This is a genomic window from Psychrobacter immobilis (assembly GCF_904846225.1).
GTDB lineage: Bacteria > Pseudomonadota > Gammaproteobacteria > Pseudomonadales > Moraxellaceae > Psychrobacter > Psychrobacter immobilis_F.
In genome coordinates this window covers 1-57,671 of record NZ_CAJGZJ010000007.1, presented here as the reverse complement: position 1 = coordinate 57,671, position 57,671 = coordinate 1, and the positions used below count along the sequence as shown (strand labels likewise).

Below are 57,671 nucleotides of genomic sequence, written 5' to 3'. Positions count from 1 at the left end.
TCGGTCATATCGACCTTTATTACAGTTTGCTTATGCCATGGAATCAGGCGTTCTTCATTATCCAAACTGTCTGAATTTGCCGTTACACGCATGATGTCATGGGCACCGGTTTCAAACATTTCAGTGATATTGCCTAGATATTCATCTTGCTCGTTGATAACGCGCAAGCTGACCAAATCCGACCAATAATATTCGTCTTCTGCTGTCTCAGGCAAAACGTCTTGTTCGACCCAAATGGTAACACCATTCATAGTCTCAGCAACATTACGATCAGGAATCTGCTCGAATTGAGCCACGATTCCTGTTCCTTGCTCACGCCAAGCTTTAACAGTTAAAGGTTTCATGCCAGTAGCGGTTTTCATCCACCATGACTTCATATCGAATATCGCCGTACGCTCATCCATATCACTAAATACCCAAATCCAGCCTTTGATGCCGTAAGGCTTCTTAAGCTGACCAATTTTCGTAAGGGCACTAGCGTTTGGAGCAGATGACATAACGGCTAACCTAGCAATGATTAAAACAGCAACTGTAAAAACAGTTGAGTCAAAAGCGATAAACAGTTAATGGCGTACCCTGGTTAGACCAGTTACGCTATGTGTTCTAAAGTCTACTGAGTGATGCCCATAATCGTGCTATCAGCAGCTCAGTAATAGCAACAAAAACTTAAGCAGTTGCTTCAGTTTGAGTGGCAGACTTGTTGTAAGCTTTTACTAATGAAGCAACGCGATCTGAAGGTTGTGCACCTTTTACGATCCACGCATTGTACGCTTCCATGTTTAGGCGTACTGCTTCTTCAGACTCTTTAGCGAGTGGGTTAAAAAAGCCGATGTTTTCAATATAGCGACCGTCACGCGCGCGGCGTTGATCAGCAACAACTACTTGATAAAATGGGCGTTTCTTGGCACCGCCCCGTGCTAAACGAATAACAACCATGTGAATTCTCTCTTTCGCAGGTATACCAAAAAGGGCATAATTATATCACAGTCTTAATTTATTGAAAACATAAACTGTGCTTATTTAATTATTTATTAACAATAGCTTAAATGCCAGTCGATGTAAAACACAATTAATAATAGTCCCTGTTTTTCATCTGCCTTGTATAGCTAGGTAAATATAAAAGAGATACAGCAGGGCTGGAATACATTTTTTGTAGCCTCTGTCGGCGTAGGCACAGCAAGCAAGCAAGCAAGCAAAATTTGTACCAGTCACGCTGTATAGTGCGGTGTATCTATTTTATTCATTATCAACTGTAGATCTCTATACCATGACAGATTGCTAAGTTAAAATCATTGAATAATATAGGGTAGCGCAATTTGACGTATTTAATAGATGGTTACCGTTTTAAAGCCATCAGTGTTATTAATGGATTATGCTACTCTATAGCATCCTATTATTATAAATAATTAAAACAGTCGCTTTGTTGCTCACGATCATAAAATCTCACACTAGAAATAAACAGATCAGTGGTTGATACCACCTTAAATTTTATAAAGCACCTCTCAACATGTTGGATTCATATGACCATACCAAACTCGCAGCCACGTCGTCGCAAAGGTTGGCTAGCACGTTCCTACTCTAATACTTGGCTGACCACCTTGATGGTCTCTTTTATTGTCCTTATTAGTGTTAGCTTGTCGATTCTATTTTTTTGGCGCAGTTTATATTTACCGGAGCTAAAAAACCATGCCCGCTATCTAACGAGCGAGCTACAGCTGATGAGTAGCGTCAACAAAGACTGGCAAAATCAGCCTGAGGTACGTCGATGGATTTATCAGCATTCTCATGTGGTGGTGGTGAATAATCCTAATGACTTTCCAAAAGTTTCTGACAAAGCCTTCGTCGGTGTTTTTACCGATGTATTACAACGCGAAATTGGTGCGCAGTTAGGACGGCCTGTTGAGGTTTATTTTAAATTCAAACCGACGCCGCAGCTGTGGGTACAAGACAGCCGTGACGACAGTTTTTGGATTCGTGAGCCAGTGGTTTATTATTCACAATATAGCCCAGGATTATTGGTGTTATTTCTCATCGGCCTGCCTATTTTATCGCTGCTGACTATTATTTTACTAGCGCGGCAATTAAATCGTCCGCTACGGTATTTACAGCGCGCGGCAACCAACTATATCCGTCTTGGCAATGCCACTACTCTGCCAACGCAAAAAGGCCCTACAGAGATACGGCAGGTAAACATGGCATTCAATCGTCTGTTTACCACTCTAAATCAAGCGCAAAAAGAACGAACCATTATGCTTGCCGGAATCTCACATGATCTGCGTACTCCCTTGACTCGTATGCGTTTGACAGCCGAGATGTTACCGGAGGACTTTTTTCGAGAAGGATTGATTTACGATATCGAAGATATGGATGCCATTTTAGAGCAGTTTATCTCATTTATGAAAGACGGCTCCGATGAGCCAGTGAGCCTCACCAATTTAGATACGATCTTTAATGAAATAATGGTGCAGTTTGCGCCAATGGCGTTTGTTTACCAATCAGAGTGTGACAAAGTAGTTCCTATACGTCCTATGTCCATCAAGCGCCTCATTATCAATTTGGTCAACAATGCCAAGCGCTACGGCCAGCCGCCCATTTATCTGTCAGCGACTGTCGTGCCAACCTTTATAGAGACGATCGAGGATGAAGATAGTGATGTCGTTAGTGAAAACGTCGTCAATAGAGAAGCGCAAGAGCAGCTGATTATATGTGTGCGTGACTGCGGTGATGGCGTTGAAGAAGATCAGTTGGAGCGTATTATGCAACCGTTTGAACGGGGAGAAACAGCGCGTACCACACAAGGCAGTGGTTTAGGTCTCGCCATTGTAGACCGTATCGCAAGATTACATCACGGTACCGTAGAAGCGATCAACCACCCTGACGGTGGCCTACAAGTATGCGTACGTATTCCCCTACTTTCCAAGGTTGCTGGAGATACGACCATGGCAGTGGAACAAGAAAAGCCAGCCATGGCTAATAACGCTATACTGGATGAAAAAGATTGAAAATGAATGGATAGAAAACGACTGAAGAATTATTACATATCGTTCTTCAAACGTTTTGGTGAATAAAAACTAATCCGTAGTGCCAATGATAGGTGGAATATATTTGGCACTATTGGTAAACGTTAATGGTTGAGTGATGTCGTCTTTCGCAGCTTTTAACGTCTCAGTCGTCGATGGCTGCTGAAAAAATAAGTAATACCCTAACGTGATGGCATTCAAAAGTACCAAACCACCAAATAAATACGGCATCCTCTACCCTCCTATAGTTTGAAACTACTTTATTTAAAGTCGAAATCACGCTCACTTTTTTCCTGCGTCAATTCATCAGCAGCAAAAATTTGTGTCAGTGGTTTGATAGGCCATGTCATCACAAATCGGGCCCCGCCAAGCTCATGGCTTTCATTTACCTTCATACTGCCATTGAACCAAAAAGCAATGCGCGACACAATAGACAAGCCTAGACCATAGCCACCTGATGCCCGTGTACGACTGTCGTCCAAACGTGAAAATGGAATAAAAACTTTTTCGCGATCCGCTTCAGCAATACCCTGACCATCATCTTCAACACTCACAAAGGCATTGCCTTTTTTGACACCCGCACTAATGATAATCGTCGTTTCTGCATAACGTAACGCATTACCTGCAAGATTCTGAATCACCCGATGCAAGTAGCGTCGATCTGCAACTGCCGTTACTTTGGCATTTGGCAGATTGGTGACGATTTTGATAGGTTTTCCTAGAGCATTGGTCTCACGTTCGATCTGCTCAAGTAATTCTCTAAGATTTACTGGCTCCAAATCTAATTTTGGCGACCCTTCTTCAAGCTTGGCATAGGTCAACATCTCATCAATCAAACCATTAAGCGATTCAATATCTTCATCGATATAGTCGCGCTGCATAAAACGAGAATCTTCATCATCAGTATCAGCAAGCATGTCTACAGCAAAACGAATACGAGCAACTGGTGTGCGCAATTCATGTGATACTGCTCGCGTCAACTCTCGCTGAGACTCAATCAGACGTTTGATATGTGAAGTCATCGCGTTAAAGGTTGCTGATAAACGGGCAATCTCATCTTGCCCAATGACCTGAACTTGAATATCAAGATTGCCTTTACTAACTTCATTGACACCGACTTGAATCAACTGCAATTTGCGCTCTAGCGGAAAAATAAGCGCATATACGCCCAAGCTGATTAAAAACATACTGATAAGAATCATACTAATAATCAGATTGAGTGGGAACCAGTTAAATAAAGGCACTGGCCCAATCAAAACTGCCATATCATTAATTTCAGATGGCACGATTACCCTGATAGCTGAGTTACTTTTGCTGCTATTGGTATCTTGTAATGAAATGACGACTTCATCACGGCGTAAGCGCGCCATCTGATCGGTATCTAAACCTAGCGTATTTACGGCTTTTAGCTCTAATGGAAAGGTGAACTTGTCTTCTAACTGAGCCAAACGCGCACGTTTATCAGACAATGTCATATGATAGGACAAATCATCCAATAAAAACACAGCGATGGCTCGTACTTGCTGTTCAGTAACTTGTGAAATTCTGGCGGTTAAAACGCTTTGATTGTCTGGCAAACGATAATAGACATCAGCGTACGTGGGTTGATTGACATAACGGACAACCGTACTGCCTTTTTCAAAGCGACGCAATTCACTGGTATTAAAATCTACTTTACTAATAGGTACAATACTAAACTTCGCGCCAAACAAACTGCTGGCATCCGATAGCCAGTATTTGCGCTGCTCTTCACTGTCCTGATGAGAAATGCCTTCACTTATTAGATGAAACGCCCCTGTTGCCATACTTTCACGGTAGGACTGAACGCGTTCTTTATTGATTGTTTCCATCAATAGTTGAGCAAACAACGCCACACACAAACAGACTATGAGCAGTCCAGCATAAATACGAACAAAGATACTGTGTTTTAAAGAAGAAACTAATGACATACGTGCCGTGACCAACTTAATAAATGAAAATTTCTAATATCATTCAGCGTGTGTACGCTGTATTTTAAATGATATCTAACCCTGTTAAATAAAGACTGCTTCGGCTACTGTGTTTTACCTTGTGAGTGATAATCCCCCAAAACTGCTTCTATAGTCAAAACACTCTAAAAAACGCGACGATAATGCTGATATCGATTTTTTGCAGCCTTTGTCTGCGTAGGCATAAGCAAGCAAGAAAAATTAATAGCCGCAGTGCATGATGTATCGAAATTAATTTTTACTGACTATATATGATGTGTATAGTCAGTTCAATATAAAACCGATACGTTAATAATGACGTGCGACTGGGATAAATTTTCCTTGCTTGCTGCTATCAAAGAGGCTACGAAAAATTCATCCCAGTCGCACTGTATCGGTTTTAAAATGAATTCAGTGTATTTAGTCGATACCCGCAATTATCGCTTAATTAAACCACATAACGTTGCATTTAACTTCAAAAATTAAAATTTAGCCACAAAAAAACCAGCATATCTGCTGGTTCTTTATTTTACAGTGATAATCAGTAACTTACTCTACAACTAAGCTAGACTTAGTTACCTTCTTTCACGAACAAATAACCCTTGCTACGTACGGTTTTGATACGTTTCGGGTTTTCTGGATCATCACCAATTTTTGGACGAATGCGTGAAATACGTACGTCAATTGAACGATCTTGACCGTCATATTCAATACCACGCAAGCGCTCAAAGATATCTTCGCGCGATAAAATACGTCCAGCATTAGAAGCAAGCAACCACAACAGATCATATTCAGCACTAGTGAAATCGACCAACTCGTCGCCTAGGTTGACTGAGCGACCACCATTATCGATGACCAATTCGCCAAATTCTAAACGCTGTGGCACATCTTCTGACGGTGCGTTTTCTGAGCGACGTAATAACGCACGAATACGTGCAAGCAATACACGCGGCTGAGCTGGTTTCGCGACATAGTCATCGGCTCCCATCTCTAGACCCAATACCTGATCCATATCTTCAGTGCGAGCCGTCAACATCAAGATAGGATTCTGATAATGCGGACGAACCTCACGGCACACAGTAAGGCCATCGCTACCAGGAAGCATGACATCAAGTACGACCAAATCTGGTTGTTCACTGACGATACGGCGAATAGCACGGTTACCATCAGTTTCAATTGCTACTTCTAAACCATTTTTGACCAAGTAATCTTGAGTCAACATGGCCAGACGCTCATCATCCTCAACAATTAAGATTCGGGGAGTGTTGTCTTCTTCATTTGTTGTCATTGTTATATCCTCTAATACATCTAATTTAAAAGCAGTAAAAGTAAGAGCGGTAAAATTAATAGCACCATAAGCCGGCACAATTGATGTTCGTATAGCTGTTACAAACTTGGTAGCATAGTATACTATTAAACCGTCAGCTTCCTATACTATAGCTTATAGTCGTTAACAAAACCTATAAACTATACTCATTAAAGCTTTAGTTTACGTCCAAAAATTATGCGTTATAAGCAAATAATATTGATTAAGACCATTTTTATGAACCGTTCAGTGTTTAAATATCTAGAAACCATTTAGCTTGCTGATTTGCATAATAGTGTGTTTAACACTCACTCAATACCTATCAACCTATCCTATCTAATATAACCATATATTATCATTGTCGCCAGCAACATTTTAGCAATTTCCTAATATTAGTTTAGGACGTGTTTGAGTATTCACAAATAAGTACTGCTGATTGCTAAAATTGTGCCATACAAAGCACAAATTGAAGATAATTTTAGTCAAAAAAATAAAAGCGCGACAGTACTGCCAGAATAAAGCTTTACAAGCCTCTGTCTGTAGTGTCACAGCAATCAACTTAACGCGCGGACCAGACTAAAAGAGAACAGCTAGCACAAAAAAAACAGCCCATTATGGACTGTTTCTTATTACTTTAAATAAAGCCAGATTAAACCATCACTCTTTCATATGGTGAGATTAAGCGCGGTTTTTATACTTACGAATAGTCTGTAGTTGTCCTACTGACTCTGCAAGCGCGGCCAAAGCCGCATTAGTTTGTAATGTATTAGACTGGTTGACCAGCATTTGCTCAGCTTTTTTGCGTGCTTCAACGATTTTACTTTCGTCAAGATTATCTGCACGTACTGCCGTATCAGCCAATACAGTAACCATTTTCGGCTGTACTTCTAATACACCACCTGATACATAAATCACTTCTTCTTCACCACTTGGTGTTTGCACTCGCATTGCACCTGGTTTTAACAAAGTAATAAGCGGCGTGTGACCTGGCAATACACCAATCTCGCCTTCGGTACCAGTAGCTATTAACATGCTAATTTCGCCTGAATACAACTCTTCACTAGCACTTACGACGCGACATTGTAACGTTGCCATACTTAACTCCTCACGATCAAAACACAATCAAAACTGCAATGCGTTAGTCAGTGGCAAATAGGCTTGTTACACCCTATCTGCCCTTTAGCAAATGCCAACACAACTTACGCTGCAGAAGATTTCATTTTCTCTGCTTTAGCAACGACTTCATCAATGCCACCCGCCATATAGAAGGCTTGCTCTGGCAAATCATCATACTCACCAGCGATGATTGCTTTAAAGCTTGCAATGGTATCGCGTAGTGGTACATATTTACCTTTGGCACCAGTAAAGACTTCTGCAACATGGAATGGCTGCGATAAGAAGCGCTGAATCTTACGCGAACGATAAACGACTAACTTGTCTTCTTCTGACAGCTCGTCCATACCCAAAATTGCGATGATGTCTTTTAGTTCTTTATAACGCTGCAAGACTTCTTGTACACCGCGAGCAACGTTATAATGCTCTTCGCCAATAACCAATGGATCTAACTGACGTGACGTTGAATCCAGTGGATCAACTGCAGGATAGATACCTTGTGAGGCGATGTCACGACTTAGTACAACAGTCGCATCCAAGTGAGCAAACGTCGTAGCTGGTGATGGATCCGTCAAATCATCCGCAGGTACATATACGGCCTGAACCGATGTAATAGAACCTGACTGAGTTGAGGTGATACGTTCTTGTAGTAGACCCATTTCTTCAGCAAGCGTTGGCTGATAACCAACCGCTGATGGCATACGACCAAGCAATGCTGATACTTCAGTACCGGCTAGTGTATAGCGATAAATATTATCAACGAACAATAGTACATCACGACCTTTGCCAGTGGCAGGATCTTTGGTATCACGGAAGTATTCAGCCATGGTCAAACCAGACAAAGCAACACGCAAGCGGTTACCTGGTGGCTCATTCATCTGACCGTATACCATCGCAACTTTAGATTTGCTAAAGTCTTCAGTGTTTACAACGCCAGCTTCTTGCATTTCGTGATAGAAGTCATTACCTTCACGTGTACGCTCACCAACGCCAGCAAATACTGACAAGCCTTCATGTTTAAGAGCGATGTTGTTAATCAGCTCCATCATGTTGACGGTTTTACCAACCCCAGCACCACCAAACAGACCAACTTTACCACCTTTAGCAAACGGGCAAAGTAGATCGATAACTTTAATACCAGTCTCTAACAATTCAGTACTGTTCGACTGATCCGCATAGCTTGGCGCTTCACGGTGAATAGACCATTTTTCGTCAGCAACGACAGGACCTTCTTCATCGATAGGACGACCAAGAACATCCATAATGCGACCAAGTGTACCGATACCAACAGGCACAGCAATAGGAGCGCCTGTGTTGGTAACGGATAGGTTACGTTTTAAACCTTCAGTTGAGCCCATTGCAATAGTACGTACGATACCATCACCTAGCTGTTGCTGTACTTCTAGAGTGGTTTCGGTACCATCTACTTGCAAGGCATCATAAATCTGAGGAACTTCACTACGGTTGAACTCAACGTCAAGAACCGCGCCAATAATCTGTACAATACGACCGCTACTCATTGCGTTCTCCTTGAACTTCTGTATAAAGTGGGTTTTATAAAAGGTTTCAATTATGAAACAGCAGCAGCACCGCCAACGATTTCCGATATTTCTCGGGTAATCGCCGCTTGACGCAGCTTGTTATAAACCAACTGTAAATCGTTAATTAGGTCACCAGCATTATCTGTTGCCGCTTTCATCGCAACCATACGTGACGACTGCTCAGAAGCAATGTTTTCCATTACCGCTTGATAGACAATCGATTCAATATAACGGCCAAGCAGCTCATCAATCAACGTCTTGATGTCAGGCTCGTAGATATAATCCCAGCTAAGTTCTGTCTCTATACCGCTCTCTTCATCACCAAATGAGTCCTCTGGTAGAGGCACTAATTGAGTGACGGTTGGCTTTTGAGTCATGGCATTGACAAATTGATTATATACCACATAGATACGGTCAATATTACCGTTACTATAATCCTCAAGCATGGCCTGAACGGGCGCATTTAATTGCTCAAACGTCGGTTTGTCGCCATAGTCGGTCACAGCTGAGGTGACTTTGCCGCCGAAGTTTTTGAAGAAACTGACGCCTTTGGCACCGATGACTGAAAACTCGGCTTGAACAGACTGATTTTGATACTCTTGAATACTTTTGGTTAGCGCCTTGAATAGGTTAATATTCAAGCCACCCGCAAGACCACGATCGGAGGTGATAACAATATAGCCAACCTTGTTGATCGGGCGCGATACCATATACGGATGTTTATAATCTGATGATGCATGTACCAAATGTGAGATAACCCGACGCATACTATCAGCATAAGGGCGACCCACAGCCATGCGTTCTTGGGCACGGCGCATCTTACTGGCGGCCACCATTTGCATGGCACGAGTAATTTTTTGGGTGCTTTTAATACTGGTGACTTTGGCACGTATCTCTTTTAAGCTTGCCATAATGATTCCAATATAAGAGGGTTAAAAAGCATTGGCGCATGCAACAATTCTTTAATATAAAACATTGAGCTATCAGAATAATATTTTAAATTTTGTGGCAACACGCGATCTAATACCGTTGATGGTTAGTATATATAGTGGCGCGCCTGTCTTAATAGAAAACTTATCAGACAATACGCCACTTTATAAACTGTCAATGACAGCCGTAACCAATCCGGCTTAACCCGTTAAATTAATAACTGTGATTTTGCTTAAAGGTCTCTAAAGCTGACTTTAAACGACCTGCGATATCATCATTATAGTTCGCAGTATCATCAATCTCACGCATCAATTCACTTTGCTCATCATGCATATAACGTAAGTAAGCTTCTTCAAAAGAACCCAATTTTTCAACTGGAACGTCCGCTAAAAACCCTTCGTTCGACGCATAGATAACGGCTGCTTGCTCAGAAATCGACATTGGCTGATACTGTTTTTGCTTCATCAGTTCAGTCACGCGCTCACCATGATCAAGCTGTTCGCGAGTGGCGTCATCAAGATCCGAGGCAAACTGAGCGAATGCGGCCAATTCACGATACTGAGCCAAAGCGGTACGAATACCACCAGACAGTTTCTTAATGATCTTAGTCTGAGCAGCACCGCCTACACGCGATACCGAGATACCAGCATTCACTGCCGGACGGATACCTGAGTTAAATAGGCTTGATTCTAAGAATATCTGACCATCAGTAATTGAAATCACGTTAGTTGGTACGAATGCAGAAACGTCACCAGCTTGAGTTTCAATGATAGGTAGCGCCGTTAAAGAACCCGTTTTACCCACAACTTCACCATTGGTGAATTTTTCTACGTATGCTGCGTTTACGCGCGATGCACGTTCAAGTAAACGTGAATGTAAGTAGAATACGTCACCAGGATATGCTTCACGACCTGGCGGACGACGTAACAATAGTGAAATTTGACGATAAGCCACGGCTTGCTTTGATAAATCATCAAAAACAATCAGCGCGTCTTCACCGCGATCACGGAAGTATTCGCCCATCGTACAACCTGAATACGGTGCGATATACTGTAGTGCCGCAGGCTCTGATGCTGAAGCAACCACAACAGTGGTATACGCCAATGCGCCAGTTTCTTCAAGCTTACGTACGACGTTAGCGATGGTCGAACGTTTCTGACCAATAGCAACATATACGCATTTAATGCCCGATGATTTCTGCGCAATGATCGCATCGATGGCCATCGCGGTTTTACCCGTCTGACGATCACCAATGATAAGCTCACGCTGACCACGGCCAATTGGAATCATGGTATCAACGGATTTATAGCCCGTCATTACTGGCTGATCTACTGACTGACGATCGATAACGCCTGGGGCGATTTTTTCGACTTTATCAGTCATTTTGGCATCGATAGGACCTTTGCCATCAATAGGATTACCCAAGGCATCAACAACACGGCCTAGCAGCTCAGGACCTACTGGTACTTCAAGAATACGACCAGTACAATAGGCTTTTTGACCTTCTTGCAGCTTTAGGTAATCACCAAGTACTACCGCGCCGACAGAATCACGCTCTAAGTTAAGCGCCATTCCATAGATTTCGCCTTCAAACTCAATCATTTCGCCGTACATGGCATCTTCAAGACCATGAATCTGCACGATACCGTCAGATACTTTGACAATCGTGCCTTCATTCTTTGCAGTTGCACCCGCATCAAGGTCTTGAATACGCTGCTTAATCAGGTTACTGATTTCCGCTGGATTCAATTGTTGCATTGCCTTGTTTCCTTTAATTTATGATAACCCGCCTACTGACTTAAATGCTCTTACTATCACGCAGATATTATACGGCTGCGCTGATGAATGGCATTAGGCCGTTAGCTGTGTTTTTAACTGTTGTAACTTGCCACGCATAGAATCATCAATGATTTTGTCACCGACTTTAATCGTAGCGCCTGCCAATAAACTTGGATCGACCGATTCGTGAATCACCACACTCGCATTTAGCGATGCAGCAAGACGTGTTTGAAACATGTCACGCTGGGCGTCGGTCAATGGATAAGCAGAGGTCACATAGGCGTCAAGCTGCTTTAAGCTTATTGCCTTATGACGGCGAAAATGCTCATAAACTTCAGGAAGCAGCGCCAGACGCTCTTGTTCTGATAACTGTTTAACGAAGTTACTAAGTGCTATTGATACTTTTGGATAGCTGGCGTCGCTGTCAGGGCGAACCCCACGAGCCTCACCTAATAACTGCTTGAAAGCAGAATCATTAGCGCTAGCTATTTGCGTATCATAAAGATCGGTCAAAGCAGCTGACTTATGCTCAGCAGAAACAGCTGGATTGTCTAGCCAAGTACTAAAAGACTTGTCATTGACAATGGTGCCGGCAATAAACAAGAAGTTTTCCCACTCGTTCACTACCCCATTTTCGTTGGCATAGTCAAACGCGGCTTTAGCGTACGGTCGTGCTAAGGTTGATAAGTCAGCCATTATATCCTCACAATTACAGCTTCGCCGCCAGTTGGTCTAACATACTGGCATGTTTTTGCACATCGACTTTGTCTTGCAAGATCTTTTCTGCACCAAGTACAGCCAGTTCAGCAACTTGGGCACGCAATACTTCACGCGCTTGATTGATTTCTTGGTCGATAGATGCTTGAGCTTGTTGACGAATGCGTTCGCTCTCCACTTGGGCTTGCGTTTTTGCATCTTCAATCAGCTGATTGGCACTCTTGTTCGCTTGCTCGATTAAAGCCGCAGCTTTAGTCTTTGCAAGATCAAGTTCATGCTTGACATCTTGCTCCGCGGTTGCCAAGTCTGCTTTTGCTTTTTCTGCGGCATTTAAGCCTTCAGTAATTTTGCGCTGACGTTCATTAAGGGCACCGATAAGTGGTGGCCACACGAATTTCATGCAAAAAATCACAAATATTGCAAAAGCAATGGCTTGACCGACGAGGGTAAAATTGATATTCACGTGATCACCTCTTTGTTAATGAAAAATCAGTTTCATTGATCATGTTTGGTAGCCAAATTTTGACTATATTTGATAGACAATTTCTGAATACCAAACATTTACAACTGAGCTTTCTGATTAACCTGCTAGAGGGTTAGCGAACAACAATAGCATAGCAATACCAACACCGATCATCGGAATAGCATCAAGAAGACCTGCTACGATGAACATACGAGTTTGCAATTGTGAGCCAAGTTCTGGCTGACGCGCAACACCTTCTAAGAATTTGCCACCTAAAATAGCAAAACCAATACCTGTGCCAAGTGCGCCAAGACCGATTAGTAGCGCTACTGCGATAACTGTGTAACCACCTAATACTGGATCCATTGATGTATCCTCATTTACCTATTGAATGTCTAATTAATGTTCAGTTGATGATGCAAGCGACATATAAACTATCGTCAGCATCATGAATACGAACGCTTGAAGTGTAATAACTAAGATGTGGAAGATAGCCCACGGTACCGATAACGCCCATTGAATCCAAAACGGCATTAGAGCAATCAGTATGAAAATTAACTCACCGGCATACATGTTACCGAATAGACGTAAACCAAGTGAAACAGGCTTCGCTATTAGAGTAACCGCTTCTAAAATAAAGTTGATGGGAATTAAAATCGCTTGTACGATTGGGTTTTTGGCGCTAAATGGATGTAATGTTAATTCTCCAATAAAGCCGCCCAAACCTTTTTCTTTAATGCTATAAAAGATAATCAGTGCAAAGACAGAGAATGACATGCCAAGCGTGATGTTAGGATCAGTCGTTGGAACGACCTTAAAGAAAACATGATGTGGATCGTGGCCCATAGCGGCACCAATTTGTCCAGCGATACCCGGAATAACATCAACGGGTATCAAGTCCATCAAGTTCATCAAGAAGATCCACACAAAAATGGTCAACGCCAATGGCGCAATCAACTTTGAGGTACCACTGTACGAATCACGAACGTTACCATCAACAAACTCAACGATCATCTCAACCGCTGCTTGAGTTTTACCCGGCACGCCTGAAGTGACTTTTTTGGCAACCATCCAAAAGATGGTACAAAATAAAACACCCAGACCAATTGACCATAGCATAGAGTCAAGATGGATAGCTTTAAAGCCCATTAGCCCTGCTTCTTCAGCAGTATAGGCAACTTTCCAACCTTCGCCCGGCAGATAGCCGTACGTCCAATTCGTTAAGTGGTGAGAGATATATTCTGATGATGTTTGCTCGGATGCCATAATGTAAGCTTCTTATTAATCAACGATTTAATCAATTACCAAAAATATGGTTGTTATCTGATGAGGGTTAACGTCTCTATTCGTTTTGCTAACAAGCAAGACAATAAAATGCGTTAAAGCACCCATGTAATCAATAACATCCAACCCATAACTATATTACTAATGCAAGATTTGATCGCTTGAGATAAATTTTAGCTATCAAAAAAGGGCTTATGATAACTCAGTAATAGCCCTTGCATTTTTACGCAAAATTATTATATATGTATTTACTTAGTGCCAGTTTTCACGACTTGCGCTTCATACTTTCACTCAATACAGCGCTTATAAGCAAAATATTTAACCGCTTATCTTAATGCAGCGTTGTATTCGTGTAAAGTCAATAATGATTTTTATCCACGGTATAAATAAGGTAGCTACTGGCAACGTTTACTAAAATAGCTTTTCATTATTAGTTAAATAACAAGAATTTAATTAACAGTCATCGCTATATTGTTTTTACCTTAGTACTACATTATTGTCTATTACGTTTATTTTAAACGCTTATACAGTGGTTTTTATAATCATCGGTACTGTTCAGAGACAGTTTTTCATACTTCGACTTTGTGAAACTAGTCATAGAGAAGCTGGACGGCAGGGTGACTTATACCTAGCGATATTAATTATCGAACTATGTGTATAGCGATTATTTTATTAACACTAGCGTATATGCCACAACATCCAACTGTGACTAATTTGCATTACCATAAAACCGATAAACAGCGCAGGCGCAGATAGGGGTTGTACGGTAATAAAAATTAGTGCGAAACCAAAAACAGTCAATAGCCATTTCGCCATTTGACCCCGATATAGCTGGCTAACAATATGTTGGCGCGCGCGATAACCGGTATACCAAAAAATAAAAAAAGCAAATACTGCTTGAGTGGCAAAACTAAGCAACCCACCAATAGCCGTACTTTTCGCTATGGTAAGCTCGCTACTGCTGAGCCAAAAACTATCTATTATCCAAGCAATGAGAATAACAACAAATAATATCCATGCTTGGCGTTTAATATAGATGCCAATTTTATCTTTTTGCGTACGTTTGGCAGGCTTGGTCATCGATACTCCTATAGCCTTCGGATAATGTAGCATACTTACGACACTTTTATCCTTAAATAGCTGATTCTATAGGTGTTACCTTTTAACCAAAATAAAACGCTACTTATTATAAGTAGCCTACTTCTTTTAAGCAAGCATAATATGAAACTTTCAAAGTTTTAACAAAAAAACATGACCAAAGCCAAGCTATACTTAGCTTCTCGTGTTTGGTTTTGGCCATAGTAACATTTATTTGGGTAAAAATTATATTTAATCCTATTTACCATCGATACAGTTGTTAATTTGTTGAGCCATTTGCGTCCATCCTTCTACAAAGTCTTGGCTATCACTCATGTCCTCGATTTGTACGGTGGTTCTGACAGGCTGTAGTTTGGCAAGTAGGCCTTTGGCAGCAACGCTTTGATTGAGCAAACACATCTGTTTGGCCGGACGATTCTCATTAAGCCAGCGTAACTGACTGGCTTTGGGGGCAAGATCATGATCTGGACTCAAGCTGCCAGCCAGCTTTATTTGCGCAGCGTTTTCTATGTATTGATACGCATCGTGATATGCCCAATAAGGACGATTTTTGCGTGTATTTTGCTGCACTTTTGCCACCGCGTTGTCCATACGCTGAGCGAATTTTTTGGCGTTCGCTTGGTAAGTATCTTTATACTTTGGATTGGCATGGCTATGAATAACGGCCAATGCACGAGTGATGGCTTTGGCGTTTTCAGGATCAAGCCAGATATGCGGATCAAGCGTGCCGGCGATAGGCGCTCCTTTAATATCGCGAAGTGGGTGCCGATTAAAAGCCTTAAAATCAAACAAGGCAATCGCATTGGGAGCAGTCTTTAAGCTACCAGTAAGGCTGTTTTCTAATGAGCTGCCAAACCAAACCACGAACTTACTGTCTTGGATGGCTTTCATATCGCTTGGGCTAATACTGCCATGATGCCCCACGTCGCCAGCTTGTAAGATTTGGTTGGCAGAAGGCGTACCTTCAGTCACGGCTTGACTGAGTAAAAACATCGGATGATTACTCACGCTGACTGTTGCGGCTTGGGCATTTAATGTCGAAAGGCCTAACACTACTACGCCAGTAATTAGCAGTCGCTTTAATATAATGATTGAACGTAGAGAGTATTTAAAAACTGAGTTCATAGTAGATTCTTTGATGGGTTAATGATAGAAGTGTGAATAAACATTGTTAAGCATGTCATCTCATTAACGATAGGCGTGTGCCTAGATAATCTAAGACAACTTAGCTGTTTTTCACATTATTATGTTATACTATAACAATAGAAAATACTATCACAAAACAAAAAACACTATAATAGAATGAGCCATTTTATTTTTAGGAGCTTGCAGCATGTCCACCCATTTATCAGTATGCGACCATTTGCATGATGTGCAAGACTTTACGCCTCATGATGTGACTGAACGTTTAACGGCTGCCAAAGAACAATGCAGCTTGAACGGCGCGCGCTTCACGGCTCTGCGCCAACAAATATATCAGTTGGTACTAGAGGCCAATAAGCCCATCGGCGCGTATGATTTAATCACTCAATTGCAGCAAATGCGGTTATTAGAAATTGGCTCACAAAATCAAGTATCAGAAGAACAGTCAGCCAAAAAGCAAACACCAAAAAACGTTGCGCCGCCAACGGTTTATCGCAGTTTAGAGTTTTTATTGGGTGAGGGTTTGATTCATCAATTAACCTCTATCAATGCCTATGTCCCCTGCTGCCATCCAAGAGCACATCATACCGCTGCGTTCTTAATCTGCGGACAGTGCCAGCGCGTACAAGAATGTAGTAGTTTACCCGTACAAGAGATGATGAGTTTTGCTGAGCAAGATGTCGGTTTTGTTGTGGAGCGTAGCGTCATTGAGTTGAGCGGCCTGTGTCAAGCGTGTCAGGCAGGTTAAGTAGAATGTCTATTGAGACCCCTTATTTTATTACTTTTAATTAAGCCGCTGTGAACTTATGAATTTTTCTGAATCGCCCTCAAATCCAAAATCAGCACCTATTATCGATGGTAATACGAAGCTGTTGAGCTTACATGATGTGAGCTACCAGATTGGGCAGCAACAATTACTCTCGCACATTGATATCAATATTGATGTCAATGAAACCGTCAGCCTTGTTGGGCCCAATGGTGCTGGTAAATCAACTTTGGTTAAACTCATTTTGGGTTTGATTGATCCGACTAAGGGTAGCATTACAGCGCATCAGTCATTGCAGCTGGGCTATGTACCGCAGCGATTTGCCATACCACCGATATTGCCGTTACGAGTCAGCGATTTATTAGGTCAAGCCAATAGCAAACGTTTAACACCGGAGCAGCGCCAATTTATATTTGATAATTTATCGCTAACGCATTTGCTATCGCGGCAAATGCTGCATCTATCGGGCGGGGAAACGCAGCGGGTTTTGCTGGCACGGGCGTTGTTAGATAAACCCAATTTGCTCATTTTAGATGAACCTATGCAAGGGTTAGACCCTGATACTGAGGTTTGGCTCTATCAGTTTATTGATAAATTACCAGATTTTTTGCGCTGCGCCATGCTGGTGGTATCGCATGATTTGCATTGGGTAATGAGAGGCAGTCGGCGAGTGATTTGTCTGAACAAGCATATTTGTTGTGAGGGACAACCAAGCGAGCTTGCCATTAGTACCGAATTTCAAAAGCTCTTTGGTCATTATTATGAGCAGCCATATGTGCACCAACCACATGCTTGCAAGCATCTTGCGCCAAACGAGCTCGAACTATAATAACGCCACTCAAACGTATCAAGGCTGTATTTATTAAATACCAATACAGCTTTTAGCCTTTATAAAAACTTTTACGGATATTTCTTATGACTGCTTGGTTAGCCATCATTGCTCCTGCTTGGATCGCTGGCAGTATTTTAGCGCTATTATCAGCGCCTTTAGGGTGTTTGGTATTATGGCGTCGCATGGCATTTTTTGCCGATGCATTAGCACACGGCACCTTACTTGGCGTTGCATTGGCCGTATTGTGGCAATTGCCGATGGGTATTGGTATTGTAATCGTCAGCGTCTTAGTCGTATTGGGACTGGTATTAATTGATGATGAACGTCTGCCCTCTGATGCAGTGCTGGCGGTCGTTGCCGTATCGTTACTGTGTTTAGGCTTACTGACTTTGACCCAGCTGACCGATCAGCAAGCCAACGTGCTGGGGTTTTTATTCGGTAATTTGCTTGAGCTTGATTGGGCAGATCTGCCTCTGCTCGCTGGTAGCGTCTTCGTTGGGCTGGGATTCCTGACTTATATCTGGCCGGCGCAAATTAAACTTGCTACTCATGAAGCGTTAGCACGCATTCAAGGTATCAATCCGACACGTCAGCGGTTGTTTTTTATGGGTGTGTTAGCAGGATTTTGTGCGATTGCACTACAAGCTGTCGGTAGCTTATTAATCAGTGGTTTGTTGGTATTGCCAGCGCTCACAGCACGCTTGTGGTCAAAATCGCCAAAACAGATGGTCATAATATCGCTCCTCGTCGCACAGCTTGGTGTTACTTTGGGCGTTTGGGGTAGTATCTGGTTCGACATTCAGACCGGACTCTCTATCGTATTGATATTGGCCATTTTATTTTTTATAGCACTGATTTTTTCAAAGCTAGTGGTCGTTGTCGCAAAATTTCGGTCGGCTCATAATTAATTCAGTCATAGAGTCAACTGAAAATAAAACGGTTATACGGACTTAAATGCGCTACTGGTATAAATTTTACTTGCTTGCTGCGCCTGCGCAGACAGAGGCCACGCAAAATGTACGCCAGTATCGCTGTATTTATTTTATAATTGATTAGCTATAGTGAGTCATTTATCTACTTTTCTTTACTTATTTATCCAACTTTATTTTGTTAACACTGCTAGAGCTTTAATCCACTTTATGTTATAAATCTTCCCTATTATTATTAACGCTGATGAACCACTCTCATTTAAGGCGTTAATCAATATCGTTATTTATATTAGGCTACGCCTTAGAAATAAGATGTGAAAAAATTACTGATAACGCATTGATCGATATTGATTCTAGGGTGTGTCCTCAATCTGAAAATGGTGATAAAAATAAGATAAATGGCAGCCAAACAAGGAAAATAGTGCAGATAATATCGAGATATTGACTGGCTATTTGACATAGTTTGGCAAGATTTAGCTATTTTTAGCCCATTTAGTCGCTTTTGTTCAGATTGAGGACACGCCCTAGCAATATCAATTGTTTTGATTCGATGAGGGACTAACCCAATGCTCAGCTATCCTGTCAATAAAATCAGCACGGCAGATAAACAAGTAAACATACTACAGATTACTGATTTGCATTTATCGACACCCGCTGCTTTTATAACTGATAACGCCAATGATGATAGTAATGCAGCGTTTTGCCAGCATTGTTTTGAGAGGGTGCTACAACAAGCGTTGGATACAGACATTCGCTGTGATTTGATTATCGTGACTGGTGATTTGGTCAGTAAAGTAAACACGGCTATTTATGACCATATTTTTGAGATATTACAAGCAACCAAAATTCCTTTTGCTTGTATCGCTGGCAATCATGACGTAACGGACGAGAATGATAGTGATTTGCCATTTTTGCAGCGCAAATTGATCGCCCATCCTGCTGACGCGCGCCTACTGAGTCGACATGTTATTGACACCGATTATTGGCAACTGCTGCTATTAGATTCATCAATCATGGGTGAAGTGGCAGGCAAAATCACATCGACCGATATTGACTGGTTATGTGAGAGGCTGAGCGCCTGTAACAAACCCACATTAATCGCTCTACATCACCATGTTATCCCCGTAGACTCTGCCTGGATTGATACTCATATGCTAGAAAATGCCGAAGATTTTTGGCAGCATATGGCGGCGTTTGAGCATCTAAGAGTGATTATCAGCGGTCATATTCATCAAGAACAAGTCCTCCATCGTCAAGGCGTCACTGTCTATAGTACGCCCTCTACTTGCTACCAGTTCAAACCTTATGAAGATGATTTTACCTATGATAAAAAAGCGCTATCCGGTTATCGTTGGTTGCAATTAGCCAACAATGGAAAGGTTGCAAGCTGGGTTGAAAGATTGGATACTTGACGCCCATATTCATTAGTGAAAATAATGATGACAGCCCCTATCTATTGGGTTTCAGTAGATATTTATTGATTGCATAGAAAAATACTGACAAAGTAAAGAAGTCATCAACATAAAAAATCACTTCATTATTATTAGAAACAATGATACAACTTATAAAATAAAACGAGGACACCCTAATAGTTACTATTAGGCAGAATTATAATAGCTAGGATGGCTAAATCGACCACAAGCTAAGTTTCCACAGTCAGTGATTTGTAGCATTATTTAGACAATGCCATTTAAATAAAAATATATATAACAATATACTTGATTATTGATATGTCGATGTCAGCATATCGGAATGACGTACTATTAGATCAGCTGTGTTACTTGTGTTACCCAGTGGTAAAACGTTTTATAAAGGGACAAATTATAGTGTTTGTAAATTAATAGTGTCTTGTCTTTTGATACGTCGTTTTATTGAATTAATTTGAGAAAATTAGGATACCTATATGAGCACCCCGACCACAAACCCGAGTGAAATCAAGTTTACTCCTTATGTTCCAGCTGAAGGCGAAGAATACATGTCTGACGCCCAGTTAGAGCATTTTAAAGCTATTTTATTGGACTGGAAAAGCGATCTAATTGGCGAAGCGGATCGTACGAAAACTTATATCCAAGATGAGTCAAGTGCCATGCCGGATATCAATGATCGTGCGACTCAAGAAGAAGAGTTTGCTCTGGCATTGCGTACGCGCGACCGTGAACGTAAACTCATCCGCAAAATTGATAAATCTATGGTAGAAATCGAAAACGATGACTATGGATTTTGTGAAACTTGCGGTGTAGAGATTGGTCTACGTCGTCTTGAAGCGCGCCCAACGGCGACTCAATGTATCGACTGTAAGACATTATCTGAAATTAAAGAACGCCAAAACCAAGGCGCTTAAAACAGATTTTACTAGTGTGATTAAAAGTACGAGCGACCCTATCATTGGTCGCTCGTTGCGTTTCAAGCTGCCGATTTTTAATAATTCGTTGTACTATTTCTAAAAATTTGAGTAATAAAAGAATTAAATCAAACACGCCCTAATAGAGTAAGCGCGCCAATCGTATTTTGGAATGATTACTACTAACAAAATTGGCTTATTTAATAAATATCTTTTTACACTCATCTTTATTATCCTATCTATACCTCTTTTAACGATACTCACTTATTTTGAAAGCCCTTCATATTCCTATGCCAACTCAAACAAAATCACCACAGCCTATTGGCCGCTTTGCTCCCTCACCCACTGGTGAGTTACATCTTGGCTCATTGACAACCGCCCTTGCCAGCTTTTGCCATATAAAATCATTGGGTGGTCAATGGCTACTGCGTATCGAAGATACTGATATTGAACGCTGTGATCGGCAATTTACTGAACAGATTTTGATAGATTTAGAAGCGCTTGGATTACACTGGGATGGCGATGTCATTTATCAGTCTGAGCGCATTGATATTTATAATGATTATTTGCATTCAGCTCTGCATCCATTGACTTATGGTTGCCAGTGCTCACGCAAAGAGTTGGAGCAGTATTGGGCGCAAGAAAGCCAAAGTAAAGAGGATGATGACCACAAAATATCGTCAAATAGAATGCGTTATCCGCGCCACTGTGTGAATGCTAATCTTGATAGAGAACATCACAAGCTACGCATACAGCTGCCAGACTATAGGATTGGCTTTAACGATGGTATTCAGGGATTACAGTGGGACAATCCTCAGCAGACATTAGGCGACATGGTGGCTCGCCGCCAAGATGGTATGATCAATTATATATTGGCAGCCAGCCTCGATGATGGTTTGCAACAGGTCACTCATATCATGCGCGGCTTGGATATTTTACCTATGACCACTGCGCAAATCAGTATCATGCATGCCGCTCAACTACCAGCTATCGATCATTGGTATCATCTACCATTGATATGTCATCCTGATGGGCAAAAGCTCTCTAAACAAAATCTGGCTCAGCCAATTGATACGCGCGATCCAAGCCAATTAATCACTGATGCGTTACAGCTATTGAAGCAAGCCCCTGTGGATAGAGATACGCCTAACAACATGCTCAAGCAAGCGATTGCTCAATGGGACAATACGCCGCTACAAGGAAAACAGCAGTTAAATTTACCTAGCTGATAATGAACCCGAATAATAATGAGCCTGACTAATAAAAAATATAAAGCGCCGCTATAAGCGACGCTTTATGTATAAAAATATCAGACGTTATTATCGAAGCGGTTTATCATATAAAAGCACTTAATAATAACGGCACTGACTTTTTTCTATCTCAGGACTTTCTTTATAGATTTTTAGCAATAGCGCCACCATGACTAGACTAATCAGCATAGAAGAACCACCATAACTAAAGAATGGCATGGTCAGACCCTTGGTCGGGAGCGCGCCCATATTCATCCCTGCATTAATAATCGTCTGTGCAATGAACACCACACCGATACCAAAAGCAGTATAGCTCATACGCATCTGTCGACGTTTCAGCGCATTATAACTGATACGCATCGCACTACCGATAATGAGCGCCTCGAGTATGAGTACCATGCTAACCCCAACAAACCCTAACTCTTCACCCGTAATTGCCAATAAAAAATCCGTATGAGCCTCTGGTAAATGCGACAGTTTCTGTACGCTCTCACCATAACCAACCCCGCTAAACTGGCCACGACCAAATGCAATTAAACTGCGTGCCAGCTGATAGTCAGTATCCTGAACATCGTCAAACGGATTTACAAACGACATCACACGTACCAATCGATACTGTGCCGTTGTAACCATTAGAACAGCACCACCAATGGCGGCGGCTCCCAAAGCTAAGAAATGCTTATAAGGCGCCCCAGCGATATAAAATATCGCAAAGATGGTGCCCAAAATAACCACGAAAGAGCCAAAATCTGGCTGCGATAATAGCAAAATAGTGATTAGCGCTACTACCAACATAATTCGCAAAAAGCCATCCAAGCCATTACGGACTTCGAAAGAGCGGCGCACCACAAAGTCAGATACAAAGACAATCATGACCAACTTGGCCAATTCCGCTACCTGAAAATTAATTACCCCTAAATTCAGCCAGCGCTTAGACCCATTAATAGGCGTGCTAAACAAAGTTGCTACTAACAAAATGCCCGTAATACCCAACAGCATAAACTGAGTTTCGGTCTTATATAATGTTCGTAAAGACACGCCGTAATAAGGGATAGCAGCGACAATCAGACCGATCATCATATACAGCAACTGATTATTAAAAAAGTACAGCTCTGTCATACCGCGGCTAAGTGCAAATGGTATAGAAGCAGAAGCCACCATCAATAAACTAAGCACCAGCATGCAGCCAACGCTCGACAGTAATATTGAGCGAGCGGATGGCATAGAAAGAATACCATCGGAACCAGAGGCTTGTTTTGGTTGAGACGAGGAACGAAAAAAAGAAGAGAGGGCCATAATTTTATATACACTAACGAACGAAAAAACACGGCGTCTATTCAACGCCACCGTTTAAAAAATATAAAGTAGATCGTAAAAAACACCTAGGACATGTCATCAATTAACACACTTAATCATTTAGTGATCTTAAAATGATGACACGCCCTAATAATAACTGCTCATAATAGACAGACAATGAATTTTACAACGCCTATTATCTATATAACATAGCAATGATGCCATAATAACTGCAACGATAATTGAGCAAATAATATGGCATATCGTTTGGTTGACCAGTCATTATGGACAGTAGCAGTAATCTATAGGCAAAACAATCATTTATAAAGAAAATGCCTGAGCATTTTAAATTTCACTAAAGGACGACTGTATTTGGCTTTGGCAACTCACATGCTTAATTACTGATTATACTGCCTGTTTGGGCATATCTAACTCGCGAACCAGCTGACTGAAATGTTCGCCGCGAGCTGCATAGCCGCTATATTGATCAAAGCTGGCACAAGCGGGCGACAATAGCACCGCTTGCACTTGTGAGAGACTGCTTGCCGTTACTTGTTGAATCGTTGCAAACGCATTTTCGAGCGTTTGGCATTGATGCAGCGCAACGTCATCGCTTATTTTGGCCGCGCGAAGATGCTGCTCAATCAGCTTGGCATCTTCCCCAATAAATAATACTTGGCTCACATACTGATTGATAAAAGATGTTAAGTCGCCAAATTTTTGACCTTTACCCTGCCCACCTAAAATCAATAATAGCTTACCGTCTTTTGGGGCGTAAACTGCGCCCAGCCCTTCAATAGCAGCCATAGTCGAGCCGATATTGGTGCCTTTTGAATCATTAAAGTAATCAAGGTCAGCAACCTTTGCGACGTATTGGCAGCGATGCTCAAGTCCCGTGAACTGCTGTAAGGTATTCAACATACTATCAAGTGGCAAGCCAGCAAGTTCGCCTAATGCCAAGGCTGCCTGCGCATTGAGCAGATTATGACGGCCTTTAATCAACAGTTTATCTGCCGATAGTAGCCTTTCTGTACCGCGGGCAAGATAAGTCTGACCTTCAGGATCAGTGATAAGGCCATAATGACCTTTATCGGGAGCCTGAATACTCGTGCTCAGTCTGGGTAAATTGTCGGCAACCAGCGGGCGAGTCAGTGCATCTTCACGATTAATGACCACGGACTTGGCACCCTGAAAGACACGATGTTTGGCTTGATGATAACCAAGCATATCACCATGACGATCTAGATGGTCAGGCGACATATTAAGAACCGTCGCAACTTGCGCACCCAAATTGGTCACGGTTTCTAGCTGAAAGCTGGACAACTCAAGTACTACCAACGCCATCTCGTCATTATTAAGTAGTGTCAATGCAGGTACACCAATATTGCCACCAACACCAACATTCACGCCAGCGTCCGCCGCCATTTGCCCCACTAACGTGGTAACAGTACTTTTGGCATTGGAGCCAGTGATAGCCACTATCGGCACAGTACAGGCTTCACGAAACAGTTGAATATCACTAACCACTGGAATATTGGCTTGACGCGCAGCCGCCACTGCTTCGGTAGCAAGAGAGATACCAGGACTGATAATAATACGCGCCGCTTGTTGTAATAGATCGGCGTCAATTGCACCAAACTGACGAATAGTAATCTCAGTTGGCAATTTATCCGCTAAGCTAGGGGCGGATTGAGCATCAGTGATTGCTACTTGATAGCCTTGATTGGCCAAATAGTGTGCTACTGATAACCCAGATTGCCCCAAACCGACCACGACTTGTAGACCACTGCCTTTATGAAGTAAGGCGTCTGTTGCAGTATTGGCGGTCATATCTATTCCTTCTATTAAATGAGCAAAATGGCATCAAAAAATTGACAGTATTGAAACGCAAAAGCATGCCGTTAAAATGAGAAGCATCATAACCATAACGTCGAGATTTCGATACTGATTTTCTATCATTTTATCTATTATGCGCCTGTTTTTATATTGCGCGGCTAATGCTATAATAGCCGCCCTAATCTGTACGTAGCTGGATTTTGACCCAAGCATTTAAGTTTACCATGTTGTTACACGTAACGCGCTATTGTCCTATCTCTATAGCAACGATTTGTATGATGGTAATGCTATGTCAGTCTAACGTCTTTATTTGACAGATCGTTTATCACCCTCTACCGCAGCAAGTCATTGCTGACTCTATCAATTATTGTAAGTGCTATCTTTAAACGCCTTACGCTAAGCAACCTGTTTTAAACCCTACTTTTTAGGTGATCTCACTGGATTTATCATCACATGAATGACTGATGATACCAGTCAGTAAATCAGTAGACATGCTTATTATTGACCTTCAACAATTCAATGCCGCAACATGACCGAGCACATGTTGCCGTAACAGAAAGATGAACCGCTACTTTTATAGCGACGCGATCATTTTATTAATGAGTGATGATTACTTTTTTTGCCTCTAACTTTGTACAGTTTACTTATGACATCTTTTATTGATAATTTACGTAACGAGTGGTTTTCTAATGTTCGCGGTGACGTTTTATCAGGTTTGGTCGTTGCACTGGCCCTGATTCCTGAAGCCATTGCCTTTTCTATTATCGCAGGGGTTGATCCAAAGGTGGGCTTATACGCCTCATTTTGTATCGCCGTCGTGATTAGTTTTGTCGGTGGTCGTCCAGCGATGATTTCAGCGGCGACAGGCGCCATGGCGCTGGTAATGGTGGATTTGATTGCTGAGCATGGTTTGCAGTATTTGCTAGCCGCTACTTTATTATGCGGCGTGATTCAAATCGTCATGGGTATTTTAAAGCTTGGTAATTTGATGCGTTTTGTCTCTCGCTCAGTAGTCATCGGCTTCGTTAATGCGCTGGCAATATTGATATTCGCCGCCCAACTGCCAGAGCTGAATCCCATGACCGAGCGTGTCGGTATGACCGTTTATATCATGACAGCAGCTGGTTTGGCGATTATTTATCTGTTCCCGCTTATTCCTAAAATCGGTCGCGTGATACCGTCACCACTTATCTGTATTGTTGGATTGACGGCGGTAGCGATGTATATGAATCTCGATATTCGTAACGTCGGTAGCATGGGGGATTTGCCAGATTCATTACCCATATTTTTGCTACCTAACATTCCGTTGAACCTAGATACGTTGTTGATTATCGCGCCTTATTCTATCGCGCTGGCCATCGTTGGTTTATTGGAATCTATGATGACGGCGACTATCGTTGATGAATTAACCGATACGCCAAGTGATAAAAACCGTGAGTGCCGTGGTCAAGGTATGGCCAATGTGGTATCAGGTTTCTTTGGTGGGATGGCAGGTTGTGCGATGATTGGTCAGTCCATGATTAACGTAAAATCTGGTGGACGTACGCGTCTGTCTACTTTGATAGCGGGTGTTGTGCTACTCATTATGGTGGTGTTCTTAAGTGAATGGGTGAGCCAAATTCCAATGGCCGCGCTGGTCGCTGTGATGATCATGGTATCCATCGGTACATTCAATTGGCAGTCTATTCGCGAATTTAAAACGCATCCATTGTCCTTTAATATTGTCATGTTAGCGACTGTTTTGACAACCGTTTTTACGCACAACTTGGCATATGGTGTGGGCGTAGGCGTCCTACTATCTGCTCTAGCGTTTGCCAACAAGATTGGTCAGTTCTTAACCATCTTTAGCGAGTATGATGACAGTAGCAATACCCGTTATTACTATGTTCAAGGACAGGTTTTCTTTGCTTCTACGACGCAGTTTTTAAGCAGTTTTGATACCAAAGAAGCCTTGGACAGTATCCAAATTGATGTCAGCCAAGCGCATTTTTGGGATATCAGCGCTGTTGATACCTTGGACAAGCTGGTCATGCGCTTGCAACGCGAAGGCATTGATGTCAAGGTGGTAGGACTCAACAATGCAAGCCGAACACTGATTGATCGCTTCTCTGTCCACGATCGCCGAGATATTGGTTTGCTCGATTAAACAAGCCAGACCTGTTTATCGAGCTGATGTTGATTAATGATTCATAAATAAATAGTTGGAAACCAGCGGCATTGGTACAAAAATTTGAGCCTGAACGTCATCGCCAACTTTTGCACCAAGCAGCGGTACTTTCTAGCGGTACTTTCATTATTGAGATGATGGGGTGGTCTTATGAGTAATTTGAAACCAGATAGTGTCATTGCCTGCTTAGACTGCCCCGATCACGTGCAAGCAGTATTGGAGGCGAGCATGTGGGTCTCTACTCGCCTGCGAGCGCCTGTTGGATTGTTGCACTCAGTTCCAAGCTTGCAGCAAAAAGCAGCGGTCAATTATTCTGGCTGCCTTAACATCAATGATGAGAATAATTTGCTCGAGCAGTTTACGACTAAAGAGCACCTAAGTAACTGTGAGTTAAAAGCTCAAGGTAAGCTGTTACTTCATCAAGCCACTACCTATTGCGAGCAGCAACATCATAAGATCAAGACTTACACCTTGCATCGGCATGAGAATCTGAATCAAAGTATTGATTATGTCGATGACAAAGCGCAATTGATCGTTATAGGCCATAATGTGACTTGCAAATCTACCTTAAGCCAATTAATTAAGGTCAGCCACTGCCCTATTTTGGTGACTCATGCACCATTTTTGCCCCCTACTACGGCTTTATTTGCCTTTGATAATAGTCCAACGTCTCATAAGCTGCTCAATTGGCTATGTAAAACCCCACTCGTTCGTGCCTTAACGATTCATATTGTTATGGTAGGAAAAGAAAATTCTGAAAACTGCGATGCGCTACGTGAAGCTTATGCGCGACTCAAGCAAGCGGGCATTAAGTCTAAAAAAGCATTACTGGATTGCCGCGACGTTGCTGCTGCCTTAAATTATTATCAAAATGAAAATGACATAGGTTTGCTGATGACAGGTGCTTTTGGCCAGTCTCGTCTGCGCGGACTTCTAAAGGGTAGCGACACTAAAAAACTGCTGGGCAGCACAAAAACCCCGTATCTCCTTCTACCTAAAGCCTGTATCTAAGCAAAAGCTAACTTATATACGCATAATTGCATCTATTAAAGCGCAGAGCATGGACACTCACATCAAGCTCTGCCGCTTACCACTGCTTTACTCAACCTCTCTATTCATTGTTTCCTCATCAAATTTCTCATACCAATTTGTCAAATTAGGTTAGCAAATCATCACATGAAATAAGTGGATAGCCTCCCCAAGCACCTAAAAAGTTGGTTATAATAAAGTTTTCGTTGGTTCAAAGCCAAAGTTCGATTGACATTGTTTATGCTTATAATGACGCTTTATCGTTGTAGCATGACCAGTATTTTTTGCCACTTATGTGGTCATTTTTGAGCAAATAAACCAATACTACCTTCCCCCTTGAGTAGATTGGCACAATTCTTGAATGACTAATGGTAAGCATGGCAGAGATACGGCGCACTACAATGCTTCTATCAACCTACGGCATCACACAAATAAGGAATTTTTTATGAAGCTAATCACTGCGATCTTAAAACCGTTTAAGCTCGATGATGTACGTGAAGCGCTTTCTGACATCGGTGTTAAAGGTGTCACTGTTACTGAAGTTAAGGGTTTCGGTCGCCAAAAAGGTCACACTGAACTCTATCGCGGCGCAGAATATGTGGTGGACTTCTTACCTAAGGTAAAAGTCGAAGTCGCTGTTATCGATGAGATGGTCGAACCTGCTATCGAAGCAATCACTCGTATTGCTAGCACCGGAAAGATTGGTGACGGCAAAATCTTTGTCACAGCGCTTGAGCAAGTGATTCGTATACGTACAGGCGAGACAGGTCCAGACGCTATCTAAAGCGCCAAGCCAAATTATGAGCACAGACTTATAGATTATACCGATAGCTGTATTGCATCAATTCAAGGGGGAATTAATATGCAAAATCAAATCTTCGAGCTTCAGTACGCACTTGATACATTTTATTTTTTAATATGTGGAGCGCTAGTCATGTGGATGGCAGCGGGCTTTACCATGTTAGAAGCGGGTCTTGTCCGTTCAAAAAATACGGTTGAGATTTTAACCAAAAATATCGCACTTTTTGCGACTGCATCTATCATGTACATGATCTGCGGCTATGCCATCATGTATGGTGGCGATTTCTTTTTGAGTGGTATTGCAGGCGGTGAAAGCGTGGTAAAAGATGCGTTAGCCAAATCAGCTGAAAATGGTTTTGGCGGCGATTCTGTCTATTCCGCTGCGTCTGATTTTTTCTTCCAAGTGGTGTTTGTCGCAACCTGCATGTCAATCGTCTCAGGAGCTGTAGCTGAGCGCATGAAACTGTGGTCATTTTTATTATTTGCCGTGGTCATGACTGGGTTCATTTATCCATTAGAAGGGAGCTGGACTTGGGGCGGTAATGATGTCTTTGGCTTATTTAATCTCGGTGATTTAGGATTTTCTGATTTTGCAGGTTCTGGTATTGTACACATGGCAGGGGCATCAGCGGCCTTGGCAGGCGTACTACTATTGGGCGCACGTAAGGGTAAGTATGGCCCTAAAGGTGAAATACGCGCTATTCAAGGGGCAAATTTGCCACTAGCAGCGCTTGGTACGCTCATATTGTGGATGGGCTGGTTCGGTTTTAATGGTGGCTCAGTGCTAAAGCTTGGTGATATTGCTAGCGCCAATTCAGTTGCCATGGTCTTTTTGAATACTAATGCGGCGGCGGCTGGCGGTGCTATTGGCGCTTTATTAATCGCCCGCCTTATCTTTGGCAAAGCTGATTTAACGATGCTCCTAAATGGTGCACTAGCAGGACTGGTTGCTATTACTGCTGAACCCTCGACTCCATCTGCGTTGCAAGCGACACTTTTTGGTCTGGTCGCTGGTGTTATCGTGGTGCTTTCTATTCTGGCATTAGACAAAATAAAAATAGATGATCCAGTTGGAGCGATTTCAGTTCATGGTGTGGTCGGTCTGTTCGGTCTACTCATCGTACCGATTACCAATCCAGCAGTGACATTCTTAGGTCAGCTTGCTGGTGCCGCTACTATTTTTGCTTGGGTATTCATTGCCAGCTTAATCGTTTGGTCAATTATCAAACTTGTTATTGGTATACGTATCTCAGAAGAAGATGAATATGAAGGTGGAGATATCGCGGAATGTGGTATGGAAGCTTATCCAGAGTTTGTAAGATAAACGGATTGATTTCCGCTTAAACAGCTACACTAAAAATCCCGCAAAACCTTTCGGTAATGCGGGATTTTTTTTCATCATAAAGCTAAAAATAAAAGATAAACTTATTTCTTTTTCCATTCTTGACTACGTGAGAATGGACCGATATAGCCTTTTAACTTGAATGTATTACCACTTAGGTTGGCAGTCATACGATAGTCTTTACCTTTTTCAGGATCAGTGATCGTACCACCACTGTACTTACCACCACCATCCGCTTTCAAACCTTTGATAATGGTCATACCGACATATTTTTTGCCTTTTTCGGTAGCAGTACTAATAAGCTTACCGGTTAGCACGCCGTTGGACTCAGTGATTTTCACCACGCCTTTTGGCTGACCTTCATCAAACGTCTGCCAAGTCGTATTGGCTAATGGATCAGCGGCGAATGCCATACTGGCTACACTGATACCGACAACGGCTAAAGTGGCTCTCGTAAATAATTTCATAGATTGACTCCCTTCATACAATGATTACTCGAAACATTATGTTTCTGATGTTCTACGCTTATCCTTTGCTAGAATCTCTTGTTACAAGCAACGCGCTCTTGTGCTATCTAGAAAGCTATTACTACAATTGCTTATAAGATTTTGTTTAAAGACTTGAGCAACATAAGCGATGTCTTAATTCATTATAAGCAATTTTTAGACTTTGCCTAGTAATTTTTTTGCACTTTGCTATTTCTACAAAAATAAAACTATATCAAAGAGTTACAGGAAAGGATTGTCGATATCCTTACCCGATTGGTCATCCTTTTCTTTTGACTTGGCTTCATTGTTACTGTACAGGCTATGAGTTTCAAAAGCTTGTGTAATTTTGGTTGCCAACATCTGTAATTGCTGGGCTTGCTGATATCCTGCTTCGTCTAGCGTAATTTCGATATCACCATAGATAATTATTTTGTCTTCTTGGTTCTCAATGACAAGTTCACCTATCTGCATGCTTTGGTGATTATTGGCAAATGGTTCAATCATTTGGTCATCCTTTTTATTGATAGCATCGTACGTAACTTCCCAAATTGAGCGCTTTTAACTGCATTTATAATTTTACCTATTAGGATTTTATGCTTTTAGTTGCGTCATTAACCATTCAAAAATCGCCCAAACAAATACCATCCAATCAGGTTCTTCTGTCGGCGCATCCGGTATCTCTGAACTCTCACCTGCCTTTAGCGGTAAATCAAATGCCTGTGTTTTGGCTTTGGCATCCAACACAGGTAAAACATCAATACCAATTTCGGCCGCTAACGCATCAACACTGATGATATCTATGCGTTCTGATTCATCATTTGGTGCGTAATAAACACCCGCTTGATTGATCGCTGGGATATAAACGGCTTTGAAAAAATGACTGGGTACGAGCACTCGATCTGCCAGTTGCTTGGTTTTTTTACCTGTAAATGCCACGCCCGTAACGGCATAAACTTCACCATACTGCTGGGTTAGGTAGCGCGTCGCCGATTCAATATTGCGCCAAATATAGCGATTATTACGTGGTGACTGCGGGGCAATGTTGGCCAAACTAAAGCTGTCATACTGCTGGCTGCGCGTTGCCATATCACCATTGGGCGCTATGTGCCCGCGATCATAACCAGAGCCTGAATAGTCGGACAAGGAAGCGCGCGCTGATTTTGGTAGTCTGCTTTCTTCATGAAAGCTGTCCTCACGGTCTATCTGCTTGGCTTGTTGTAAACGTTTGCGATCCAAGTATTCTGCCGACCATAGCGGTGTACGCGACACACCCGAATACATAATCGCAAAACCTTCCATGCATAATGCTTGCGTGTTATTACTTAATTTAGCGTTTGTAAATTCAGGGTAGATACCACCATAAAAAGACTGGCTACACTGGGTAAAGTCATCAGCATTTGCCGAGGTGCTACTTATGACAGTCATCGCTATCATTATTATGATATTTTTAAGACTGTATTGAATCCTGCTAAAACTTATCATTCAACTTTCAACCATCTATGCTTGTCGTTATGTATACGCTATCGTAGCAGGCGTTTATAAATAAATAAAGATAAGGTACAGGTCGTGACATTTTAATTCGTATCCGCTATACTGAGCCGTCTAAAAATGGTGAAGTGGGTGAGTGGCTGAAACCGCACGCCTGGAAAGTGTGTATGCGTTAATAGCGTATCGAGGGTTCGAATCCCTCCTTCACCGCCAATCTTAGTTATTCCCTGTTTTCCATATCTGTCCCATCCTATCCTAAACAACCCTTAAAACCTTTAATAGTAAGACTTTCAGTCTATGCTTATCATTTTCTGCTGTCCGAAACATCCTTGTTCAATCCTATGCATCCCTTCTCGTCCAGATAAATACAGTAGTTATAGTGGTCAACTAATTTAGGACACCTACTAAGCAGTTGCTTATAATTTTTTGCTTTTCACGATTTTGATAAAAACGCCATTATCTTCAAAACCCACTCAATATTCGGTCCTTCCTTTTTAATATGAATCATAGCTCCGTATTAATATGAATCATAGCTTCGTAGCCTTTTAAACATATGACATCGAATATCATTGATAGTAACAATGATAATATTTGTTCGTCTGAGACTTGTTATTACAAAAACATCCTGCTAATTTAATATAACAATACGCGTTATCTCGTTATACCAAATTAGTAGTTAAATTCTATATGTAGTACAAGAAATGCATACGATAAGTTTATTACCGTCTGATCATCGTTAGGCTTGCTAACGCACTTGGCTCATCATGGACACAGTGTCATTTTACGTATCTCTAAGCGTATCAACTTTCATAGCAGTCATTACCTTAGGTACATTCATGGGCTCGTTTTAGCAAAGTATTAAACACATAGTGATTAACACAAGGATAGGTAAATATGTCACATAGTATTCTATTGCCAAGAATCATGGAGGTCGGCCACGATGCGTGTCAAAAGCTGCCAACGATATTGGATAGCTTAGGTATCAAAAAGCCACTCATCATTACCGATAAAATGATGGTGAAACTGGGCTATGTAGAGAAATTACAAGCCATTTTGCGTGACGTTCAAATCATTGCTGACGTATTCTCAGATACTATGCCCGAACCGACTGAAAGCTCTATCGAGTCAGGAGTGCTTCAAGTACAGCATCAAGACTATGATGGCTTAATTGCCTTAGGTGGGGGCAGCCCTATCGATAGTGCAAAAGCCATTTCAATTTTAGGCAAGTTTGGCGGCGTTATTAACGACTATAAGTTTCCGCGTCAAGTCAATGAAGCAGGTTTACCTATTATTGCCATTCCTACTACCGCAGGAACAGGGTCAGAGGTGACCAAATTTACTATTATTACTGATGAGACAAATAACGAAAAATTATTGTGTGTTGGTATGGGATTTATGCCAGTTGCAGCGATTATTGATTATAGCCTCACGATGAGTGTACCGCCTCGAACCACTGCTGATACGGGTATCGATGCAATGACTCATGCCATTGAGGCTTATGTTAGTCAAAAACGTAATGCTTATAGTGATCAACAAGCTTTAGCAGCATTACGTTTGATTGGGCCAAATTTACAAACTGCTTATCATAATGGTGAAGACGAGGCAGCCCGTGAAGCCATGATGTTAGGTTCTACCTTAGCTGGCATTGCATTTTGCAATTCATCTGTCGCCTTGGTGCATGGCATGAGTCGACCCATTGGCGCTTTTTTTCACGTACCACATGGTTTATCCAATGCGATGTTATTGCCAACGATTACTGAGTTTGGTATATCCAGTATGCCTGATCGTTATGCAGACTGTGCGCGTGCTTTAGGCGTTGCTGAATTCAGCGAAACAGACGGCCAAGCCAATATCAATTTGATTACGTATCTAAAAAATCTTAATAACGAACTCAAAGTGCCGACATTGTCACAATTTGGTGTTCAAAAAACCGATTTTGATGAATTGATCAATACTATGTGTGAACAGGCATTCGCCTCAGGATCGCCTAATAATAATCCTCGAATCCCAAGCTTAGAAGAGATGATTCAACTTTATACATTATTATGGACACAAAGCCGTTCAGATGAGGTTTCGCCACGCTAATAAATTTAAGTTTTACCTTAGGGGGTGCTTGAACATTCGACCATGATACTAAGGCACGCCGCCGTACCACACTGCGCCAATGGGCAAAGCAGCTTACAAGCAAGCGAACGATCACTGGCCAGACTCGTGAAAAGCGATACGGGACTGAGCTTCGGACGCTGGCGTCAGCAGCTGCATCTGATGATTGCACTGAGCAAGCTGGCAGAGTGGCAATCTGTGCAAAACGTGCTGGCATTTTGGGATATGACTCTGTTAATGCATTCATCACCATGTTCAAAAAATCCTTAGGTAAATCGCCTACCCAATATTTTTCATCACTACGTTATTGACGCACTATCAATAGCGCCTAATATTAGCTTTTATCCCTAGGCGAGCAAAATCAGTTACCAGGCATAGATATATAGTTCGGTAGTTGTTGTAGGCGAGTCATCCATGACTGAATATTGCTATAGCTGTTTATGTCAATATCGCCTTCATGTGCAATTGAGATGTAGGGATAAACGGCACAGTCAGCAATAGTAGGACGGCTGGCAGCTAGCCAGTGATGTTCACCAAGGTGATTGTCTATCAAGGTTAGTGTTTTATGTGCATGCTCTGAGGCTTGCGTCCAATCACTGTCCAAACCGAATTTTTTAATCAAACGTGCTGCACCGACACCATGTTTGATCTCATTAGAGGCGGTAGATAACCACTGCATCACATCTGCTTGCAAGTGTGCTTCGCTCGGCCACCATGCTTCACCGCCATACTTATTGGCCAAATAGACCAATATAGCTTGTGAATCTCTTAATAAAACATCACCATCTTCTAAAACAGGAATTTCTCCCCAAGGATTTAATTGGAGAAATGCATCTGTTTTTTGTTCACCGTTCATAAAATCAACAGGCACAATCGTCAAAGGAATATCGATAAACGAGGCAAATAGCCTTACCTTATAACAGTTTCCCGATAGATCTAAATTATATAGTTTCATGGTTTTGTTCCTCAGAGAGTAGTTGGTTGAATTCAAGTACGTTGCCATCAGGATCACGGATGAATAAAGCAATCCTTCTTGGACCGAGTTTTTTAGGGCCTTCTGTGACTTCTATTCCTTCTTTAACTAGCCAGCTTTGAAATGCCGTTATGTCATGAATAATAAAGGCTGGATGAGTCATGCCTGGTCTTTTAATCGGTTCGTCAAGTAACAGGTTTTTTTGGTTTTTTGTCTTTGCGCCATTAAAAATAAGATTGATTCGTACGCCAGCTGATGTGACCATTTCATTGGCCTCGCCTTCAGGTATGCGATAGGTTTCTTTGAATCCAAGACGCTCATAAAATGTCAGCGCTTCTTGTCTATTACTGACTCTGATGCCCACATGATCGTAGGCAATCGCAATCTGTGAATTTGCCTGAGATAAGGTATTCATAAGATATTTCTCCCATTGATTTTAACAGGATCAGTATGGCACTTTGTTATTTAAAAGATAATACTGTAAATTCGATAATGATATTTTCAATAAATGAGACAGTGATGGATCGGTTGCAAGCAATGTCTATGTTAATCAAAGTGGCGGAGGTTGGTAGTTTTTCTGCCGCGAGCAAAATCTTGAACGTGCCACTGCCAACGTTAAGCAGAAAAATATCTGAACTTGAAAATCAGCTGGGTGTTCGTTTATTGCATAGAACCACCAGAAAGTTGTCTTTGACAGATGCTGGAAGCGATTATATAGAAGCCTGTAAGCGAATATTGGAGCAGATTGAAGAGGCAGAAAGTCAGGTAAAAGGAGAGTATTTAGAACCAAGAGGAGAGTTGGTGATAACCGCGCCCGTTATGTTTGGTAGATTGTACGTGCTGCCAATTATTATTGAGTTTTTATCTCTGTATTCCAATATAAACGTGCAGCTTTTATTATCGGATAGAAATATTAATCTTTTCGAAGATGACGTAGATATGGCAATTAGAATAGGCAAGTTGCCAGATAGCACGATGATAGCGACTCAAGTAGGCAGTATGCGCATCGTGACATGTGCAAGCCAACCGTTTTTATCTGAACATCATAGCGTTGAATCACCTCATGATTTGACGCAACACTCTTGCATCTCATTAGATACAGCAATGACTACTTCGCATTGGCGTTATAAGTTCCCTGATTCTGGTTTAACCGCTCATATAGATATGTTGCCAAGACTGACGGTTAATGATAGTGATTCAGCGGTGCAGGCTGCTATAAAGGGTGTGGGCATCACGCAACAATTACATTACCAAGTGAAAGCAGCGATAGATAAAGGCGATCTTAAAGTCATATTAAATGAGTTTGAACCTGATGAAATACCCATACATTTGCTTCACAAGACTCGGAAGTATTTGCCACAAAAAATGAAGATTTTTTTAGAATTTACCGCATCAAAACTAAAAGATAGACTTTATGATTTGCGCTTTTAACTTGTTGTTATTTGATTATGACTTTATTGATATCCGTGCTTAAAAGTATAGAAATCGTTTTATGCAATTGTGTTTTACTAAACCAATCCACCCATATTGATATCGCCTTTATTGAAATAGGAGACGGATATCGATAAAAACTCGATACTACTGTCTCTTTACTGTTAATACTAAATATTTGTTTTGCAATAGCATCTAATTTTGTCTATGCTCATATTATTACTACAATCTAACTAAAGGTAACAATATGAAAATGAATAAGCTTTATACAGGAATAGTATTGGCAAGTACCTTAATACTGACAGGGTGCGGCGATGACGACTCAGGCACGGATAATGGCAACAATGATGGCCCTATTGTCAATAATGAGTTGAACTATGCAACTTTTGATCCTTTTACTGACATGTCTAATGATAAATATGAAGAGGCTTGGGGTAAGCTTGCTTATAGACTTAGCAATAACGGCTTGGTACAAACAATCTCTACTGTTGTAGGAAGCTCACCTACTGCTTATCAAGATAGTAGAAGCGACGATCTTGATTTAGAATACTTTATCGGCAAAAATGTGTTTGCTGCTGTTCCTGAAAAGTTCGATAGTAAGTTCTATAAAATCAGCTTTATTGATAGCGATACATTTAAGCTAAGAGTTCAGTCAGACAATGCCTCTATTAACTCTACTTACAACATTGTGACGCTTGACCTTACTGGTGTAGGTAAGCAACCACGCAATGCTAAAACAGGCATCGCCACTGATTTAGATTATTTCCCTAATGGCTTTAACGCTACTTTCCCTAGTGGCTCTCAGTGCTACATTATTTTAGAGACACCTGAGCAAGACTTTTATACTTTTGATAATGACGATGATGAAGGTAGCATGACAATCGAGCAGTGGATTGCTAATGAGAGAAAAAATAATACCGTCACCAATCTCATTCAAGAAAATATTGGACTCAATAACGAACTACCAGCTGCTAGATATACCGACGAAGATGGTAATATCATTGCCGCTGTAAGATACAACGGTTTGATTTACGACGCACTCTACAATCAAAAAGGAGTTCAAGAGAAATTCAATCTTGACCCTGAAATTGAAGAGGTTTACTGTAATCTATATAATGATGTTGCCACCAAGTTTTTTGAAGCGCAAATCAAAGCTAATTATTAGAAGGGCGTTGCATGGCTAAGACTTAACTTTGATGTAAGGTCGCGTTTACCAGCCAGCAACTAATTAATTTCTTCTTCAAAAAATAGCGCCTAATATGGGCGCTATTTTTTATGCCACTACACTTTACTGATATCGCCTTTATTAATGTAGATGTCCGATATTTGTGGTTCATTAAAGCGCTGGGAAATTACTGGTTGTTATAGTGATGTAATGATAGCAAGGTCTATAGTGATTGGCAGATGCCATTGCTTAAAAATTCGATTATAGTAGCTATGGATAGCATTCAATTAAAAAACTCAGGGATCAATCTATGAAAACATTAGGCTTGTGTATTGTGGCAGGGCTGGGTTTAAGCGCTTGTGCCAGTGGTATGAATAGTGGGACGACAGGTAATACCAACCAAAATAACATGGTGACTCAGTATCCTATCGAAGCTACCATGCTCAATATTTATACCAAAGAACGTAGCCAAAAATTGGTGGCTATGGTGGGCAATCAAAGCGTATCGGCCGACATTCAAGTCACGCCTAAAGGCACTATGCGATTCAATAATAAATCTGTCCAAGGCACCGAAATAAATACGATCAATAAGGTAAATAACCAAATCGCTGGTCAGTCGGTCGCTATCAATTACTTCACCTTAAACCCATTAGTATTCCACGGCTTTACGGACAGCACAGGTGAATACTCCCTATCGAACCAAACGACCACTATTCCAAAGATGGCAACGGTTGGTGAATCTAGTAAGTTAATCACCGAAAACGTATACGCTGACAGTAGTATGCGTAAAAAAATAGGTACCTATAATCAAGACTGGTCTTTGACGCGAGATACCAATAACACCGCATGGTTCTGTATAGAGACGTCAAAAAATCTGTTACTCAGCGACGACCCTGAGGGCACATCAGCAGAATGCTATAAAGTTAATGCTAAAGGCGATATCTTAGCTAGCAAGGTAACGCTCAGTCAGCCCTCTACTAACGGTACTAAAACGATAGCTTTTACTAGTAAGTAGTTATGTCATTACCTTGATGAGATGTGCCTAATCTCAGTTATTCGTCAGCTGACAATGGCTTTTAATCTAAAAATATAAAACCACGTTAGATGCCCATAATTTTCTATTGAGACGGGCTATTAAAAAGCCCCAAACCACTGGCTAAAGTAGTTTGGGGCTTTTTAATATGTAGAGCTTTTTAATATTTGAGGCTATATGCTGTTAGTGTATTAGTAATTAAATAAGGTATTAGCGATTAATCATCACGATCAACGTCACTCACCTGACTGCGCGTAATCTTACCAGTCATGCTATCAATCACTACTTTATGAACCTGATTGCCTTTACCAACTTCAACTTTGTAGACAGGTTTGCCAAAATCCATATCAAATTCTACTTCAAGCACTTTTCCTTTGAGCGTTTGGTTTGCTTTTTTTATGGCTTGAGACAAACTCACTTTTGCTTGTTTCATGGCCTTATATTCTGCCAAGTCCTCTTTATCTAAACGCTCTGTGTCCCCTTTTGAGACTTTGCCTGTATTGGCATTAACGCTTACTTCTTGCTCATTATTGTTAGTAATGATTTTGATATCGTAATGGCTGTTTTCTATGCGATCTTCTTGGTCAAAGTCTGCACTGATAATATCGCCTTTGACCATTTTATTAGCAAGGTTCAGCGCTTGCTCTAGGCTAACTTTACTTTGCGATACCGCCTCAACCTCATTAATAGCCGCTTGGCTAACGGCAACGGTTGCAAAACTGATACTGACGACACTTAGTGCCATCACAAGAGACTTTTTCAATGTTGATAATTTTTTCATAATAAGATCCTGAAATGCTCCAGTTGTCTGAAGACTATTTATTCATTTAAATGATGTTTAAGCGGACAATCTCAATGAGAGATTAATTTCAAATCGAATAATGACACAGAGTCAATCGTGATGTCTAAGCGATTTATGCTAGCAAAACGTAACTGGCGTAACGCTTATACCATTGAATGCTTTAAATTTTATGAAAACGCGGGGCTGAGCCACCTAATATTTTTGAGGCTGTCAGCCAGGCAAACATGGTTATATTGCGAATAGCCGCTGCTATGATAAATGTGTTGAAGCGTCTTGCAAGTCAGACGTTTTTTGCAAAATATACACCACAAATTTTGCCTCCGTATTAAATTCCTCTTTTTCAACGACTGCCAGTAACGCTTGTCTTTTCTCAATTTTAGCACGATAAGCATAAGGCGTCATAGTCATTAAATCAGCCAAATCATCCGCTGTTAAGGACATCTCGCTACTGACACGATATGTGTTCATCAGCGTAAAATAAGGTGATAATTCTTGCAAAAACTTATCCGAATCATGTTCGCGAACGTTATCAAATAAGGCGTCACGCATGGTCGCTAAATGCCCGATATCAGGTTTGGCAATGAGTAAATAGCTATTATCAGCCAATACCTCAGCAAAAGCTTTTGGCAAAATGGGACTAAAAATACTACTGATACCCGTCATGCTATGGGCGCGTAGCGGCAGATGCGCGGCGCTTGTTACGAGCGGGTAGATGGCGGTTGTCTGGACAGACGGCTCTTTGTTTTGTTGATACCAAAGCCTACCTGCTGCTTTACTCACTTTGGCCAATTCGACCAAGGCAGGCTTACTAATGTCAGCCGCGATTAAGTTATCTATACCACTTGAACCCATTTGTGCCATCGCCTGCGTGTAATATCCCTCACCGCAACCGATATCCAGCCAATTGACAGGCTTATTATTTTGCGCCGCTACTGACTCATCTTGTGCCAGTAACTGCCGCATTTGCTGACTGATTAACCTTTGTAACTTTTCATAATGTCCCGCATGCAAAAACCGCTTTCGCGCCTCAATAGCTGCTTGGCTATCGCCTGGTGCTTTCGATTTTTTTTGTTGTACTGGCAACAGATTGACATAACCTTGCCGCGCTACATCAAAAGGATGTGCGGTCTGTTTAGGGTTTAAGCTGCCATCACAGCGCCACGTATCAGTGGCTGGCTGTAATGGAGACTGGCAAAGTGGGCAAACAAATAAGGACACAGGCATCTCAAGGTTATCGCAATATGGCGAGTATTTTAGCAAAGTTCAGCTGTAGTGAGTAATAAAAGAGGAGCAATAAAAAAGCCACCTCAATCATAAATGAGATGGCTTTTTTATTGATAACATAAATATCAGTTCACTATCAATCAAAACGACTGTTAACGCAGTTTGAGTGTCATTAATCCAAGAATCACAAGAATGATGGCAATAATCCAAAACCTTGCCACCACTTGTGTTTCTTTCCAGCCGATTTCTTCAAAGTGATGATGTAGCGGTGCCATACGAAAAACGCGTTTTTTGCGAAGCTTATAAGAACCCACTTGCAGCATTACTGACAGCGCTTCAGCGACAAACAGACCACCCATAATGGCAAATGCAATCTCTTGTCGTGTCATGACTGCGATTGTACCCAGCATCGCACCCAATGCCAGCGCACCGACATCACCCATAAATACTTGCGCAGGATGGGCGTTAAACCATAAGAAACCCAGTCCTGCACCAATCATCGAGCCACAGACAATCAGGACTTCCGAGTTGTAAGCAATATAAGGCACATGCAAATAATCCGCAAAACGCACGTCACCAGATACATAAGCCATGGCACCCAAACCTGCAGCGACTAATACCACTGGCAAAATAGCCAAACCATCCAAACCATCTGTTAAATTGACAGCGTTGGATGCGCCATTAATCACAAAATACGTAAAGATAATAAAACCAATACCAAAGGGCACTGCGGAGAACGGAATCATCCAGTCCTTGAAAATAGGTAATAACAAATCTTGCATTTCACGCGTGGTCGCGACGTTTGGCTGGATCGTGGCAATATAATACAAAGAAACGCCAACGAATAACGCCCCTATCGATAACCAAAAATACTTTTTGCGGGCAATTAAACCTTTGGGATCTTTATATTTAATCTTGAGCCAATCATCTGCCCAACCTACGGCGCCAAATACAATCATGACAATGAGCAAAATCCACACATAAGGATTATTCAAACGCGCCCAAAGTAGCGTTGATACGCCAATCGCGCTCAAAATCAACACCCCACCCATCGTTGGTGTGCCAGTTTTGACCAAATGCGATTGCGGGCCATCACTACGAATGGCCTGACCATACTTGAGCGTTCGTAGATGCCGAATGACACGCCCGCCAAAAATCATACTGAAAGCAAGGGCGGTAACAACCGCGAGCAACGCTCGGAGCGTCAACGAAGAAACCGCAGAAAACGGGGTATAATACTGACCAAGCCAGCCGAACAACCAAACTAACACCGCCTACTCCTCTACTAGCGCATGAATAAGTGTTTCCATCTGCATGGAACGAGAGCCTTTGAACAACACAGTACAAGTCTGAGACTGCTGCGTCTGCAAATACGGTTGTAAATACTGTAATAAGCTATCTTTATCAGCGAATGCATGAGCATTGATACCAGAGATCTCTTGGGCACCAGCAACGGTATAAGGCGCATATTCACCAACACAAAGCAGTACATCAATGCCCGTGGTCGCGATAGTACGACCCAAGCTCTGATGTTCACTCACTGCGGCCGTACCAAGCTCACCAATATCTCCCAACACCATGATTTGTGTGCCCGTTTGCGCTGCCAATACTTTTGCAGCAGCGCGCACCGAATGCGGGTTGGCGTTATAAGTGTCATCAATCAAGCGGTGCCGACCAAGTAGCTGACTGTTCAAACGACCTTTAGCGGGACGTGCATTTTCTAGCCCAACGACGATGTCAGTCACATCAATATTGAGCGCATACGCACAAGCAGCAGCAGCCAACGCATTATTGACATTATGCTCACCTGCTAGCGGCAACTTGATATCATGAATTTGGTTGCCAATATGCAGCTTAAACTCACTGCGTTCAGGCTCTACATCCAAGTGGCTCGCACTCACGTCTGTATTGCCAAAACCAATCACATGCGAGGTGTGGGTTTCAGCGATACGGCGTAACTGATTGGTAAAATCGTCTTTGTCAGGAACAATGGCAAATTGTGCATCCGTCAAGGTATGATAAATCTCCGCCTTGGTTTGGCAAATACCTTCACGACTACCAAATTCACCCAAATGAGCCGTACCAATATTTAAGATACAAGCCACATCAGGCTCTACAATCTCAGTCGTATAAGCAATCTCACCAATGTGATTGGCACCCAACTCTAAGATGGCATAACGATGATGGTCCGATAGCTCAAGAATCATCATCGGCACACCCAAGTCATTATTTAGATTGCCACGGGTAATCAATGTTGGTGCCAGTCGACCAAAGATGCTACCGAGCATCTCTTTACAAGTGGTCTTACCGCTAGAGCCCGTAATCGCAATCACGGTCAAATCTTTATGCTGTTGACGGCGATAAGCGGCCAATTGCCCAAGCGCCAAACGGGCATCGCTCACGACCAACTGCGGAATACTCGTAGAAATAGGACGAGAAACGATCGCAGCAACTGCGCCTTTCGATGCCGCCAGATTGATATAATCATGGCCATCAAAATTGTCACCACTTAACGCCAAAAAGATATCACCGGTTTTTATGGTGCGCGTATCAGTGGCAATGCGATTACTAATCACCGCGTTTTTTGCTAGCTCTGACTGCTCTTCGCTTGTCTGCGCTTCTGGTAGCTGCCAATGCCCATTCAGTGTCTTTGTCGCTGTGAGCAAATTATCTACTTGCCACACATACAGCCCTTGAGACTGGGTGGCGTTATCGTTGTCCGCTGTCATAATAATTACCTTATATGATGACTACTTATTTCTTATATTTAGAGGTTTTGGGAAAATAAAAACGGCTTATAACCGCTATTATTTATACTCGTCCCGCTTGCTTGAGGGCGTTTTGTAAGATAACACTGTCATCAAAATCATAACGTATATGGTTAATTTCCTGATAAGTCTCATGTCCTTTGCCAGCGATAACGACGATGTCATCGGCCGCTGCTTGATTGACAGCGTACTCAATAGCGCGTTGGCGCGCAGGTTCTATATGAGTGCGCTGATATTGCTCAGCACTCATGCCCGCTTGCATATCCTGCAAAATCATATTGGGATCTTCGGTACGAGGGTTGTCCGCTGTTAATACGACTTGGTCTGCACCCGCCAAACCTGCTTGTGCCATCAACGGACGCTTGCCAGCATCACGGTCACCGCCGCAACCAAATACCGCCCATAACTGACCCTTACAATGGGTTTTGAGACTGGCCAGCACCTGACTTAAAGCATCAGGCGTGTGAGCATAATCAACGATAAAACAACCATCGTTAGAGGGCACGCGCTGCATACGCCCAACAGCGCCTTGTAGCTCTGGAACAACGGCGGCAATCTGCTCAATATCGTGGTCAATGTCAGAGCCAAGTGCGACAGAAGCCGCCATCGCCGCGAGCAAATTCGCCACGTTAAAGCGTCCCAATAATGGACTGATGATATTGATGGTGCCACTTTTCTTTTCAGCGACGTCTGTATGACCAAAATCCGTACTACTAAAGTCATAACGCAGAGCAATCTCGACATCTTGTAAGCTTGGTTTGATGTCAGCGGCGACGAAGGTCGCCGTCTTGGATGCGTCTAAACTGTATGTCCATACGGTTAAATCACTGCCGTGCGCCATATCCAGCATAACTTGTGCATATTCGTCGTCGATATTAATAATAGCGTGGGTCAAATCTGGAAAATGTGCTTTATCAAACAGTTTGGCTTTGGCCGCCGCGTACTCTGCCATATCGGCATGATAATCTAAATGATCACGGCTCAAGTTGGTATAAATCGCAACCGACACTGGCATGCCCTGCAAACGCTGCTGATACAAACCGTGCGAACTCGCCTCTAGAGCTAACAGCTCAGCGCCATCAAAACCCATTTGATATAAAAACTGCTGTACAGCTAACGCGTCGCCCGTGGTGTGGCTGGCTTGAACCAAAGCACCAAGCTTGCCATTGCCTGCTGTACCCATCACAGCACTGCTCATTCCAGTTAATTGCGTTAATTGCGCAACCAATTGACTGATGGTGGTTTTGCCATTGGTGCCTGTCACTGCCACGACCGTTGGCAATTTCGCTGGCTGCTGATATTGCAGGCGCGCTTGGCATAAATCACCTAAAAAATCACGGATATTGGGTACATATAAGATGGGACAAGACAATGCGGAGAGTTGCTGCTGAGCGAAAGACTGCGGACTGTCAGTACTAGTAATATTGGTATGAGATGGCGCATCAGCCGTTGTGAGCAAAGCCACAGGATCGATTTCTGATAGGATAAAAGCTGCATGGTTAGCCGCTTGATAAAGATAGTCTCGGCTTTTTTGACAGTCGGATGTTTGGCTTTTTAATAAAACAAATACGTCGTTTGTCGCTAACTGACGACTGTCCAAACAGAACTGATGAAACGGGATATTGGCAACCGAATTTATTTGACTTGACTCAAAATCAGCATCAGCTGATGCGTTCTGACTATACGCCGTGATCATCGCTGTTAATGCTTGCTGTAGACTATGTCTATTACTGCCACTGGCCTCCATCAGCTGTTGCAAAGTGACAGTAACGCGGCTTAGCGATGAGGGTGACATGGTCATTAGCAAATCCTAAACAGTTAAACAAATCAAATAGTGAATGGCTATAAACTTAAAAACTGATATCAATGGCTACTGGGCTTCGGTTTTCAACGGTTTATCCAAAGGCACATTATACAGACGTAGCGCCTCTTTCATGACGTTGTGAAAGACAGGTGCTACCGTTAAACCAGCATACATTTGACCACGTGGGTCTTCGATTAGCATTACACCAACCAGCCTTGGATTTGAGGCAGGTGCCATACCAGCAAAAACGTTACGGTACTGGTCAGAATAGTAGCCACCCTTTGGATTGATACGGCGCGACGTTCCTGTTTTACCAGCGACGCGATAACCATCGATAGCAGCGGCTTTAGCCGTACCACCTGCTTCGGTGACACCTTCCAGCATTTGAACGATAGACATCGCTTGCTCATGTGCCATGATACGCTTGCTTGGCTTCGTTTTGTCACCTTTAATGAGCGTTAACGGATGCATGACACCGCCTGCTGCCAGCGCTGAATAAGCCTGCGCTATTTGTGCGAGGGTCACTTGTAGGCCATAGCCATAACTGACCGTCGCACGTCTTGCGGTCTCTTTTTCTTTTGGCGTGACAATCAGTCCACTACCTTCCCCTGGGAACTGTAACGGTGTTTTTTTGCCAAAGCCAAACTGTCTTTGCATATTGGTAATCGCGTCAGGTGGTAGCGATAGCGCAATCTTGGTTGAAGCCACGTTACTCGATTTCTGTAACAATGTCGCCAAGTTAATCCGTCCTAGATTGTTATGGTCACGGATGGTATAACCACGAACGCGGATAGAGCCGGGACTGGTATCAATCAAAGAAGTGGGCGTATACTTACCTGAATCTAAGGCCGTGGCAACGGTAAATGGTTTCATCACTGAACCCGGTTCAAACACATCAAGAAGCGCACGGTTACGCTGATTTTCGCCAGTCATCTCATTCAAGTTATTGGAATTAAATGACGGCCATGTCGATAAAGCTAGCACCTCACCAGTTTGCACATCGACGATCATACCCGTAGACCAACGCGCTTTTTGCAAACGTCCGGCTTTTTCTAGCTCTTTATAAAGCAAATACTGCAAACGCGAATCAATGGTCAACGCCACATCTTTGCCCGCAATCTCAGGTTCAATTTGCTTAATTTCTTTGAGGCTATTTTGCTTGGCATCTTTAAGTACCAAAACCTTACCATCATCGCCCGCCAACTCTTTGTCATACTGACGTTCGATACCAGCACGCCCCTCGTAGCCGCCTTCGGGATCGACAGAACTTTGTCCCATAAAGCCCAATAACTGCGAGTTTGGTTGCGGCTGCGGATAATAACGCTGAAAGAAGTTTTTCTCGTAAACGCCCGGAAAATCAAGCGAGCTGACACTTTGAGCAATCTCTGGTGTTACTTTGTTTAAAAGTGGCAAATAATGCGAGCCTGCACCCTTTGGTAAGGCCGCTTTGACCGCCTCTTCATTAGTGACATCGACACTAGGATCGATAGCGGTTACTTTTTTTAGCTCATCGACCGGAATATTGGCCGCCGCCGCCAGCTGTGTTAAGTCCATATTGTCCAAACGCTTTTGCATACGCGCGACCAATTGTGGACTATCAGGATTGGTAATGATAATACGCTTAAGCTCGTAATACTCACGTGCATAATCATGCGGACTAAAAGTAACCGTCGCCAGTGGCGCACTGACAGCCAGTGGCAAATCATTGCGATCGGTAATCATGCCACGATAGGATTTCTGCGTGCGCACGCTGGTGATAAGCTCATCGCCTTTGTCTCGATAAAACTGAGAGTTAGCGACCTGTAAATAGTAAGCACGTGCTATAAGCAAGCCCAATACAACCAGCGCAATGACCCAAATCAGACGAAAGCGATTTTTGTCCTGCTCAAAGCCGCCACGAGATGACGCACCAGACGCTTTGCCCAAAAACCCTCTTTTACTTTTTGCATTTTTGGCACTGGTATCAGCGCCCTGTTCTTCGCTCTTTTTTAGGCGACTAAATAACTTGGCCTTGCGGCTATCGGTTGCGTTATTGCCCGATTTGCTGCTCGTTTGTCCAGATTTTGCGACACTGGCACGGCGCAAAGGTTTTGTTACCTTGCCACTGGCTGGTTTTTTACTCGGGTTTTTGGCGGGCTTATCGCTATTGGCGTTGGATTTTTTATCGCTCATTGTCCTGCCTCCGATAAGTCGGAATCGGCGGTAGAAGAGGCATTACTATCAGCATCTGCTTCATAAACGTCTGTTTCGATAATATCTGAATCATTGGCAGCAACAGCATCTGAGCCACTAGTAGCAATAGGTGCTACTACTCCGGCCACTCCCGGCTGGATAATCAGCTTGTCTTCTAGGGTTGGCGAAAACATACCCAATTCAGCAACGGCACGACTGGCAATTTGCGGCGTGGCACTAAACGTCTGCTGCTCAATTAACAAACGCTGGTGTTCAATTTGTAACTTACGCTCTTGTTTTTTCATGTCTTGCAAGGCTTTATAATCCTGATGATATTGCTGAACGCTTTCGGCAGTTTTGATACCACTCCATACAATAGCTGCGGCCAATAACAATAATACGGCCACATAAATACTGACCACATTAAATCGGCGCACAAATAGTTCGCCAACATCAGCATTATGGGGCATTGCGGCACGGCGGTTTGCAGGTTTATCAGATATTGCCATCACGATCTCAAAAAAGTGAACTTCAAAATATAAAAAACGACAACGGTTTATGAGTGATGAAAATCTCATCAGCCAGCAGCATTATCGATAAGAATAAAACCAAACACAGAAGTAATTGCCGAGCCTAGCAGATAATATTTACAGCTTTTTAACAGTAGCGTAATCATTAAAACATTTGGTCGCATCTAATCAACAGAAGACTGACCCAATATTAACTCTATCAACTCATGTGTGGCTCATTGCCCAACGTTGGGTAGATAATCACAATCAGTACGTGTCGCACTACGCAGCCACGCACTACGCGAGCGTGGGTTGTGGCTCGTTTCAGCTTTACTTGGGCCAACACGTTTAGGCTTACTAAAGTAGCGCGGACGCTTCGGCGGCATCGGCAAATTCTCATCTTCTGGATATTGCCCTTTACTATGACGCTGCAAAAACTGTTTGATACGGCGATCTTCTAACGAGTGAAAGCTAATCACCGCCAGCTGTCCACCTGATTTTAGAATCGGGATACTTTGTTCTAAAAAGTCATCAACATCGCCAAGCTCATTGTTAATAAAAATACGCATGGCCTGAAAGCTTTGCGTCGCTGGATGTTTGCCGCGCTGCCAATTAGGATGGGCCACTTTAATCACTTCCGCCAGCTCAAGCGTGGACTCAAAACTGTCCATCTGCTTGATAGCGCGCGCAATACGGCGACTGTGACGCTCTTCACCAAATTCATAAAGCACATTGGCCAAGGTTTCATCATCGACTTTGGCAAGCCATTCGGCAACCGACTGACCGCGACTGGTATCCATACGCATATCAACCGCCCCATCACGCATGAAGCTAAAACCACGACTGCCATCATCAATCTGTGGTGACGAAATACCTAGATCTGCCATTAAACCATCAATTTGAGTGATGCCAAGCGCTGCTAGACTGGTCGTCAACGTCGCAAAACTATCATGAATCACTTTTACACGACTATCACTATTTGCCAATTCGTGCGCTACGGTAATGGCCGTCGGGTCTTTGTCAAAGACAATCAGCTGCGCATCATCAGCCAGCTGACTTAACAATAAACGACTGTGACCGCCGCGACCAAAAGTCGCATCCACATAAATGCCGCTCATTTGTAAGCTATTTTGCTCTTTCGATGCGTCTTTTTTATTTGGCAAGGATTTGACGCCCAACACCGCTGCGACTGTTTCTGGCAAGAGAACGGCATCATGTACGAAGCTCAATGCATCAGACGTGGCGAGGTCTTGAACAGCACTGCTTTCTACAGAAGACGAACTCGTCAATGACTCAACATTATCAGTGGTTGAAGAAGAATTTGGCTTGGATTTTGGCTTGGATTTTGATAGTGACACAAATAACTCAGTAGATGACGACCATTTTGGCCAGTAATAGTAAAAAATCAGATAAAAATAAACAAGTTATGATTTGCCTAGCCGTATTATCGCAAGGATACACGGGTAGTCAAGCACTAGAAGGGCTTTTCATTAAAAATATCACATCTCTCTGTTATACTAGCGCTATATTTTACGCTATTTTTCAAATTTGACTTCTATTGTTTCACTCGTATTTTTAGTTATATTTTTCATTCGTATTTTTTATGGCTATTTTTTGCTGTCATTTTCATTCACCACCATATTCTGAGATTTCTATGATACAAACCTCGACCCAATCATCGACGAACCCTACGACGCCTGCTAGTAGCAATCGACCTGTCCGCACTCGCATTGCGCCATCGCCTACTGGCTTTCCTCATGTAGGAACGGCTTATATTGCCCTATTTAACCTAGCATTTGCTAAGGCCCACGGCGGCGAATTTATTTTGCGTATTGAAGACACTGACCAAACTCGCTCCACTGAGCAATCTGAAAAAATGATTTTGGATGCGCTGCGTTGGGTGGGTCTTGATTGGAGCGAGGGCCCAGATGTTGGCGGCCCGCACGCGCCTTATCGTCAAAGCGAGCGTAGTGATATTTATAAAAAACACGCTGAGCAACTGATCGATAGCGATCATGCGTTCCGCTGTTTTTGTACCAGCGAAGAGCTGGATGCTATGCGTGCTGAGCAAATGGCAAACGGTGAAACCCCGCGCTACGACGGTCGCTGCGCGCATTTAGCCCCAGAGACAACCGCACAATTGGTCGCTGAGGGCAAACCCCATGTGATTCGTATGCGTGTACCCACCGAAGGCGTCTGTCAGGTACAGGACATGCTACGCGGTACCGTTGAGATTCCTTGGACACAAGTCGATATGCAAGTGCTGCTAAAAACTGATGGCATGCCAACGTATCATTTAGCCAACGTCGTCGATGACCACTTGATGGACATCAGTCACGTCATGCGCGGTGAAGAATGGTTGAACTCTGCGCCCAAACATCAGCTGCTGTATGACTACTTCGGTTGGGAGATGCCAGTCCTGTGCCACATGCCGCTACTGCGTAATCCTGACAAATCAAAGTTGTCTAAACGTAAAAATCCAACGTCTATCACCTACTACCGTGATGCAGGCGTATTGCCTGAAGCCCTGCTCAACTATCTTGGTCGTATGGGCTACTCAATGCCTAGTGACGCCGAAAAGTTCACGTTAGAAGAGATGATCGCGAGCTTCGATATTCAACGTGTGTCGCTCGGCGGCCCTATCTTTGACATCGAAAAACTCAATTGGCTCAATGCCGAATGGCTACGCGCCCTCACGCCTGAAGAGCTAAAAAATAAAATTCTAGACTGGGCAAGTAATAGCGACAAGTTAACGGCTATCGCAGCCGCGATTCAGCCACGTATCGAGCTATTGTCTGATGCGGTTAATTGGGGCGGCTTTTATTTCCAGAACCTGCCTGATATCACTGCTGAAAGCTTTACCCATAAATCATTGATGCCTGAACAAATCATCGAAATGCTTCAGCTGTCATTATGGCAACTAGAAGTATTGCCTACATGGTCAGAAGAAAACATCTACGCCACCCTAAAAGGTCTTGCAGCGCATCTTGATATCAAAATGCGTGACTTTATGGCACCGTTCTTTATCGCTATCGCTGGTAGCACTTCATCGACACCAGTCATGAACTCTATGGAGATTATCGGTGCTGATATGACGCTAACACGCTTGCGTCATGCGGTTGATGTATTGGGCGGTCTTGGCAAAAAGAAACTCAAAAAACTTGAAAAACAAGCGGCAGAATTGCCGGATTTTTTAGCGGCTTCTGAATAGTCCATTAGTAAAGAGTTTATGATGTAAAAAAGGGTCAGGCTATTACTGATCCTTTTTTTATTGTTCATAAGTGTTACTACTTTTATTTTATCTAACGTCTCAATGGGAAACAAATATGGCAGGCAAAACCGTCACAATAGAAAGCAAAGATTATGTTTTTTCGACGTTAAAAGAAGCGTAAAAATACTATGATGCAGTCGTAAAAGAGCTTTATGACGCAAAACTTATCCTGTCAACAGGTCAAGACTTCGAAGATTTGAAATGGATATATAAAACACATTTAAGTTATACAAAGCAGAATTTAGATCAAATAAATGAGTCTGACATTGTTGGCTTTAAAGGCATAAAAACCGTACGCCAAAATGGCGGTCAATACATTCCTACTGAATGTTGCGCGGTTGTCTTTGCGGATAGTACGGAAGCAGAGTTTTTTACGGACAAAGCGATTAAAGATATCTCCATCAAGCAAAATCCACGTTAAGTCGCACTTATAACCTCAATAAAACCGCTTTGAACAGATTTTTTTGCTTATTTATGAATTATTTTTAAAATAGCGGTTGACAAGACTGCTGCTCTTACATAAAATACGCACACTCTTAGCGAGGGGCTATAGCTCAGTTGGTAGAGCACTTGCATGGCATGCAAGGGGTCAACGGTTCGACTCCGTTTAGCTCCACCATACTATTTATTGCAAAGCTCAGTTTACTGAAACTTTAACATAAATACTCGCTAGTAGGACGATATCAGCACCTAGGCAAGGCTTGCTCTATTATTAATAGATAAGCGCTCTGATATTGTGAGGTACCGTTATAACCATTGGTTATGACAATCTATGCGTCCCCATCGTCTAGAGGCCTAGGACACTGCCCTTTCACGGCGGTAACGGGGGTTCGAATCCCCCTGGGGACGCCACTATTCGGCGTCACTTATTAGCCCTTTTGCTCAGCATGAGATAAGACTAATAAGCGAACAATAAAAAAGCTCAGTCATCATACGGTGACTGGGCTTTTTTATGTCTGTTAGTTCTCTATTTCATTATCTTAAGCTCTCGCTATAAACAATTACCTATTGCTTATCTCCGAAAATCCTTAGTAATATTAATAGTTTAGCCTAATTATTTTACAGTTGATTACATATTCCTGATTTTGTCACTCGGATTAACACTCCTATACAGAATCATCGTATTTTTCTACTCAATAGCATTATGAATGCGATGTCCTTTTCCTTACTATGTCCTTATATTCACTGTCGACAATATACAGTGAGCGTAAATTCTCATGTCAACACTGTCATGGTGATAGTAAAAATTATACGTTTTCATAAAACTATTGAAATTTGAAAAGGAATGCTTATGTTATCTACTTATAATCCCCAGCGCCGTCCCTCTTGGAGTGGTGTGCTCGCAGGTCTTGTAATGGGGCTGATCGTAGTTATGGCAATGATTGCGCTTGCCTTGGTACTCAGCTCATTTCTGCCTTTTGACTTGAAGGGAACCAGCATTGGCGCTGGTATTTATACCGCCATTACGGCGATTGTCAGTGCTTTTGTCGCAGGCTATTTTGCGATTAAATTTTCGGCACCTGAAGCTCTGTTTGGTGATGGTACAGACATTGATCCAAAAGATGCTACGCTCACGGGTATGCTGACTGCTGCGTTAATCGTATTGTTAACGACGTTTTTTACGTTAAGCAGTGCGACTGGTATTTTAGCCACAGCAGGTAAAGCTGCAGGCTCTACTGTCAGTACAGTAGCTAAAACAGCGGGTGCTGGTGCAGCTGCTGTTGGTTCAGCCTCAGAAAATGATGGCTTACAACAAAAAGCGAAAGAAATTTATCAGAGCGTATCAGGCGATATTACCGAAGAAAATATCCAAATGATGATGGCAAAAAATACAGAAGATCTAAATGAGCAACAAATCGCTGCTACCAGTCGTGTGATTAAAGACATGCTTAGCAGTACTAAAACTGAAGTTGCTGACATGGACTTCACTGATATCAACACATGGCGCAATATTGATGACTATACCAAACAGCGTATGGCATCTATTGAAGAGACGTTAGCAGGTCCTGAGCTAATCACTCGTCTGCAACAAGAAGGGCTAACAGAAGCTCAAGCCATCGAAGTTCGTACAGAAGTTGAACAGTCATTTGACGAATATAAAGCAAAAACAGAACAAGCGATTGCAGAGTCAAAACAGCTTGCTGAAGAGAAACTCCAACAAGCTGAAGATATTGCACGTAAAGCAGCTTTGTATACTGGTCTGTTTTGGTTAATCAGTGCCTTGTTAACCTTTATCGCTAGTATTGCTGGTGCTAAAAGTGCAGCAGCAAAGTACCGTTTAGACAAGCCGCTTGTCACACGAAGTGATAATGTGCGCTAAGACAGCAAAAGAAAAATTGGTAAAATACTGACGTTGAATAAAGAAAAGCCCAGCCATCATATGGTGACTGGGCTTTTTTATGTCTGTTACTTTTTAACTCTGTTTATACCGCTTCATCGCTATTGGACTTATTGCCAATCCATTTAATACTCGCTAATATCAATATTATGGGAAATCTCATAACCTGTACTCACATACTACAAATGATGAGTTTTAGCGCTATTAAAAGAGGTGGTTGATTATGTTCGGTATTGAAAATTATCTGGGATTTGTCTTCGCTGCTATTTTACTCAACCTCACACCAGGCTCGGATACCATGTACATTATTACTCGTAGTATCTCACAAGGGCAAACAGCAGGGCTTTATTCTGTTTTGGGTATCACCTCGGGTAGTTTAATTCATACTTTATTGGCATCGCTAGGATTATCAGTATTGCTCGCCAGCTCCCCTATCGCATTTATGATCGTCAAATATATTGGTGCTGCTTACTTGTGTTATTTAGGCTTTAAAATGCTAACGAGCAAAAACTCGAACTCAATCGCAAACCGTTTATCCAAAGGTCAGGGCGTCTCTAGCCAAAAGGATGTCGATGGCTGGCAAATCTATAAGCAAGGAGTGTTGACCAATGTATTCAATCCAAAATTTGCCCTATTCTTCCTCGCATTCTTTCCACAATTTATTGACGCTAGCTACGCTTACGGCATGCTCTCATTTTTAATATTGGGATTAACCTTTGCCACTACGGGCTTGATATGGTGCTCGTGTTTGGCATTATTGGCATCAAAATTCAGTGCCAGCCTACGAGAGAACCCATCTGTTGAAATAATATTAAACAAAATCAGCGGCGTGGTATTTATGGGACTGGGCGTTAAGTTGTTGACTGAGAAGGTTTGACTAAATTGTAATGCTCTACATATTAGTAGACTCAAACATTAAATTTTGCTACTTTAATATAGCTTAACAGAATACTATTAGCTCATTAACAACTCAAACTTAACTTATAGCTAAATATAAATTGTGACCATAAAACATATATCATTAAATTTCGATAAACAAAATATAAAGAGGTTTACGAGAAACTGTAAATTAATATCAATTATAGCTTTAACACTATAAAGGTTTTATATGTCGTACAAGTCAGAATGGTTAAGCACACTTGCAAACCTTAATGCTAGCATCAAACTATATAATATGTCTCAGAACAATAGAAGCTCTGAAACACTTCGAAAATCTATAAGCGACTTTACAACCTTTGTAAATGGCCACTTACCTTTACTGAAAAAACATTCCTATAATATTGATGTTATTAAAAGTTTTAACTTAAACTTATCTAACCAGAATACTTCAAATAGCTCATTGAGTGAAATGCAAGAGTTTACCGACACTCTGGAAACAGCAATTATGAACATTAAGGAAAATAGCAGTATGAATATTAAGATCGGAAGCATTACAGGTGGAAATCAACAACTTGGTAACGATAATACTCAGAATAATAATGATATTAACATCGACTTGAAAACCCTCATAAATCAGATTGAGGAAAGTAATGATGCAGAAGCTAAAAGTAGATTAAGAGACTTACTTAATAACAGTACAGTAGCTTCAATTATAGGTGCTTCTGTCCCTGCTCTAATGCAGCTAGTCCAGAATCTATAATACATTTTGATTTATCTAGATCAATAACTTTCGAATGACTCCAAACTAGCCAAAGTATTTTTAAGCACTAAGTTCTCTTCTCTTGATAATTTGAATACCCTAAAGAAATCAATTTCTCTTTGCTCATGAGTATTTTGAAAATACTCAAAATTCTGAAAACAAAGCTCAATGTATAATTTTAGACTAGTAACTACGTCACTATGATCTTTAGAATATAAGCTGCCTAGTTCATTATTCATATCCTTCATGGACACACTATTCGTTCTTATTTTCTGGATCAGCTCATTATTTGCAACTTTAAGAATACTTACAAAGATATATAAACATGCTTTTTGAAACTCGATGCCAAAATTTATATCTTGTGAGTCAATGAACATCTTAAAAGTGTAAAGAGCCTTATTTATTTGTCGGTGTGATAGATCGTAATAATTAGATAATATTGCAAATAGACGAAAAACATAAGGTGAGCTATCAAATTCCCTGAATTTCAAAAAATTTATTTGATTGCGAAGATAATCACCTGTACTTCTGTCTAATGAAAAATTGGCCTTTGGTAATCTTGTAGGATAATCTATAAATTTTTGAAGGTAAGTATGAGCATCAAGATTTGAACCATAAACTTTTTTTATTGACTCTTCTAGTTGCTCATGATGCATTGATAAGACAAAAACCACATTATCTACGAGAAATAAATGCTTTATTTTTTCCAACACTTCTACAGCATAGTTAGGTTTGCACCTATCAAGCTCGTCAATTATGATTATTAATGGCAAATTCTTAGATGATGTGCTTGAAGCAAGTATAGATAGTGATTTTTTAAAGCTTGTAAAAACTTCTTTATGATTGATAGCCTGATTAAATGCATTGTTTAGTAAATAGTTTAAATTATCTTCAATATCATCAGCAACTGTGTTTTTATTAACTTCATCTGGCTTATCGAAGAGTTGTGACTCAAGTATTATAGGTGAAGTATTCATCTTGATAGATTGTAAGTGGCTGAAAACACTTTTTGATTCTTCAAGATAATTTGTTGACAATGCAAGATCTTTATTTTTAGCAAAGTTGTATATTTCTATCGCAATAGATAAAAATACATTTTCCATGTAATCATATTCGAAAGCATCAAAATAAATACAGTTAATACCTGCATTCTCCATTTGCTTTTGCCACATCTTAACAAATGTGGTCTTCCCTTCTCCCCATTGGGCACTGAGTCCAATTACAAAGCTCTCTTCACTATTATTTTTAATAATATTAGTCAACTGATTGCTAAATTCTTGCCGTTTCAACCAATCATTTTTGAATGGATTTGTTTCGTCGATTTCTGTGTTGTGATTTTTAAACTTCATACTTATCCCTTTATTCATATATTTCGAAAATCTAATGAACATTTATTTATTAGTTTAGCCAGTTTTAAAAAAAAAGCTACTCGTAGTTATAGTCAGTCTTTTATAAATAAGATACAATGCTTTTAAAATAAGCGAAGTAGCAGAAGAATCCATGACCTATTCAG

Annotated in this window: 52 protein-coding genes and 3 tRNA genes (1 of these 55 running past the window's edge); 24 read left to right on the top strand and 31 right to left on the bottom strand. The window is 41.9% G+C overall.

The features are described from left to right. Both rimM and rpsP read right to left on the bottom strand, forming a co-directional pair. Window positions 1–497, bottom strand: the 5' portion of a protein-coding gene (gene rimM / locus JMX48_RS06965; protein WP_201535950.1) for a ribosome maturation factor RimM. The gene continues 37 nt to the left of window position 1, outside the view; the window shows 497 of its 534 coding nt (coding positions 1–497); its start codon is at window positions 495–497; its stop codon lies beyond the left edge, outside the window. A 169-nt stretch (window positions 498–666) separates the two neighbouring features. After that, complete coding sequence (rpsP, locus tag JMX48_RS06960) at window positions 667–936, bottom strand: 30S ribosomal protein S16 (protein WP_201535948.1); 270 nt, start codon at window positions 934–936, stop codon at window positions 667–669. Between the two features lie 584 nt (window positions 937–1,520). On the opposite strand from rpsP, the gene JMX48_RS06955 reads away from it, so the two are divergent. After that, window positions 1,521–3,002 (top strand): ATP-binding protein, encoded by a 1,482-nt coding sequence (locus tag JMX48_RS06955; RefSeq protein ID WP_201535947.1) that lies wholly within the window; start codon window positions 1,521–1,523, stop codon window positions 3,000–3,002. A 69-nt stretch (window positions 3,003–3,071) separates the two neighbouring features. Here JMX48_RS06955 and JMX48_RS06950 read toward each other — a convergent pair whose 3' ends face one another. The 13 genes from JMX48_RS06950 to JMX48_RS06890 all read right to left on the bottom strand — a co-directional run bounded on the left by JMX48_RS06950 (window position 3,072) and on the right by JMX48_RS06890 (window position 16,343). Next, window positions 3,072–3,251, bottom strand: coding sequence for a hypothetical protein (locus tag JMX48_RS06950; RefSeq protein WP_201535946.1), 180 nt, complete (start codon window positions 3,249–3,251; stop codon window positions 3,072–3,074). Between the two features lie 29 nt (window positions 3,252–3,280). Further along, window positions 3,281–4,969, bottom strand: coding sequence for an ATP-binding protein (locus JMX48_RS06945; protein ID WP_201535945.1), 1,689 nt, complete (start codon window positions 4,967–4,969; stop codon window positions 3,281–3,283). Window positions 4,970–5,558: 589 nt separating this feature from the next. Beyond that, complete coding sequence (locus JMX48_RS06940) at window positions 5,559–6,275, bottom strand: response regulator (RefSeq protein ID WP_045445894.1); 717 nt, start codon at window positions 6,273–6,275, stop codon at window positions 5,559–5,561. A gap of 696 nt (window positions 6,276–6,971) precedes the next feature. Further along, entirely contained in the window at window positions 6,972–7,388 is a 417-nt protein-coding gene (locus JMX48_RS06935) for a F0F1 ATP synthase subunit epsilon (protein WP_201535943.1), read from the bottom strand. A gap of 104 nt (window positions 7,389–7,492) precedes the next feature. Beyond that, window positions 7,493–8,926: a F0F1 ATP synthase subunit beta gene (gene atpD / locus JMX48_RS06930; protein ID WP_201535941.1), complete on the bottom strand. Its 1,434-nt coding sequence runs from the start codon at window positions 8,924–8,926 to the stop codon at window positions 7,493–7,495. A 50-nt stretch (window positions 8,927–8,976) separates the two neighbouring features. Next, window positions 8,977–9,858: a F0F1 ATP synthase subunit gamma gene (gene atpG, locus JMX48_RS06925; RefSeq protein WP_201535939.1), complete on the bottom strand. Its 882-nt coding sequence runs from the start codon at window positions 9,856–9,858 to the stop codon at window positions 8,977–8,979. 232 nt (window positions 9,859–10,090) lie between these two features. Then, a complete protein-coding gene (gene atpA, locus JMX48_RS06920; protein WP_201535936.1) occupies window positions 10,091–11,635 on the bottom strand; it encodes a F0F1 ATP synthase subunit alpha in 1,545 nt (514 codons plus the stop codon). A 93-nt stretch (window positions 11,636–11,728) separates the two neighbouring features. Next, window positions 11,729–12,352 carry a F0F1 ATP synthase subunit delta gene (locus tag JMX48_RS06915; RefSeq protein ID WP_201535934.1) on the bottom strand — a complete coding sequence of 208 codons (624 nt, stop codon included), beginning with the start codon at window positions 12,350–12,352 and terminating at the stop codon, window positions 11,729–11,731. Window positions 12,353–12,365: 13 nt separating this feature from the next. Then, window positions 12,366–12,836 carry a F0F1 ATP synthase subunit B gene (locus tag JMX48_RS06910; protein WP_201535933.1) on the bottom strand — a complete coding sequence of 157 codons (471 nt, stop codon included), beginning with the start codon at window positions 12,834–12,836 and terminating at the stop codon, window positions 12,366–12,368. 117 nt (window positions 12,837–12,953) lie between these two features. Beyond that, on the bottom strand, window positions 12,954–13,202 hold the full coding sequence (gene atpE, locus JMX48_RS06905) for a F0F1 ATP synthase subunit C (protein ID WP_010197960.1): 249 nt from the start codon (window positions 13,200–13,202) through the stop codon (window positions 12,954–12,956). Between the two features lie 33 nt (window positions 13,203–13,235). Further along, window positions 13,236–14,102, bottom strand: a complete 867-nt coding sequence (atpB, locus tag JMX48_RS06900; protein WP_201535932.1) for a F0F1 ATP synthase subunit A — start codon at window positions 14,100–14,102, stop codon at window positions 13,236–13,238. A 696-nt stretch (window positions 14,103–14,798) separates the two neighbouring features. After that, window positions 14,799–15,200 (bottom strand): ATP synthase subunit I, encoded by a 402-nt coding sequence (locus tag JMX48_RS06895; protein ID WP_201535931.1) that lies wholly within the window; start codon window positions 15,198–15,200, stop codon window positions 14,799–14,801. A gap of 255 nt (window positions 15,201–15,455) precedes the next feature. Beyond that, a complete protein-coding gene (locus JMX48_RS06890; RefSeq protein WP_201535930.1) occupies window positions 15,456–16,343 on the bottom strand; it encodes a metal ABC transporter solute-binding protein, Zn/Mn family in 888 nt (295 codons plus the stop codon). A 208-nt stretch (window positions 16,344–16,551) separates the two neighbouring features. Between JMX48_RS06890 and JMX48_RS06885 the strand changes: the two genes are divergently transcribed. The 6 genes from JMX48_RS06885 to gluQRS all read left to right on the top strand — a co-directional run bounded on the left by JMX48_RS06885 (window position 16,552) and on the right by gluQRS (window position 22,458). Then, complete coding sequence (locus tag JMX48_RS06885; RefSeq protein ID WP_201535929.1) at window positions 16,552–17,109, top strand: Fur family transcriptional regulator; 558 nt, start codon at window positions 16,552–16,554, stop codon at window positions 17,107–17,109. 58 nt (window positions 17,110–17,167) lie between these two features. Further along, a complete protein-coding gene (locus tag JMX48_RS06880; RefSeq protein WP_201535928.1) occupies window positions 17,168–17,956 on the top strand; it encodes a metal ABC transporter ATP-binding protein in 789 nt (262 codons plus the stop codon). Between the two features lie 86 nt (window positions 17,957–18,042). Next, window positions 18,043–18,867 carry a metal ABC transporter permease gene (locus JMX48_RS06875; RefSeq protein ID WP_201535925.1) on the top strand — a complete coding sequence of 275 codons (825 nt, stop codon included), beginning with the start codon at window positions 18,043–18,045 and terminating at the stop codon, window positions 18,865–18,867. 587 nt (window positions 18,868–19,454) lie between these two features. After that, window positions 19,455–20,300, top strand: coding sequence for a metallophosphoesterase (locus JMX48_RS06870; protein ID WP_201535922.1), 846 nt, complete (start codon window positions 19,455–19,457; stop codon window positions 20,298–20,300). A gap of 491 nt (window positions 20,301–20,791) precedes the next feature. Then, window positions 20,792–21,229, top strand: a complete 438-nt coding sequence (gene dksA / locus JMX48_RS06865; RefSeq protein WP_201535921.1) for an RNA polymerase-binding protein DksA — start codon at window positions 20,792–20,794, stop codon at window positions 21,227–21,229. Window positions 21,230–21,519: 290 nt separating this feature from the next. Next, complete coding sequence (gene gluQRS / locus JMX48_RS06860; RefSeq protein ID WP_201535920.1) at window positions 21,520–22,458, top strand: tRNA glutamyl-Q(34) synthetase GluQRS; 939 nt, start codon at window positions 21,520–21,522, stop codon at window positions 22,456–22,458. Window positions 22,459–22,578: 120 nt separating this feature from the next. Here gluQRS and JMX48_RS06855 read toward each other — a convergent pair whose 3' ends face one another. Beyond that, entirely contained in the window at window positions 22,579–23,775 is a 1,197-nt protein-coding gene (locus JMX48_RS06855) for an FtsW/RodA/SpoVE family cell cycle protein (RefSeq protein ID WP_201535919.1), read from the bottom strand. Window positions 23,776–24,180: 405 nt separating this feature from the next. Continuing rightward, a complete protein-coding gene (gene murD, locus JMX48_RS06850; RefSeq protein ID WP_201535918.1) occupies window positions 24,181–25,605 on the bottom strand; it encodes a UDP-N-acetylmuramoyl-L-alanine--D-glutamate ligase in 1,425 nt (474 codons plus the stop codon). A gap of 652 nt (window positions 25,606–26,257) precedes the next feature. Here murD and JMX48_RS06845 point away from each other — a divergent pair. From JMX48_RS06845 to JMX48_RS06830, 4 genes are all read left to right on the top strand, one after another. Then, entirely contained in the window at window positions 26,258–27,757 is a 1,500-nt protein-coding gene (locus tag JMX48_RS06845) for a SulP family inorganic anion transporter (protein WP_201535917.1), read from the top strand. Between the two features lie 171 nt (window positions 27,758–27,928). Next, window positions 27,929–28,789 carry a universal stress protein gene (locus tag JMX48_RS06840; RefSeq protein ID WP_201535916.1) on the top strand — a complete coding sequence of 287 codons (861 nt, stop codon included), beginning with the start codon at window positions 27,929–27,931 and terminating at the stop codon, window positions 28,787–28,789. A 463-nt stretch (window positions 28,790–29,252) separates the two neighbouring features. Then, on the top strand, window positions 29,253–29,591 hold the full coding sequence (locus JMX48_RS06835) for a P-II family nitrogen regulator (RefSeq protein ID WP_010197981.1): 339 nt from the start codon (window positions 29,253–29,255) through the stop codon (window positions 29,589–29,591). A gap of 78 nt (window positions 29,592–29,669) precedes the next feature. Then, the gene (locus JMX48_RS06830) at window positions 29,670–30,932 is read left to right on the top strand and encodes an ammonium transporter (RefSeq protein ID WP_201535915.1); all 1,263 of its coding nucleotides are present in this window, start codon (window positions 29,670–29,672) and stop codon (window positions 30,930–30,932) included. A 101-nt stretch (window positions 30,933–31,033) separates the two neighbouring features. Here JMX48_RS06830 and JMX48_RS06825 read toward each other — a convergent pair whose 3' ends face one another. From JMX48_RS06825 to JMX48_RS06815, 3 genes are all read right to left on the bottom strand, one after another. Beyond that, window positions 31,034–31,417, bottom strand: a complete 384-nt coding sequence (locus JMX48_RS06825) for a DUF2147 domain-containing protein (RefSeq protein WP_201535914.1) — start codon at window positions 31,415–31,417, stop codon at window positions 31,034–31,036. 261 nt (window positions 31,418–31,678) lie between these two features. After that, window positions 31,679–31,942, bottom strand: coding sequence for a hypothetical protein (locus JMX48_RS06820; protein ID WP_201535913.1), 264 nt, complete (start codon window positions 31,940–31,942; stop codon window positions 31,679–31,681). An 87-nt stretch (window positions 31,943–32,029) separates the two neighbouring features. Beyond that, window positions 32,030–32,863 carry a DNA/RNA non-specific endonuclease gene (locus JMX48_RS06815; RefSeq protein WP_227687938.1) on the bottom strand — a complete coding sequence of 278 codons (834 nt, stop codon included), beginning with the start codon at window positions 32,861–32,863 and terminating at the stop codon, window positions 32,030–32,032. Window positions 32,864–33,048: 185 nt separating this feature from the next. Between JMX48_RS06815 and JMX48_RS06810 the strand changes: the two genes are divergently transcribed. The 3 genes from JMX48_RS06810 (at window position 33,049) to JMX48_RS06800 (ending at window position 35,299) form a co-directional block, all read left to right on the top strand. Further along, window positions 33,049–33,139: transfer RNA gene (locus tag JMX48_RS06810), tRNA-Ser, on the top strand. Window positions 33,140–33,820: 681 nt separating this feature from the next. Beyond that, window positions 33,821–35,011: an iron-containing alcohol dehydrogenase gene (locus tag JMX48_RS06805; RefSeq protein WP_201535912.1), complete on the top strand. Its 1,191-nt coding sequence runs from the start codon at window positions 33,821–33,823 to the stop codon at window positions 35,009–35,011. A gap of 42 nt (window positions 35,012–35,053) precedes the next feature. Further along, the gene (locus JMX48_RS06800; protein WP_265088769.1) at window positions 35,054–35,299 is read left to right on the top strand and encodes a hypothetical protein; all 246 of its coding nucleotides are present in this window, start codon (window positions 35,054–35,056) and stop codon (window positions 35,297–35,299) included. A gap of 91 nt (window positions 35,300–35,390) precedes the next feature. Here JMX48_RS06800 and JMX48_RS06795 read toward each other — a convergent pair whose 3' ends face one another. Together JMX48_RS06795 and JMX48_RS06790 are read right to left on the bottom strand one after the other, a co-directional pair. Next, window positions 35,391–35,984 carry a glutathione S-transferase family protein gene (locus JMX48_RS06795; RefSeq protein WP_201535911.1) on the bottom strand — a complete coding sequence of 198 codons (594 nt, stop codon included), beginning with the start codon at window positions 35,982–35,984 and terminating at the stop codon, window positions 35,391–35,393. After that, on the bottom strand, window positions 35,971–36,417 hold the full coding sequence (locus tag JMX48_RS06790; RefSeq protein WP_201535910.1) for a VOC family protein: 447 nt from the start codon (window positions 36,415–36,417) through the stop codon (window positions 35,971–35,973). Before JMX48_RS06790 ends, JMX48_RS06795 begins: the two co-directional genes overlap by 14 nt. Window positions 36,418–36,521: 104 nt before the next feature. On the opposite strand from JMX48_RS06790, the gene JMX48_RS06785 reads away from it, so the two are divergent. The 3 genes from JMX48_RS06785 to JMX48_RS06775 all read left to right on the top strand — a co-directional run bounded on the left by JMX48_RS06785 (window position 36,522) and on the right by JMX48_RS06775 (window position 39,613). Further along, window positions 36,522–37,433, top strand: a complete 912-nt coding sequence (locus JMX48_RS06785) for a LysR family transcriptional regulator (protein ID WP_201535909.1) — start codon at window positions 36,522–36,524, stop codon at window positions 37,431–37,433. A gap of 247 nt (window positions 37,434–37,680) precedes the next feature. After that, complete coding sequence (locus tag JMX48_RS06780; RefSeq protein WP_201535907.1) at window positions 37,681–38,598, top strand: hypothetical protein; 918 nt, start codon at window positions 37,681–37,683, stop codon at window positions 38,596–38,598. A gap of 310 nt (window positions 38,599–38,908) precedes the next feature. After that, window positions 38,909–39,613, top strand: coding sequence for a hypothetical protein (locus JMX48_RS06775; RefSeq protein WP_201535905.1), 705 nt, complete (start codon window positions 38,909–38,911; stop codon window positions 39,611–39,613). A gap of 235 nt (window positions 39,614–39,848) precedes the next feature. Here the strand turns inward: JMX48_RS06775 and JMX48_RS06770 are convergent, their stop codons facing one another. From JMX48_RS06770 to rsmH, 8 genes are all read right to left on the bottom strand, one after another. Then, complete coding sequence (locus tag JMX48_RS06770) at window positions 39,849–40,412, bottom strand: PepSY domain-containing protein (protein WP_201535903.1); 564 nt, start codon at window positions 40,410–40,412, stop codon at window positions 39,849–39,851. 270 nt (window positions 40,413–40,682) lie between these two features. Beyond that, window positions 40,683–41,657, bottom strand: coding sequence for a putative RNA methyltransferase (locus tag JMX48_RS06765; RefSeq protein ID WP_201535901.1), 975 nt, complete (start codon window positions 41,655–41,657; stop codon window positions 40,683–40,685). 152 nt (window positions 41,658–41,809) lie between these two features. Next, window positions 41,810–42,928 (bottom strand): phospho-N-acetylmuramoyl-pentapeptide-transferase, encoded by a 1,119-nt coding sequence (mraY, locus tag JMX48_RS06760; protein ID WP_201535898.1) that lies wholly within the window; start codon window positions 42,926–42,928, stop codon window positions 41,810–41,812. Between the two features lie 3 nt (window positions 42,929–42,931). Next, window positions 42,932–44,386 (bottom strand): UDP-N-acetylmuramoyl-tripeptide--D-alanyl-D-alanine ligase, encoded by a 1,455-nt coding sequence (locus JMX48_RS06755; protein WP_201535896.1) that lies wholly within the window; start codon window positions 44,384–44,386, stop codon window positions 42,932–42,934. A gap of 82 nt (window positions 44,387–44,468) precedes the next feature. Further along, entirely contained in the window at window positions 44,469–46,226 is a 1,758-nt protein-coding gene (locus JMX48_RS06750) for a UDP-N-acetylmuramoyl-L-alanyl-D-glutamate--2,6-diaminopimelate ligase (protein ID WP_201535893.1), read from the bottom strand. A 69-nt stretch (window positions 46,227–46,295) separates the two neighbouring features. Further along, the gene (locus tag JMX48_RS06745) at window positions 46,296–48,401 is read right to left on the bottom strand and encodes a peptidoglycan D,D-transpeptidase FtsI family protein (protein WP_201535890.1); all 2,106 of its coding nucleotides are present in this window, start codon (window positions 48,399–48,401) and stop codon (window positions 46,296–46,298) included. Further along, window positions 48,398–48,910 (bottom strand): cell division protein FtsL, encoded by a 513-nt coding sequence (locus tag JMX48_RS06740; protein WP_201535887.1) that lies wholly within the window; start codon window positions 48,908–48,910, stop codon window positions 48,398–48,400. The genes JMX48_RS06745 and JMX48_RS06740 overlap by 4 nt, the downstream gene beginning before the upstream one ends. 236 nt (window positions 48,911–49,146) lie before the next feature. Beyond that, entirely contained in the window at window positions 49,147–50,199 is a 1,053-nt protein-coding gene (gene rsmH / locus JMX48_RS06735) for a 16S rRNA (cytosine(1402)-N(4))-methyltransferase RsmH (RefSeq protein ID WP_227687942.1), read from the bottom strand. A 365-nt stretch (window positions 50,200–50,564) separates the two neighbouring features. On the opposite strand from rsmH, the gene gltX reads away from it, so the two are divergent. The 7 genes from gltX to JMX48_RS06700 all read left to right on the top strand — a co-directional run bounded on the left by gltX (window position 50,565) and on the right by JMX48_RS06700 (window position 56,158). Continuing rightward, window positions 50,565–52,121: a glutamate--tRNA ligase gene (gene gltX / locus JMX48_RS06730; protein WP_201535881.1), complete on the top strand. Its 1,557-nt coding sequence runs from the start codon at window positions 50,565–50,567 to the stop codon at window positions 52,119–52,121. Between the two features lie 256 nt (window positions 52,122–52,377). After that, complete coding sequence (locus JMX48_RS14075; RefSeq protein WP_227687937.1) at window positions 52,378–52,602, top strand: hypothetical protein; 225 nt, start codon at window positions 52,378–52,380, stop codon at window positions 52,600–52,602. Between the two features lie 122 nt (window positions 52,603–52,724). Then, window positions 52,725–52,800: transfer RNA gene (locus JMX48_RS06720), tRNA-Ala, on the top strand. A 157-nt stretch (window positions 52,801–52,957) separates the two neighbouring features. Then, window positions 52,958–53,033 (top strand) — tRNA-Glu (locus JMX48_RS06715). 439 nt (window positions 53,034–53,472) lie between these two features. Then, a complete protein-coding gene (locus tag JMX48_RS06710) occupies window positions 53,473–54,501 on the top strand; it encodes a hypothetical protein (RefSeq protein ID WP_201535878.1) in 1,029 nt (342 codons plus the stop codon). A gap of 241 nt (window positions 54,502–54,742) precedes the next feature. Then, the gene (locus JMX48_RS06705) at window positions 54,743–55,396 is read left to right on the top strand and encodes a LysE family translocator (protein ID WP_201535875.1); all 654 of its coding nucleotides are present in this window, start codon (window positions 54,743–54,745) and stop codon (window positions 55,394–55,396) included. A 231-nt stretch (window positions 55,397–55,627) separates the two neighbouring features. Further along, window positions 55,628–56,158, top strand: coding sequence for a hypothetical protein (locus JMX48_RS06700; protein ID WP_201535873.1), 531 nt, complete (start codon window positions 55,628–55,630; stop codon window positions 56,156–56,158). 20 nt (window positions 56,159–56,178) lie between these two features. Here the strand turns inward: JMX48_RS06700 and JMX48_RS06695 are convergent, their stop codons facing one another. Beyond that, window positions 56,179–57,507 (bottom strand): P-loop NTPase fold protein, encoded by a 1,329-nt coding sequence (locus tag JMX48_RS06695; RefSeq protein WP_201535871.1) that lies wholly within the window; start codon window positions 57,505–57,507, stop codon window positions 56,179–56,181. Window positions 57,508–57,671: the final 164 nt, after the last annotated feature.

Excerpts from the sequence above, each read along its gene's own strand:
- rpsP (WP_201535948.1), bottom strand. The coding sequence starts at position 936 with ATGGTTGTTATTCGTTTAGCACGGGGCGGTGCCAAGAAACGCCCATTT.
- JMX48_RS06955 (WP_201535947.1), top strand. The coding sequence starts at position 1,521 with ATGACCATACCAAACTCGCAGCCACGTCGTCGCAAAGGTTGGCTAGCA.
- JMX48_RS06950 (WP_201535946.1), bottom strand. The coding sequence starts at position 3,251 with ATGCCGTATTTATTTGGTGGTTTGGTACTTTTGAATGCCATCACGTTA.
- JMX48_RS06945 (WP_201535945.1), bottom strand. The coding sequence starts at position 4,969 with ATGTCATTAGTTTCTTCTTTAAAACACAGTATCTTTGTTCGTATTTAT.
- JMX48_RS06940 (WP_045445894.1), bottom strand. The coding sequence starts at position 6,275 with ATGACAACAAATGAAGAAGACAACACTCCCCGAATCTTAATTGTTGAG.
- JMX48_RS06935 (WP_201535943.1), bottom strand. The coding sequence starts at position 7,388 with ATGGCAACGTTACAATGTCGCGTCGTAAGTGCTAGTGAAGAGTTGTAT.
- atpD (WP_201535941.1), bottom strand. The coding sequence starts at position 8,926 with ATGAGTAGCGGTCGTATTGTACAGATTATTGGCGCGGTTCTTGACGTT.
- atpG (WP_201535939.1), bottom strand. The coding sequence starts at position 9,858 with ATGGCAAGCTTAAAAGAGATACGTGCCAAAGTCACCAGTATTAAAAGC.
- atpA (WP_201535936.1), bottom strand. The coding sequence starts at position 11,635 with ATGCAACAATTGAATCCAGCGGAAATCAGTAACCTGATTAAGCAGCGT.
- JMX48_RS06915 (WP_201535934.1), bottom strand. The coding sequence starts at position 12,352 with ATGGCTGACTTATCAACCTTAGCACGACCGTACGCTAAAGCCGCGTTT.
- atpE (WP_010197960.1), bottom strand. The coding sequence starts at position 13,202 with ATGGATCCAGTATTAGGTGGTTACACAGTTATCGCAGTAGCGCTACTA.
- atpB (WP_201535932.1), bottom strand. The coding sequence starts at position 14,102 with ATGGCATCCGAGCAAACATCATCAGAATATATCTCTCACCACTTAACG.
- JMX48_RS06895 (WP_201535931.1), bottom strand. The coding sequence starts at position 15,200 with ATGACCAAGCCTGCCAAACGTACGCAAAAAGATAAAATTGGCATCTAT.
- JMX48_RS06890 (WP_201535930.1), bottom strand. The coding sequence starts at position 16,343 with ATGAACTCAGTTTTTAAATACTCTCTACGTTCAATCATTATATTAAAG.
- JMX48_RS06885 (WP_201535929.1), top strand. The coding sequence starts at position 16,552 with ATGTCCACCCATTTATCAGTATGCGACCATTTGCATGATGTGCAAGAC.
- JMX48_RS06880 (WP_201535928.1), top strand. The coding sequence starts at position 17,168 with ATGAATTTTTCTGAATCGCCCTCAAATCCAAAATCAGCACCTATTATC.
- JMX48_RS06875 (WP_201535925.1), top strand. The coding sequence starts at position 18,043 with ATGACTGCTTGGTTAGCCATCATTGCTCCTGCTTGGATCGCTGGCAGT.
- JMX48_RS06870 (WP_201535922.1), top strand. The coding sequence starts at position 19,455 with ATGCTCAGCTATCCTGTCAATAAAATCAGCACGGCAGATAAACAAGTA.
- dksA (WP_201535921.1), top strand. The coding sequence starts at position 20,792 with ATGAGCACCCCGACCACAAACCCGAGTGAAATCAAGTTTACTCCTTAT.
- gluQRS (WP_201535920.1), top strand. The coding sequence starts at position 21,520 with ATGCCAACTCAAACAAAATCACCACAGCCTATTGGCCGCTTTGCTCCC.
- JMX48_RS06855 (WP_201535919.1), bottom strand. The coding sequence starts at position 23,775 with ATGGCCCTCTCTTCTTTTTTTCGTTCCTCGTCTCAACCAAAACAAGCC.
- murD (WP_201535918.1), bottom strand. The coding sequence starts at position 25,605 with ATGACCGCCAATACTGCAACAGACGCCTTACTTCATAAAGGCAGTGGT.
- JMX48_RS06845 (WP_201535917.1), top strand. The coding sequence starts at position 26,258 with ATGACATCTTTTATTGATAATTTACGTAACGAGTGGTTTTCTAATGTT.
- JMX48_RS06840 (WP_201535916.1), top strand. The coding sequence starts at position 27,929 with ATGAGTAATTTGAAACCAGATAGTGTCATTGCCTGCTTAGACTGCCCC.
- JMX48_RS06835 (WP_010197981.1), top strand. The coding sequence starts at position 29,253 with ATGAAGCTAATCACTGCGATCTTAAAACCGTTTAAGCTCGATGATGTA.
- JMX48_RS06830 (WP_201535915.1), top strand. The coding sequence starts at position 29,670 with ATGCAAAATCAAATCTTCGAGCTTCAGTACGCACTTGATACATTTTAT.
- JMX48_RS06825 (WP_201535914.1), bottom strand. The coding sequence starts at position 31,417 with ATGAAATTATTTACGAGAGCCACTTTAGCCGTTGTCGGTATCAGTGTA.
- JMX48_RS06820 (WP_201535913.1), bottom strand. The coding sequence starts at position 31,942 with ATGATTGAACCATTTGCCAATAATCACCAAAGCATGCAGATAGGTGAA.
- JMX48_RS06815 (WP_227687938.1), bottom strand. The coding sequence starts at position 32,863 with ATGACTGTCATAAGTAGCACCTCGGCAAATGCTGATGACTTTACCCAG.
- JMX48_RS06805 (WP_201535912.1), top strand. The coding sequence starts at position 33,821 with ATGTCACATAGTATTCTATTGCCAAGAATCATGGAGGTCGGCCACGAT.
- JMX48_RS06800 (WP_265088769.1), top strand. The coding sequence starts at position 35,054 with ATGATACTAAGGCACGCCGCCGTACCACACTGCGCCAATGGGCAAAGC.
- JMX48_RS06795 (WP_201535911.1), bottom strand. The coding sequence starts at position 35,984 with ATGAAACTATATAATTTAGATCTATCGGGAAACTGTTATAAGGTAAGG.
- JMX48_RS06790 (WP_201535910.1), bottom strand. The coding sequence starts at position 36,417 with ATGAATACCTTATCTCAGGCAAATTCACAGATTGCGATTGCCTACGAT.
- JMX48_RS06785 (WP_201535909.1), top strand. The coding sequence starts at position 36,522 with ATGGATCGGTTGCAAGCAATGTCTATGTTAATCAAAGTGGCGGAGGTT.
- JMX48_RS06780 (WP_201535907.1), top strand. The coding sequence starts at position 37,681 with ATGAAAATGAATAAGCTTTATACAGGAATAGTATTGGCAAGTACCTTA.
- JMX48_RS06775 (WP_201535905.1), top strand. The coding sequence starts at position 38,909 with ATGAAAACATTAGGCTTGTGTATTGTGGCAGGGCTGGGTTTAAGCGCT.
- JMX48_RS06770 (WP_201535903.1), bottom strand. The coding sequence starts at position 40,412 with ATGAAAAAATTATCAACATTGAAAAAGTCTCTTGTGATGGCACTAAGT.
- JMX48_RS06765 (WP_201535901.1), bottom strand. The coding sequence starts at position 41,657 with ATGCCTGTGTCCTTATTTGTTTGCCCACTTTGCCAGTCTCCATTACAG.
- JMX48_RS06755 (WP_201535896.1), bottom strand. The coding sequence starts at position 44,386 with ATGACAGCGGACAACGATAACGCCACCCAGTCTCAAGGGCTGTATGTG.
- JMX48_RS06750 (WP_201535893.1), bottom strand. The coding sequence starts at position 46,226 with ATGACCATGTCACCCTCATCGCTAAGCCGCGTTACTGTCACTTTGCAA.
- JMX48_RS06745 (WP_201535890.1), bottom strand. The coding sequence starts at position 48,401 with ATGAGCGATAAAAAATCCAACGCCAATAGCGATAAGCCCGCCAAAAAC.
- JMX48_RS06740 (WP_201535887.1), bottom strand. The coding sequence starts at position 48,910 with ATGGCAATATCTGATAAACCTGCAAACCGCCGTGCCGCAATGCCCCAT.
- gltX (WP_201535881.1), top strand. The coding sequence starts at position 50,565 with ATGATACAAACCTCGACCCAATCATCGACGAACCCTACGACGCCTGCT.
- JMX48_RS06710 (WP_201535878.1), top strand. The coding sequence starts at position 53,473 with ATGTTATCTACTTATAATCCCCAGCGCCGTCCCTCTTGGAGTGGTGTG.
- JMX48_RS06705 (WP_201535875.1), top strand. The coding sequence starts at position 54,743 with ATGTTCGGTATTGAAAATTATCTGGGATTTGTCTTCGCTGCTATTTTA.
- JMX48_RS06700 (WP_201535873.1), top strand. The coding sequence starts at position 55,628 with ATGTCGTACAAGTCAGAATGGTTAAGCACACTTGCAAACCTTAATGCT.
- JMX48_RS06695 (WP_201535871.1), bottom strand. The coding sequence starts at position 57,507 with ATGAAGTTTAAAAATCACAACACAGAAATCGACGAAACAAATCCATTC.